At 64.9% G+C, this 55,471-nt stretch carries 57 protein-coding genes (1 of these 57 cut by a window edge); 13 read left to right on the forward strand and 44 right to left on the reverse strand.

Going from position 1 to position 55,471, the window contains the following annotated elements:
• Positions 1–249: 249 nt before the first annotated feature.
• Positions 250–1,032 (reverse strand): class I SAM-dependent methyltransferase, encoded by a 783-nt coding sequence (locus tag N7422_RS24315; protein ID WP_279808908.1) that lies wholly within the window; start codon positions 1,030–1,032, stop codon positions 250–252.
• 96 nt (positions 1,033–1,128) lie between these two features.
• On the opposite strand from N7422_RS24315, the gene N7422_RS24320 reads away from it, so the two are divergent.
• The gene (locus tag N7422_RS24320) at positions 1,129–1,749 is read left to right on the forward strand and encodes an energy transducer TonB (RefSeq protein WP_279808909.1); all 621 of its coding nucleotides are present in this window, start codon (positions 1,129–1,131) and stop codon (positions 1,747–1,749) included.
• Positions 1,750–1,751: 2 nt separating this feature from the next.
• Here N7422_RS24320 and N7422_RS24325 read toward each other — a convergent pair whose 3' ends face one another.
• From N7422_RS24325 to ppc, 7 genes are all read right to left on the reverse strand, one after another.
• A complete protein-coding gene (locus tag N7422_RS24325) occupies positions 1,752–2,432 on the reverse strand; it encodes an extensin family protein (protein WP_279808910.1) in 681 nt (226 codons plus the stop codon).
• Between the two features lie 6 nt (positions 2,433–2,438).
• Complete coding sequence (locus N7422_RS24330; protein ID WP_279808911.1) at positions 2,439–3,269, reverse strand: isocitrate lyase/phosphoenolpyruvate mutase family protein; 831 nt, start codon at positions 3,267–3,269, stop codon at positions 2,439–2,441.
• Between the two features lie 22 nt (positions 3,270–3,291).
• Positions 3,292–4,161 (reverse strand): DUF72 domain-containing protein, encoded by an 870-nt coding sequence (locus N7422_RS24335; RefSeq protein WP_279808912.1) that lies wholly within the window; start codon positions 4,159–4,161, stop codon positions 3,292–3,294.
• A gap of 3 nt (positions 4,162–4,164) precedes the next feature.
• Positions 4,165–4,455, reverse strand: coding sequence for a hypothetical protein (locus N7422_RS24340; RefSeq protein ID WP_279808913.1), 291 nt, complete (start codon positions 4,453–4,455; stop codon positions 4,165–4,167).
• A gap of 132 nt (positions 4,456–4,587) precedes the next feature.
• The gene (gene tsaB / locus N7422_RS24345) at positions 4,588–5,262 is read right to left on the reverse strand and encodes a tRNA (adenosine(37)-N6)-threonylcarbamoyltransferase complex dimerization subunit type 1 TsaB (protein WP_279808914.1); all 675 of its coding nucleotides are present in this window, start codon (positions 5,260–5,262) and stop codon (positions 4,588–4,590) included.
• Positions 5,263–5,352: 90 nt separating this feature from the next.
• On the reverse strand, positions 5,353–6,003 hold the full coding sequence (gene adk, locus N7422_RS24350) for an adenylate kinase (protein WP_279808915.1): 651 nt from the start codon (positions 6,001–6,003) through the stop codon (positions 5,353–5,355).
• A gap of 258 nt (positions 6,004–6,261) precedes the next feature.
• On the reverse strand, positions 6,262–8,889 hold the full coding sequence (gene ppc, locus N7422_RS24355) for a phosphoenolpyruvate carboxylase (protein ID WP_279808916.1): 2,628 nt from the start codon (positions 8,887–8,889) through the stop codon (positions 6,262–6,264).
• 144 nt (positions 8,890–9,033) lie between these two features.
• Here ppc and N7422_RS24360 point away from each other — a divergent pair, with 144 nt between their 5' ends.
• The 4 genes from N7422_RS24360 to N7422_RS24375 all read left to right on the forward strand — a co-directional run bounded on the left by N7422_RS24360 (position 9,034) and on the right by N7422_RS24375 (position 11,294).
• Positions 9,034–9,378 (forward strand): pilin assembly protein, encoded by a 345-nt coding sequence (locus N7422_RS24360; protein WP_279808917.1) that lies wholly within the window; start codon positions 9,034–9,036, stop codon positions 9,376–9,378.
• Positions 9,379–9,634: 256 nt separating this feature from the next.
• Entirely contained in the window at positions 9,635–10,048 is a 414-nt protein-coding gene (locus N7422_RS24365; protein WP_279808918.1) for a DUF4398 domain-containing protein, read from the forward strand.
• 48 nt (positions 10,049–10,096) lie between these two features.
• A complete protein-coding gene (locus N7422_RS24370) occupies positions 10,097–10,885 on the forward strand; it encodes an OmpA family protein (RefSeq protein WP_279808919.1) in 789 nt (262 codons plus the stop codon).
• A 124-nt stretch (positions 10,886–11,009) separates the two neighbouring features.
• The gene (locus N7422_RS24375; protein ID WP_279808920.1) at positions 11,010–11,294 is read left to right on the forward strand and encodes a type II toxin-antitoxin system Phd/YefM family antitoxin; all 285 of its coding nucleotides are present in this window, start codon (positions 11,010–11,012) and stop codon (positions 11,292–11,294) included.
• A 132-nt stretch (positions 11,295–11,426) separates the two neighbouring features.
• Here the strand turns inward: N7422_RS24375 and N7422_RS24380 are convergent, their stop codons facing one another.
• The 15 genes from N7422_RS24380 to N7422_RS24450 form a co-directional block, all read right to left on the reverse strand.
• Positions 11,427–11,753, reverse strand: coding sequence for a hypothetical protein (locus N7422_RS24380; protein WP_279808921.1), 327 nt, complete (start codon positions 11,751–11,753; stop codon positions 11,427–11,429).
• The gene (locus tag N7422_RS24385; RefSeq protein ID WP_279808922.1) at positions 11,750–12,673 is read right to left on the reverse strand and encodes an alpha/beta hydrolase; all 924 of its coding nucleotides are present in this window, start codon (positions 12,671–12,673) and stop codon (positions 11,750–11,752) included. Before N7422_RS24385 ends, N7422_RS24380 begins: the two co-directional genes overlap by 4 nt.
• Positions 12,645–13,922, reverse strand: a complete 1,278-nt coding sequence (locus tag N7422_RS24390) for a flavohemoglobin expression-modulating QEGLA motif protein (protein WP_279808923.1) — start codon at positions 13,920–13,922, stop codon at positions 12,645–12,647. Before N7422_RS24390 ends, N7422_RS24385 begins: the two co-directional genes overlap by 29 nt.
• Positions 13,923–13,974: 52 nt before the next feature.
• Positions 13,975–14,523: a hypothetical protein gene (locus N7422_RS24395; protein WP_279808924.1), complete on the reverse strand. Its 549-nt coding sequence runs from the start codon at positions 14,521–14,523 to the stop codon at positions 13,975–13,977.
• 29 nt (positions 14,524–14,552) lie between these two features.
• On the reverse strand, positions 14,553–15,257 hold the full coding sequence (locus N7422_RS24400; protein WP_279808925.1) for a TetR family transcriptional regulator: 705 nt from the start codon (positions 15,255–15,257) through the stop codon (positions 14,553–14,555).
• A gap of 189 nt (positions 15,258–15,446) precedes the next feature.
• A complete protein-coding gene (gene lysS / locus N7422_RS24405) occupies positions 15,447–16,949 on the reverse strand; it encodes a lysine--tRNA ligase (protein ID WP_279808926.1) in 1,503 nt (500 codons plus the stop codon).
• 93 nt (positions 16,950–17,042) lie between these two features.
• Positions 17,043–18,138 (reverse strand): peptide chain release factor 2 gene (gene prfB / locus N7422_RS24410; protein WP_139121065.1). Its coding sequence is split into 2 segments (ribosomal slippage): positions 17,043–18,065 and positions 18,067–18,138, totalling 1,095 coding nucleotides; the frame shifts between segments, so codons are not numbered across the junction.
• 201 nt (positions 18,139–18,339) lie between these two features.
• Positions 18,340–19,344 carry a PleD family two-component system response regulator gene (locus N7422_RS24415; protein WP_279808927.1) on the reverse strand — a complete coding sequence of 335 codons (1,005 nt, stop codon included), beginning with the start codon at positions 19,342–19,344 and terminating at the stop codon, positions 18,340–18,342.
• A 51-nt stretch (positions 19,345–19,395) separates the two neighbouring features.
• The gene (locus N7422_RS24420; RefSeq protein ID WP_279808928.1) at positions 19,396–20,409 is read right to left on the reverse strand and encodes a chemotaxis response regulator protein-glutamate methylesterase; all 1,014 of its coding nucleotides are present in this window, start codon (positions 20,407–20,409) and stop codon (positions 19,396–19,398) included.
• Positions 20,406–22,697, reverse strand: a complete 2,292-nt coding sequence (locus tag N7422_RS24425; protein WP_279808929.1) for a hybrid sensor histidine kinase/response regulator — start codon at positions 22,695–22,697, stop codon at positions 20,406–20,408. The genes N7422_RS24420 and N7422_RS24425 overlap by 4 nt, the downstream gene beginning before the upstream one ends.
• Positions 22,694–23,353, reverse strand: coding sequence for a chemotaxis protein CheW (locus N7422_RS24430; protein WP_279808930.1), 660 nt, complete (start codon positions 23,351–23,353; stop codon positions 22,694–22,696). The genes N7422_RS24425 and N7422_RS24430 overlap by 4 nt, the downstream gene beginning before the upstream one ends.
• The gene (locus N7422_RS24435) at positions 23,350–24,603 is read right to left on the reverse strand and encodes a CheR family methyltransferase (RefSeq protein WP_279808931.1); all 1,254 of its coding nucleotides are present in this window, start codon (positions 24,601–24,603) and stop codon (positions 23,350–23,352) included. The genes N7422_RS24430 and N7422_RS24435 overlap by 4 nt, the downstream gene beginning before the upstream one ends.
• Positions 24,600–25,121: a chemotaxis protein CheW gene (locus tag N7422_RS24440; protein WP_279808932.1), complete on the reverse strand. Its 522-nt coding sequence runs from the start codon at positions 25,119–25,121 to the stop codon at positions 24,600–24,602. Before N7422_RS24440 ends, N7422_RS24435 begins: the two co-directional genes overlap by 4 nt.
• 5 nt (positions 25,122–25,126) lie before the next feature.
• Positions 25,127–26,749 (reverse strand): methyl-accepting chemotaxis protein, encoded by a 1,623-nt coding sequence (locus N7422_RS24445; RefSeq protein ID WP_279808933.1) that lies wholly within the window; start codon positions 26,747–26,749, stop codon positions 25,127–25,129.
• A 128-nt stretch (positions 26,750–26,877) separates the two neighbouring features.
• The gene (locus N7422_RS24450) at positions 26,878–27,561 is read right to left on the reverse strand and encodes a tellurite resistance TerB family protein (protein WP_279808934.1); all 684 of its coding nucleotides are present in this window, start codon (positions 27,559–27,561) and stop codon (positions 26,878–26,880) included.
• Between the two features lie 179 nt (positions 27,562–27,740).
• Between N7422_RS24450 and N7422_RS24455 the strand changes: the two genes are divergently transcribed.
• Positions 27,741–29,165: a gamma-aminobutyraldehyde dehydrogenase gene (locus tag N7422_RS24455; RefSeq protein ID WP_279808935.1), complete on the forward strand. Its 1,425-nt coding sequence runs from the start codon at positions 27,741–27,743 to the stop codon at positions 29,163–29,165.
• Positions 29,166–29,218: 53 nt separating this feature from the next.
• Here the strand turns inward: N7422_RS24455 and N7422_RS24460 are convergent, their stop codons facing one another.
• The 4 genes from N7422_RS24460 to N7422_RS24475 form a co-directional block, all read right to left on the reverse strand.
• Positions 29,219–30,325 carry an NADH:flavin oxidoreductase/NADH oxidase gene (locus N7422_RS24460; protein WP_279808936.1) on the reverse strand — a complete coding sequence of 369 codons (1,107 nt, stop codon included), beginning with the start codon at positions 30,323–30,325 and terminating at the stop codon, positions 29,219–29,221.
• A gap of 77 nt (positions 30,326–30,402) precedes the next feature.
• Positions 30,403–30,537, reverse strand: coding sequence for a hypothetical protein (locus N7422_RS24465; protein ID WP_279808937.1), 135 nt, complete (start codon positions 30,535–30,537; stop codon positions 30,403–30,405).
• Between the two features lie 848 nt (positions 30,538–31,385).
• Positions 31,386–33,095 (reverse strand): single-stranded-DNA-specific exonuclease RecJ, encoded by a 1,710-nt coding sequence (recJ, locus tag N7422_RS24470; protein WP_279808938.1) that lies wholly within the window; start codon positions 33,093–33,095, stop codon positions 31,386–31,388.
• A 30-nt stretch (positions 33,096–33,125) separates the two neighbouring features.
• Positions 33,126–33,668, reverse strand: a complete 543-nt coding sequence (locus N7422_RS24475; protein ID WP_279808939.1) for a YaeQ family protein — start codon at positions 33,666–33,668, stop codon at positions 33,126–33,128.
• 136 nt (positions 33,669–33,804) lie between these two features.
• On the opposite strand from N7422_RS24475, the gene N7422_RS24480 reads away from it, so the two are divergent.
• Both N7422_RS24480 and N7422_RS24485 read left to right on the forward strand, forming a co-directional pair.
• Positions 33,805–35,004 (forward strand): CaiB/BaiF CoA-transferase family protein, encoded by a 1,200-nt coding sequence (locus N7422_RS24480; protein ID WP_279808940.1) that lies wholly within the window; start codon positions 33,805–33,807, stop codon positions 35,002–35,004.
• A 12-nt stretch (positions 35,005–35,016) separates the two neighbouring features.
• Positions 35,017–35,892, forward strand: coding sequence for a TIGR02285 family protein (locus N7422_RS24485; protein WP_279808941.1), 876 nt, complete (start codon positions 35,017–35,019; stop codon positions 35,890–35,892).
• 135 nt (positions 35,893–36,027) lie between these two features.
• Here N7422_RS24485 and N7422_RS24490 read toward each other — a convergent pair whose 3' ends face one another.
• The 6 genes from N7422_RS24490 to xerD form a co-directional block, all read right to left on the reverse strand.
• Positions 36,028–36,309, reverse strand: a complete 282-nt coding sequence (locus tag N7422_RS24490; protein ID WP_279808942.1) for a DUF3509 domain-containing protein — start codon at positions 36,307–36,309, stop codon at positions 36,028–36,030.
• Between the two features lie 74 nt (positions 36,310–36,383).
• Positions 36,384–36,824 carry a histidine kinase gene (locus N7422_RS24495; protein WP_279808943.1) on the reverse strand — a complete coding sequence of 147 codons (441 nt, stop codon included), beginning with the start codon at positions 36,822–36,824 and terminating at the stop codon, positions 36,384–36,386.
• Between the two features lie 202 nt (positions 36,825–37,026).
• A complete protein-coding gene (gene thrC / locus N7422_RS24500; protein ID WP_279808944.1) occupies positions 37,027–38,436 on the reverse strand; it encodes a threonine synthase in 1,410 nt (469 codons plus the stop codon).
• Between the two features lie 54 nt (positions 38,437–38,490).
• On the reverse strand, positions 38,491–39,795 hold the full coding sequence (locus N7422_RS24505; protein ID WP_279808945.1) for a homoserine dehydrogenase: 1,305 nt from the start codon (positions 39,793–39,795) through the stop codon (positions 38,491–38,493).
• An 82-nt stretch (positions 39,796–39,877) separates the two neighbouring features.
• Positions 39,878–40,627: a DsbC family protein gene (locus N7422_RS24510; protein WP_279808946.1), complete on the reverse strand. Its 750-nt coding sequence runs from the start codon at positions 40,625–40,627 to the stop codon at positions 39,878–39,880.
• A 153-nt stretch (positions 40,628–40,780) separates the two neighbouring features.
• The gene (gene xerD, locus N7422_RS24515; protein WP_279808947.1) at positions 40,781–41,677 is read right to left on the reverse strand and encodes a site-specific tyrosine recombinase XerD; all 897 of its coding nucleotides are present in this window, start codon (positions 41,675–41,677) and stop codon (positions 40,781–40,783) included.
• A 68-nt stretch (positions 41,678–41,745) separates the two neighbouring features.
• Between xerD and N7422_RS24520 the strand changes: the two genes are divergently transcribed.
• Positions 41,746–43,566 (forward strand): sodium:proton antiporter, encoded by a 1,821-nt coding sequence (locus N7422_RS24520; RefSeq protein WP_279808948.1) that lies wholly within the window; start codon positions 41,746–41,748, stop codon positions 43,564–43,566.
• A 208-nt stretch (positions 43,567–43,774) separates the two neighbouring features.
• On the opposite strand, the gene N7422_RS24525 is transcribed toward N7422_RS24520, so the two are convergent.
• The 6 genes from N7422_RS24525 to ffh form a co-directional block, all read right to left on the reverse strand.
• Positions 43,775–44,182 (reverse strand): acyl-CoA thioesterase, encoded by a 408-nt coding sequence (locus N7422_RS24525; protein WP_279808949.1) that lies wholly within the window; start codon positions 44,180–44,182, stop codon positions 43,775–43,777.
• A gap of 100 nt (positions 44,183–44,282) precedes the next feature.
• Positions 44,283–44,633 carry a 50S ribosomal protein L19 gene (rplS, locus tag N7422_RS24530; RefSeq protein ID WP_011535315.1) on the reverse strand — a complete coding sequence of 117 codons (351 nt, stop codon included), beginning with the start codon at positions 44,631–44,633 and terminating at the stop codon, positions 44,283–44,285.
• Positions 44,634–44,676: 43 nt separating this feature from the next.
• Complete coding sequence (trmD, locus tag N7422_RS24535; RefSeq protein WP_008094486.1) at positions 44,677–45,429, reverse strand: tRNA (guanosine(37)-N1)-methyltransferase TrmD; 753 nt, start codon at positions 45,427–45,429, stop codon at positions 44,677–44,679.
• 3 nt (positions 45,430–45,432) lie between these two features.
• On the reverse strand, positions 45,433–45,969 hold the full coding sequence (rimM, locus tag N7422_RS24540; protein ID WP_279808950.1) for a ribosome maturation factor RimM: 537 nt from the start codon (positions 45,967–45,969) through the stop codon (positions 45,433–45,435).
• 5 nt (positions 45,970–45,974) lie between these two features.
• Positions 45,975–46,226, reverse strand: a complete 252-nt coding sequence (gene rpsP, locus N7422_RS24545) for a 30S ribosomal protein S16 (protein ID WP_279808951.1) — start codon at positions 46,224–46,226, stop codon at positions 45,975–45,977.
• A 232-nt stretch (positions 46,227–46,458) separates the two neighbouring features.
• Positions 46,459–47,835, reverse strand: a complete 1,377-nt coding sequence (ffh, locus tag N7422_RS24550; protein WP_279808952.1) for a signal recognition particle protein — start codon at positions 47,833–47,835, stop codon at positions 46,459–46,461.
• Between the two features lie 223 nt (positions 47,836–48,058).
• On the opposite strand from ffh, the gene N7422_RS24555 reads away from it, so the two are divergent.
• The 3 genes from N7422_RS24555 (at position 48,059) to N7422_RS24565 (ending at position 51,612) form a co-directional block, all read left to right on the forward strand.
• Positions 48,059–48,868 (forward strand): inner membrane protein YpjD, encoded by an 810-nt coding sequence (locus N7422_RS24555; protein ID WP_279808953.1) that lies wholly within the window; start codon positions 48,059–48,061, stop codon positions 48,866–48,868.
• A gap of 9 nt (positions 48,869–48,877) precedes the next feature.
• Entirely contained in the window at positions 48,878–50,065 is a 1,188-nt protein-coding gene (locus tag N7422_RS24560; protein ID WP_279808954.1) for a transporter associated domain-containing protein, read from the forward strand.
• Between the two features lie 242 nt (positions 50,066–50,307).
• Complete coding sequence (locus tag N7422_RS24565; RefSeq protein ID WP_279808955.1) at positions 50,308–51,612, forward strand: MFS transporter; 1,305 nt, start codon at positions 50,308–50,310, stop codon at positions 51,610–51,612.
• 119 nt (positions 51,613–51,731) lie between these two features.
• On the opposite strand, the gene purT is transcribed toward N7422_RS24565, so the two are convergent.
• The 5 genes from purT to N7422_RS24590 all read right to left on the reverse strand — a co-directional run bounded on the left by purT (position 51,732) and on the right by N7422_RS24590 (position 54,908).
• Complete coding sequence (gene purT / locus N7422_RS24570; RefSeq protein ID WP_279808956.1) at positions 51,732–52,913, reverse strand: formate-dependent phosphoribosylglycinamide formyltransferase; 1,182 nt, start codon at positions 52,911–52,913, stop codon at positions 51,732–51,734.
• Positions 52,914–52,987: 74 nt separating this feature from the next.
• Entirely contained in the window at positions 52,988–53,455 is a 468-nt protein-coding gene (locus N7422_RS24575) for a VUT family protein (protein WP_279808957.1), read from the reverse strand.
• A gap of 98 nt (positions 53,456–53,553) precedes the next feature.
• A complete protein-coding gene (locus N7422_RS24580) occupies positions 53,554–53,751 on the reverse strand; it encodes a DUF1289 domain-containing protein (RefSeq protein ID WP_110738362.1) in 198 nt (65 codons plus the stop codon).
• Positions 53,741–54,265 carry a gamma carbonic anhydrase family protein gene (locus N7422_RS24585; RefSeq protein WP_279808958.1) on the reverse strand — a complete coding sequence of 175 codons (525 nt, stop codon included), beginning with the start codon at positions 54,263–54,265 and terminating at the stop codon, positions 53,741–53,743. Before N7422_RS24585 ends, N7422_RS24580 begins: the two co-directional genes overlap by 11 nt.
• 43 nt (positions 54,266–54,308) lie before the next feature.
• A complete protein-coding gene (locus N7422_RS24590; protein ID WP_279808959.1) occupies positions 54,309–54,908 on the reverse strand; it encodes a CoA pyrophosphatase in 600 nt (199 codons plus the stop codon).
• Positions 54,909–55,044: 136 nt separating this feature from the next.
• Here N7422_RS24590 and N7422_RS24595 point away from each other — a divergent pair, with 136 nt between their 5' ends.
• Positions 55,045–55,471, forward strand: partial view of an NUDIX hydrolase gene (locus N7422_RS24595; RefSeq protein WP_279808960.1) — the 5' portion only. The gene runs 128 nt beyond the window's last position; the window shows 427 of its 555 coding nt (coding positions 1–427); it begins with the start codon at positions 55,045–55,047; its stop codon lies beyond the right edge, outside the window.

Here is a 55,471-nt window from a genome sequence, read left to right on the forward strand (position 1 = left end):
GGGCATCCATGCCCGTCACCTCCCTCCGCAAGTCCTGCGCTCGGCCTACTGAAGTCGCAATTTGTGGCGCCTGAACTATCGCGCGCTTAGAAGCAAGAGCAAGAGCAAGAGCAAGAGCAAGAGCAAGAGCAAGAGCAGAAGTTTGAAGTTATTTTTTGGGCAGTTAGTTACAAGTTGACTGCTCTGGCCCTTTCGCGGTCCATGCACCGAGTCCAAAACAACCCGAAACCTAAAACAAGACCAACAAACTCAAGCCTTCAAAGCCTTCTTGGGATAAATATCGTACCGACTCGATTTCCCCTCCAGGCTATGACTCGGCTTGACCCCCTCGATAATGGGCGCCTTGCGCGGCCGCTTGACCACCACACGGTGCGTGGCCAACGCCAACGCCGCCTCCAGCAAAGCCGGCGCATCCAAGTCATCGCCGACTAACGGCCTGAACACCCGCATCTCCTTCTTCACCAGCGCACTCTTGTCCCGGTGCGGGAACATCGGATCAAGGTAGATCACCTGCGGCGCCTCCCCCTCCCACGCCCGCATGCGCTCGATGGCATTGCCAGTCAGCAAGCGCATGCGCTCGACGATCGCACCGACCTCGGCATCCTGACGGGCCCGCTCCAGTCCATCTTCGAGCAGCGCGGCAATCAACGGCTGACGCTCGATCAAGGTCATCTGGCAACCCAGGCTGGCCAGCACGAACGCGTCCTTGCCCAGCCCCGCCGTGGCATCGAGCACCTGCGGCCGCACACCCTGGGCGATCCCCACCGCCTTGGCGATCATCTGCCCATTGCCGCCGCCGTACAGGCGCCGATGTGCCGCCTGGCCCTCGACGAAATCCACCCGCACCGGCCCAGGCGCCTGGGGACCCAACTGCTGGATCTGCAACCCCTCGGCCCCCAGCTGAACAGCGAACTCGGCCACCTCGTCAACTAGCGGCAAGCCCAGCCGCGCGGCCCACGCCTCGGCCTGCGCCTGAAATTGCGGGGCCAGCGCCTCGACCCTGATACCCGTGCCCTGCTGTCGCTCTACCATCGGTTCCCGCACTCGAAATAAATTAATGAAACCCCGGCCACAGCCGATACAGGCAATATCCCGCTATTCTGCCAGAGCACAACGCGCGCGACTGCCATGTCAGACACTCTTCCCATCGGCTTGACCTACCTGTCGCCTGTCGGCAACTACGGTCGGCAGAACACCCAGGCCCTGGGTGGCGTCAGCCACTTGTGGCAGGACTTCTTTGCCCGCGCCGTGGCGGAGCAACAGGAAGGTGAGGTCGACAGTTTCAGCCAGGCGCTGATGCAGTGCGACAAGGACAGCGGCGAACCCATCGGCGGCGCTCGGGCGCTGGCCCTGATCGACGCCCAGCGCGTCCTGCCGGTTCACGACACCGAAGTGGCACCGCCCGAGCCGCTGTTCCTGCCCAAGGCGCAATTGCAAGCCGACCTGCTGGAACCCGCTCCCGAGCCCTTCAGCACCGCCGAGCTGATCGAGCAGCAACGCCAACTCGATATCAACAACAGCTGGTTGCGCCCGGTCGTCATGAACCAGGGGCACGCCATCGCCGAGCCAGGCCCCGGGCCAACGCCTCGCCCGCTGTTCCTGCCCATCGCCGAGTTCGAGATGAACCTGCTCGACCCCGCGCCCGAGCCCTTCGACGATCAGACCCTGGCCAACCAGCAGAACGACCTGGCGTTCGACACCCACTGGGCACGCCCGGTGGTGTTGAACAATGTGCGCCTGCACGCCTGAGTTCAGCGGCAGATCTGCCAGAAGCCCATGTCCAGATGAAAGTGGTTACGGTGGGCGGCGTTGTAGTCCGGCCCCAACACCGTATTGAAACTGTCGCAGGCCGCGCGCTGCACCTGGCGCAGGAACTGCGCCTTCTGCCCGCCCCCTTGCCAGTCCCGAGCCAGCACGATGCGCTGGCCATCCTTCAGACGAAAGCCGCTGATATCCAGGGCATTGGCCGTGGCATGCTGGCTGAGCCGCCCCTGCTTGCGGTGATAGACATTGCGGCAGGCGAAACTGCCCAGATGCTCGACCTGGCTCACCGGTTGGCCGAATACCCGCTGCGCCGCCGGCTGCAGGCCATGGCGCTCAAACAATGCATAGGCGACCGCCAGCGGGCAACTGGCGAGGAAACTGCTGCTCAAGCGCGCCTCGCCGCTTTCGATTCGCCAGACATCGAGCAAAGGACAATCGGCACCGGCCGGGCTGTCAGCCTGCTGCCGATAGCGCAGTGCCGAGGTACGCAGCGCCTCCTGACACAACTGGGGATCGTCGCGCAGGCGTGACAACTTGTACGGCGTCAGCAGGTTAGGTGGCTGGCGCACATCCAGGCCGGCCCAGGGATTCCAGGCCTGTGGCGGGCGCCAGCCCAGCAGCCAGGCCAGCACCGCGGCAAGCAGCAGGCTGACCAGCACTATGCGCACGGGGCCTCAGCGGCGGAACAGTTCATTGAGCTCGGCGAACGGCAACGCCTGCTCGCCATAGCCGAAGGTGCCCTGATCGCGAATCTCCAGCGCAGCCCGCTGAAAGGCGCCCAATGCAGCACGCGCCAGCGAAGAGCCTACACTGACGCGCTTCACGCCCAGGTCCTGCAGCTGGTTCACGCTCAGCGGCACACCGGCCATGCCCATCAGCACATTCACCGGCTTCGGCGCCACCGCCTGCACCACCGCCCTGATTTCATCGACGCTACGCAACCCTGGCGCATACAACACATCAGCCCCGGCCTCGGCGTAGGCTTGCAACCTGTGGATGGTATCGTCCAGGTCCAGGCGCCCGTGCAGCAGGTTTTCGGCGCGAGCGCAGAGCGTGAAGGGGAACGACAAGCCACGTGCGGCCTCCACGGCGGCGCGCACCCGCGCCACGGACAGTTCGAAGTCGTAGATCGGCGTCTCACTGCGCCCGCTGGCATCCTCGATCGAACCACCCACCAGGCCCGCCTCGGCGGCCCGCAGGATGGTCTGCGCACAGTCTTGCGGCAGGTCGCCGAATCCGTTCTCCAGGTCCGCCGCCACCGGCAACGGCGTGGCATCGACGATCGCGCGGGCATTGTCCAGGGTTTCGTCCAGCGTCAACGCGCCCTCGGCATCCGGCCGCCCCAGGCTGAACGCCAGGCCCGCGCTGGTCGTGGCCAGGGCCTCGAAGCCCAGGCTGGCCAACAACCTGGCCGAGCCGGCGTCCCACGGATTGGCAATGACAAACACACCATCACGCTCATGCAGGGCCTTGAAGGCCTCGGCTCGCAGGGTCTGTACATCCATGGTTCAACCTCCGGCAGTCAGATCACAGTAGTCCCAGTTGTTCGACCTCAGGGGCGCGTGGCAATTCAGGCAACGCCGCAAGGCCCGGCAAGCGGGCCATCAGGCGCTGATGGAAACGCTGGGCCAGCGCGGCGGCAAGCCGATTGTCCGACGTGTGCAGGAACACATAGGGGCTGCGGCCCTCTTCGATCCAGGCGGCGACCTTGTCGACCCAGGGCGTCAGGAATGGTTCGTTGGCCTCAAGCTCCGGGTGGCCGATGAAACGTACCTGCGGATGCTGGCTGAAGGCCGCGGGGCGCGGTGGCACCTTGGGCTTCTTGGACTGCGCATGAAGCACTGCGGGCTCGCGGGAGGTACAGCTGAACAGTGCACGAGGGTCCAGGCAGATGCGCTCGACGCCACGCTCATGCAACAGGCGGTTGAGCAGGCGCTCCTCCTCGCCCCGGGCGAAAAAGGCGTCGTTGCGCACCTCCACCGCCACGGGAACGCCGATCTCATCGAGAAAACATGCCAGCTCGCCCAGTCGCGCCGGACCGAACATCGCCGGCAACTGCAGCCAGTACGGCGATACCCGCTCGCCCAATGGCGCCATGAGCCGGGTGAAATCGCTTGCCGAATCGAGCTGCTCGCGCAGATCGCCCGCGTGACTGACATCGCCGGGGAACTTGGCCGTGAAGCGAAACCCTGTCGGCATGATCTGCGCCCAGCGCTCGACGGTCGTCGGCGCGGGACGGGCATAGAAGGTGGTATTGCCCTCGACCGCGTTGAACACCTGGCTGTAGAGCCCAAGGTACTCGCTGGTGCGCGAATCGGCGGGATAGAGATAATCGCGCCAGGCGTTTTCAGCCCAGGAAGGACAACCGAGGAAGTAAGGGAGGGTGGATGGCGTCATCCATCAAATGTACAGGTCCAGCCCCAGCACTTCCATCTCCCAGTCGGTGAAGCCGGCTGTCGTCAGGTAGCTGGCCAGGGCCGAGGACGTACGACGATCGCGGGCACGGGGGAAGATCAGATCCTGCTGACGCGCCGGCAGGTTCTCGCTGCGGCGGCTGGCCCGGCTGATCTGCGCATCGGTGTCATCGATGATTTCGGCGTCGGCCTCGTCGATGGCCTCATCGCGCACCGACGCCTTGCGAGGTGCTCGCTTGAGGGGGTAGCTCTGAGAGGAGAAGCCGTCGATACGCATGAATTGGGCACTCAGGATCAATGATGGCAATTTAGCAGCATCCAGAATCCTGCGCTAATGCCCGAACTGATAACTGGACCACAGATCGCGCAAAAGGTTTTATCTCGAACGGCGATAGCCGACGAACTGCCTTCAACGCGCCTTGGGCGTAGCCACATTATCGCGCAGGTAGACAGGTTGCGCCTGCTCGGCGGCGACCGCCTCGCCACGCGCCCAGGCGAAGCTGGCCAGGGTCAGGACGTCCAGGGCATTGGGCAATGCCGCGGCATCGCTGGCCGCAGCCTGCACAGCCAGGCGCTCGGCGTAACCCCAGCCAGTGCCGGCGCCGAACCACTCACCGGCCAGGCCTGCGGGCAACGCCACACGCTCGGGCGCCAGCACCGCTTCCTGGCCGATCAGGCGCATCTCACCCTGCTCGGCGCGGTAGCAACCCCAATACACCTCGTCCATGCGCGCGTCGATGGCCGCGGCCACCTGCTGTGCGCCTCGCTCACGCAGCGCGCCCTGGGCCAGCGCGGCCAGGTTGGAGATCGGCAGCACCGGACGCTCGAGGGCGAACGCCAGGCCCTGGACCACGCCGATGGCGATGCGCACGCCGGTAAAGGCGCCCGGGCCACGGCCAAAGACGATGGCATCCACCGCGCTCAGCGCCACGCCGGCATCGGCCAGCAGCTGCTTGATCATCGGCAGCAGCTTCTGCGCATGCATGCGCGGGATCACCTCGTAATGGCTGGTCACCTTGCCGTCATGCAGCAGGGCGACGGAACAGGCTTCGGTGGCGGTATCCAGGGCCAGCAGGGTGGTCATCGAACGAGGTATCCAGGCGACAGGGGAAAAAGACCGGCAGTATAAACGACAACGGCCCGCAAGCGGGCCGTCGTGACGCAGGGTGATGGTTCAGCTCAGGGCTGCCAGCACCTTGGCGGTGATCGACTCGACCGAACCGACACCTTCGATGTGGCTGTACTTCGGCTTGCCGGCGTTGGCGGCCGACAGCTTCTGGTAGAAGTCCACCAGCGGCTTGGTCTGGCTGTGGTAGACCGACAGGCGATGACGCACGGTTTCTTCCTTGTCGTCGTCGCGCTGGATCAGGTCTTCGCCGGTGACGTCGTCCTTGCCCTCCACTTTCGGCGGATTGTAGACGATGTGGTAGGTGCGGCCCGAGGCCAGGTGCACACGGCGGCCCGCCATGCGGCCGACGATCTCTTCGTCGTCCACGGCGATCTCGACCACCGCATCGATATCGACCCCGGCGGCGACCATGGCTTCAGCCTGTGGAATGGTACGCGGGAAGCCATCGAACAGGCAGCCATTGGCGCAGTCCGGCTGGGCGATGCGCTCCTTGACCAGGCTGATGATCAGCTCGTCGGAGACCAGCTGACCAGCATCCATGACTTTCTTCAGTTCCAGACCCAGCGGGGTGCCGGCCTTGACGGCGGCACGCAGCATGTCGCCGGTGGAGATCTGCGGAATACCGAACTTCTCGGTGATGAACTTTGCCTGAGTACCTTTACCGGCCCCGGGAGCTCCCAGCAGAATTACGCGCATCTTGTGCTCCTCATATTTTTCTATGCAAATCAACGGATTCGGCGCACAAGGCCAACTCCGGAAAATCGGACGAGACCGCAAAATCGGTCAAAAGGCTGCTCAAGATACACAGCGCCCGCCCCCCCGACAAGCGTCCCAAAGTGGCAGGAATGCGCCACTTGCGGCGTTCCGGGGGACAGGTTGCGCCCGGCGCAACCGGCCACCGGGCGAGTGCCCAGGGCGCGGCGGCACCTGCGCGTCGACGTGCGGTGAATCACCTCAACCGGTGTTGCGCAGCCCTGCCGCGATCCCCGCCACGGTCACCAGCAAGGCCTGTTCCAACGGGCTGTCCAGAGCGGCTTCGCGGCTGCGTGAACGCGCCAGCAGTTCGGCCTGAAGGCGGTGCAGCGGGTCCAGATAGGTGTTGCGCAGTCGGATGAATTCCAGGGTTTCCGGGCTGTGCGCCAGTAGCACCGGCTGCCCGGTCAGGCCCAGTACCACCTGGCACGACTGCGACAATAGGTCGCGCAGGTGCGCCCCCAATGGCAGCAGTTCGGGTTGCACCAGACGTTCGTCGTAGGCTTCGGCGATCTGCGCGTCGGCCTTGGCCAGGACCATTTCCAGCATGTCGATGCGGGTGCGGAAGAATGGCCATTGTTCACGCATCTGCGCCAGCAGCTCACCCTGCCCGCGCGCCAGTGCGTTGTTCAGGGCCGTCTCCCAGCCCAGCCAGGCCGGCAGCATCAGCCGCGTCTGAGTCCAGCCGAAGATCCAGGGAATCGCCCGCAGGCTCTCGATGCCGCCAGCACGGCGCTTGGCCGGGCGGCTGCCCAGTGGCAGGCGGCCAAGTTCCTGCTCAGGCGTGGACTGGCGGAAGTACTCGACGAAGTCCGCAGTCTCGCGCACCACGCCACGGTAGGCCTTGACCCCATCGGCGGCCAGCTGGTCCATCAACGCGCGCCAGGCCGGCTGCGGCGGTGGAGGCGGTAGCAGGGTCGCCTCCAGCACGGCAGCCAGGTATAGATTGAGGTTCTGCTCAGCGATCGCCGGCAAACCGAACTTGAAGCGAATCATCTCGCCCTGCTCGGTGGTGCGGAAACGCCCGCCCACCGAACCCGGCGGCTGCGACAGGATCGCCGCGTGGGCCGGGCCGCCACCGCGCCCGACGGTGCCGCCACGACCATGGAACAACAGCAGTTCGACCTGATGCTCGCGGCAGATGCGCACCAGGTTCTCCTGGGCGCGATACTGCGCCCAGGCGGCCGCGGTGGTACCGGCATCCTTGGCCGAATCGGAATAGCCGATCATCACCTCCTGCGGCCCGTGCAGCCCGGCGCGATAACCCGGCAGGCCAAGCAGGCGTTCCATCACCGGACCGGCGTTGTCCAGGTCGGCCAAGGTCTCGAACAGCGGCACCACACGCATTGGCCGGGTGACCCCCGCCTCCTTCAGCAGCAGCTGCACCGCCAGCACATCCGAGGCAGCGCCGGCCATGGAGATCACATAGGAACCCAGCGACGCGGCGGGCGCGGCCGCGATCTCGCGACAGGTGGCAAGCACTTCGGCCGTATCGGCCTGTGGCTGGAAATGCGCCGGCAGCAACGGACGACGATTCTTCAGTTCAGCCTGGAGAAACGCGATGCGCCGCTCCTCGTCCCAATCGGCGTAGCGGCCCATTCCGAGGTAGTCGGTGATCTCCGACAGCGCATCGCGATGACGGGCGGCATCCTGGCGCACGTCCAGGCGCACCAGGAACAGGCCGAATGTCACCGCCCGGCGCAGGGCGTCGAGCAATGGCCCGTCTGCGATCACGCCCATGCCGCACTCATGCAACGAGTGGTAGCACAGCTCCAGGGGCGCGATCAGGTCGCGGTTGTCGACCAGCACCGCGGCACTGGCCGGCTGGGTTGCCGTCAGCGAGGCATGGGCCCAGGCGCGGGTGGCGCGCAGCCGGTCACGCAGCTGCTTGAGCAACGCTCGATAGGGTTCGGCGCTGTCACCGACCTTCGCGCGCAGGGCGGCGCTGGCTTGCTGCATGGACAGCTCAGCGGCCAGGCTGTCGATATCGCGCAGGAACAGGTCGGCGGCCATCCAGCGCGCCAGCAGCAGGACTTCGCGGGTGACCGCCGCGGTGACATTGGGGTTGCCGTCACGGTCGCCGCCCATCCACGAGGCGAAACGCACCGGCGCCGACTCCAGCGGCAGGCGCAGCCCGGTCGTCTCGAACAGCGCCGTATCGACCTTGCGCAGATGACTGGGGATCGCCTGCCACAGCGAATGCTCGATGACCGCGAAGCCCCACTTGGCTTCATCCACCGGGGTCGGCCGGGTACGGCGGATCTCCTCGGTATGCCAGGCTTCGGCGATCAGCCGACGCAGGCGCTCGCGCACCTGCTGGCGCTCGGCGGGACTCAGGTCGCGATGATCCTGCGCGGCCAGTTGCGCGGCGATGGCGTCGTACTTCTGGATCAGGGTGCGGCGGGCCACTTCGGTCGGGTGGGCGGTGAGCACCAGTTCGATGCTCAGCCTGCCCAGCTGCCGGGCCAGCTCGTCGTCGCCGTGGCCTGCCGCCTTCAGGCGCGCCAGCAGTTCCGGCAGCACCCGGGCCTCGAACGGCTCCGGCTGCTCGGCATCACGGCGCCGGATCAACTGGTACTGCTCGGCGATATTGGCCAGGTTGAGGAACTGGTTGAACCCGCGCGCCACCGGCAGCAGGTCTTCCTCGGCCAGGTCGCCCAGGGTCGAGCTCAACTGCTCGCCCGCGCCGCGACGATCGGCCTTGGCGCTGTGGCGAATGTCCTCGATCTTCTGCAGGAACACCTCGCCATGCTGCTGGCGGATGGTCTCGCCGAGCAGTTCTCCCAACAGGTGCACATCCTCACGCAAGCGCAGATCGATATCGCTCATCGGGCCTCTCCATTCCGGGAAACAGCAGGCTCCAAGAGTGCCCACTCCCGCACGCGCCTGGCAAGCCGCGCGCGGCCAAAGCAACTAAAGTGAAAGCAGGTCATCCGAAGCAATGCCACTTTCGAGGCTTTGACAGAGGTCATCATGAAAATTCGCGAACTCGCCCAGCACTGGGAACAGAACGCCGCCGGGCGCCTGAGCCCCACCGGCCATGTCCTGCACCTGGACATGGAAGCCGAAGCGCGCCTGGCCGCGCTGATCGACATGTACCCCAAGCGCAGCCCCGAGGAGCTGCTGGGTGAACTGGTAGCGGCGGCGCTCGAGGAACTGGAGGCCAGCTTCCCTTACATCAAGGGCCAGCAGGTGATCGCCACCGACGAGGAAGGCGACCCGCTGTACGAGGACATCGGCCCCACACCGCGCTTCCTGGCCCTGTCCCGTCGCCATCTGCAGGCCCTCGGCCGGGTGCAGAAAGACAAGTCGCACTGAGCCTCCCTGGGTGCCGGGCACTGCCCGGCATACCGTCATTTGCAGCAGAAGTTCCGCTTGCAAGTCGCTGACTGATCAGTCAGAAAAAAATACCTTTAGCGTGCAAATTTTTCTGAACTATTCAAAAAACGCCTCGGTCACAGCCAATAGCCATCACGGCAAAACCCTGTAAATCCGGGCCTTGCCGCCCGAAGCCAAGAACAGGGGAACAGCGATGACCACTGCGTGGCCATCGTCGTTTAACAGGAGTGACCCAATGGAGTTGACCACCATGAAGACCCGCATCGAACGACCTTCTTCCACTCACCTGCGCGGGCTCAAGCTGGCCGCGCTGGCCCTGGGCAGCAGCCTGGTGCTGGCTGGCTGCGCGGGCAAACCGCCCACCGAGCAATACGCCGTGACCCAGTCGGCGGTCAACTCGGCGGTCAGCGCCGGTGGCACCGAGTACGCCGCGGTGGAGATGAAGGCCGCCCAGGACAAGTTCAAGAAGGCCGAGATCGCCATGCACGACAAGAAGTATGACGAGGCCAAGCTGCTGGCCGAACAGGCCGAATGGGACGCCCGCGTCGCCGAGCGCAAGGCCCAGGCGGCCAAGGCCCAGAAGGCCGTGCAGGATGCCCGCCAGGGCGTCCGGGACGTACGTGAGGAAGGCCTGCGCAGCGCTGAGTAAGCCTGCACCGCCGCTATCGCCTTCGTTAAAGATCAAAGGATGAACACTATGCGCAATTACGTCATGATTCCCGCCCTGCTGGCCCTGAGCGTAGGCCTCGCCGCCTGCTCCCACGACCCGAACGCCAATCTCGAGTCGGCCCGTACCAACTTCTCGGCCCTGCAGAGCGACCCGCAATCGAGCAAGATCGCCGCGCTCGAGACCAAGGATGCACAGGACTGGCTGAACAAGGCCGACAAGGCCTACATGGACCGCGAGGATGAGAAGAAGGTCGACCAGCTCGCCTACCTGACCAACCAGCGTGTCGAAGTGGCCAAGCAGACCATTGCCCTGCGCACCGCCGAAGCTGACCTGAAGAACGCTGCGGCGCAGCGCGCCCAGGCCAAGCTCGACGCCCGCGACGCGCAGATCAAGAAGCTGCAGGACAGCCTGAACGCCAAGCAGACCGACCGTGGCACCCTGGTGACCTTCGGTGACGTGCTGTTCGACTTCAACAAGGCCGAGCTCAAGAGCAGCGCCTATCCGAACGTCACCAAGCTGGCTCAGTTCCTCCAGGAAAACCCTGAGCGCAAGGTGATCGTCGAGGGTTATACCGACAGCGTCGGTTCTGCCAACTACAACCAGACCCTGTCCGAGCGCCGCGCCGGCGCCGTGCGCATGGCGCTGGTGCGTGCCGGTGTCGACCCGGCGCGAATCGTCGCCCAGGGTTACGGCAAGGAGTACCCGGTCGCGGACAACTCCAGCAACTCCGGTCGTGCGCAAAACCGTCGGGTGGAGGTGACCATCTCCAACGACAACCAGCCGGTGGCGCCGCGCTCGGTGAGCCAGTTGCGGTAACGGCTGTTGGCTGAATGAAAAACCCGCCTCGATGGCGGGTTTTTCATGCCTGCCAGCCGTCGAAGCACCATTTAAAGCACTGATCCACTCATGGCGCCCTTTCGACTAACAGGTTGGTACAACAATGACCTACCCCGTTCTTTCCGATCTGGCGGCATCCATCACCGACCTGAAGAAAGATCCAATGGGCACCCTTCGCGAAGCCCGCGGTGAAACGGTGGTGATTCTCAATCGAAACGAACCTGCCTTCTATGCAGTACCGCCTGAGCGCTACGAGGCAATGATGGAGCTGATTGACGATTTGCAGTTGGCGGAACTGGTACGTCAGCGAACGGGAGGGCCCACCGTGAAGGTGGGTATCGATGAGCTTATCGCCGAGGCGGAAAGCGACAGCAAGCTACAACCTTGAATTCGATGTGCGGGCAGAGCGGGAGTTTCGCAAACTCGAACCGCAGTTGCGGCTGCAGTTTGCGAAGAAGCGCCAGGAACGATTGAGCCAGCCCAGGGTGGAGAAGGACAAACCACCGCCAAAGTTAAACGTTCACTGCACCTGCTGCGGCGTCTCCTGCCCCATGCAGCGCACCGCACGCTTGCGGTCGTCCACCAGCACGCCGGTCAGCCCCTTCTGCTCGGTATCGAACAGCACCAGCACGCCATCGATGCACTGCGCCACCTGCGGCGCTGGTGTCAACGAGACCTTGTAATCCTCGCCCGGAACGGTCTTGAGCATGGTGAAGTCCTGCAGCAACAGGGCATCCTCGGGCTTGGCGAAATGCAGGTAGCCGTAGTACCAGAGGGCTCCCACCGTCACGATGATGCTGCCGACACCGGTCAGGATCAGCGGGATGGCATTGCGTTCTTCACTCATTGCTTGTTCTTCTCGTCAGGGTAGTTGGGCACTTCGGCCAAGCGGCGCAGGCCGTTGAAATGAGTCGGGTCGTCCAGGAAGCGCAGCATCACCTGACGCCAGGTCGGGTCGGCGAAGGTCTGCACATGATCGCCCCGGGTCAGCTGCAAGACCCGAGGTGGCGGCGCGTGCCGGTACAGACGCAGGCCGTTGTCCAAGGGCACGAGGTTGTCGTCGATGCTGTGAAAGAACAGCTTCGGCGGATTTTCCAGGCGTTCTATGGAATTGATCGCGCTGTCGCCATCCGGCACCAGCCACGACAGCGGCACCTGCAACGGCCAGGTCATCCAGGAGGTGCTCAGGGCATAACGCCCCACCGCGCGGTAGCTGGCCGGCACGCCATCGAACACCAGGGCGCTGAAGCGACGACGCTGCTCGGGATGCTGCGCCAGGTAATGGATGGCCATGGCCCCGCCGAGGCTCTGGCCCAGCAGCACCAGCGGCTTGCCTTGCACCGGCGGCGCGCGGTCCAGCCAGTCCAGCGCCGCGCCGATATCGCCATACACCTCGGGCAGCGTTGGCTTGCCCTGGGACAGGCCATAGCCGCGGTAGTCGATCATCAGCACCTGGTAGCCCTCTTTCGGCAACCAGTAACTGCCGCCCAGGTGCCAGGCCAGGTTGCCGCCGTTGCCATGCAGGTGCAGCACGGTGCCCTTGACCTCGACACCCTGCGGCACCGGAATCCACCAGCCGTGCAGGCGGGTTCCGTCGGCGGCCGTGAGGGTCAGGTTCTGGTACTGCAGCCGGGCTTTTTCCGGGGTGAATGGCTGACCAGGTTCGGGGTAGAACAGCAGGCTGCTGCAGCCGCCCAACAGCAGCAGCCCGAGGCCGAAGACGAGGTGACGCCAGGCGTCAGAGAATGTTCGCGTAGTCGGCTTCAATGCGATCCAGGCTCAGGTGGTTGAGGAAGTTGGAGAAGCACATCCAGGCCGACAGCGCATTGAGGTCGCGGAACTGCTCCGGCAGGTACTTGGGCGGCTCCACCAGGCCTTCCTCGACCAGCTGGCGCAACGTGCGCATGTCTTCCAGGGTGGTCTTGCCGCAGAACAGCAACGGGATCTGCTCGAGCTTGCCCTTCTTCACGGCCAACTGAATGTAGTTGTAAACCATGATGAAGCCCTTGAGATAGGACAAGTCCTTGGTGAATGGCAGGCCATTGGGCACCGAGCCACGGAACACCCGGCTGGCGTTGCTGTAGCTCTGGCCCATCTCGAAACCCTGGCCACGGAAGAACTCGAAGACCTGCAGGAAGTCCGCGCCCTCCTCGACCATGTGGATGGCTCGGGTACGGTTGGTGAGCTTGCGCAGACGGCTGGGGTAGGAGGCGAAGGCAATCACTTCCATGAGGATGGCCAGTCCCTCCTGGGTCACCGTGGACGAGGGCGGCCCCTTGGCCAGGAAGGTGCAGATCGGCTGGTTCAGGCCATTGAGGGTGGTGCCGACATGCACCAGGCCTTCATGAACCTCCAGGGCGCGCACATCCCGACTGTTGAACATGGCATCGGCGCGGACCTTGATGTAGTCGGCGCCCGCCGCGGCGTCGGCGACGATACCGTCCGACTCGAACACGCGAATGGTTTCCTCGGCCTCGCCGAATACCTTGTTCAGGCGACGTTGGAGAATATCCACCGCCTCCTTCGCCGTGAGGTTCTTCGGCTCGTCCTTCAGGTCGCCCCTGCCATCGATGTTGTTCAGGTAGTCCGAGAGCATCAGGCCCAGGTCGGCCAGGGTCGGGTCACCGGCATGGAAAGCATCGGACGCCGCGCCATAGAGCTCCTGGGAGATCAGCCCGAAATCCTCGGTGCCACGCGCCTCGAGCATGCGCACCACCATGCGGTACTCCTTGCACATGCGCCGCATGATCTGCCCGACCGGGTTGAACTGGCCCAGCTGACGCGTGATGTCGCGCTCGATGCTCTGGAACTCGGCCTTCACCGCACTGGAATCGAACGACAACGGGCGGTTCTGGTAATAGGCACGGTCCACTGCAGGTGGCTCCTTGCCTTTGCCCTTGAGAAAACCCTGACGGATGCCGTCATCCCATTTAACCGCATCGAGCACGCGGATCGGGGTCTGCGTGGCGACGATGCGGTCGGACAATGTGCGTATGGTCTGCTGGTACTCGTCCACCCGGGACTCCTTCTTGGAGCCTTGCCTCGCGACAAGGCCGGTATGCTCACTGCTATTTACCGGAACGCTGGAAGCGCGCCACCTCGACGAACAGATCGGAATTGGCTGGATCGTCCAGGTACGCCAGCACTCGCTCGGTGGGACTGTCGATAAGCACACCCTCGCCGTTATCTTCCGGCACTTCGGTATTGCGCCCAGTGAGTTCTTTCTTGGCGACGGCCTGCTGCACCTGCTCGACATCGAGGTTGTAGACCACCAGCTGCTTGCCGTCGATCACCTCGAACCCGCCAATCAGGAAGTTGCCGCCCAGGCGCTTGGGAACGCCAGCCGACAGGTACCAGCGATTGCCGTGCCGGGCCACGGTGAAGACATACTCCTCGGGCGCCTTGCCCTGGGCACGGGCCACCGCCTTGTATGTATTGCCACCGGCACGACTGATGCTCAGCTTCAGCGGCTCGCCCCAGGCGTCCTTGCTGCTCCACTGCCCCAGCAGCGCCTTGGGCGCCGGCTGGTTGGGCGGCAGCGGCTCGTCGAAGGTCACCAGACACCCGCCCAGCAGGAGCAACGACAAGCTCAACACCAATACACGCCAGGCTTTCATCAGGTTCTCCTTGAAAGATCGTTCGCCACTCAGGCCGACGCCAGCACCATCTGCAGGTATCGGACAAGGATAGCGAGCATCTGCTCATCGGCCTGCGCATTCGCATCCTTGAGCAGGCCCTGATATTCCATCTGCTCGATTATCGCCGTCAACATCCGGGCGTCCTGCTCAGGCTGGCGCGAGCCGACCACCTGGAGCATCTGCCGGGCGCCATGCAGCAGGATCTGCTCATGGGCGCGAACCAGTTCGGCCAGGCGCGGGCACAGCAGGGCCTCCTGGCGGAAGGCCTGTTCGGCCATGAGGAAATCGCGGCGGTTGTTCAACTGGCGAGTGACATAGTCGGCGGTCATGCGCGCCACCTCCTCCACCAGGCGCGCCCTGGCCTGCGGGCTGCCGTCGCCCTGCGCCAACAACTGGCGCAGCACGCCTTCGGTGTTGGCCCACAGTTTGGCCATGTAGGCGGCACTGCGCTCGACGTACTGGGCGAAGGTATCGGCCAGCAGGTCCTGGATGTCCTTGAAGTAATAGGTGGTGGCCGACAGCGGCACACCAGCCTCGGCGGCCACGGCGCGGTGGCGCACGCCGCGCACGCCATCGCGCACGACGATGCGCATGGCGGCGTCGAGGATCTGCTGGCGGCGCTGCTCGCTACCCTGGCGGGCGGTCTTGCGGCCCTGGTACTGCACGCTTTCGGCGACGGCGGTGGCGATGCCGGCGGCGCCTTGTTGGGCCATTGCAGGTGTCACGATAGATACCTCTTGAGGTCATGCGTAGGATGTACCGGCCTCTTCGCGGGTAAAACCCGTTCCCACAGGCATCGTATCCACCTGTGGGAGCGGGTTTACCCGCGAAGAGGCCCGCACTGACAACATAAAGCTTCAGGCATGAAAAAGCCGCCTCGAAAGGCGGCTTGTTCAGATCGCTCAGGCCTGTGGACGCATGTGCGGGAACAGGATCACGTCGCGAATCGACGGCGAGTTGGTCAGCAGCATCACCAGGCGGTCGATGCCGATGCCTTCACCGGCAGTCGGCGGCATGCCGTATTCCAAGGCGCGGACGAAGTCGGCGTCGTAGTGCATGGCCTCGTCGTCACCGGCGTCCTTCTCGGCCACCTGGGCCAGGAAACGCTCGGCCTGGTCTTCGGCGTCGTTGAGCTCGGAGTAGGCGTTGGCGATCTCGCGGCCACCGATGAACAGCTCGAAACGGTCGGTCACGGCCGGATTGTCGTCGTTGCGACGGGCCAACGGCGACACTTCGAACGGGTATTCGGTAATGAAGTGCGGCTGCTCCAGCTTGTGCTCGACCAGCTCTTCGAAAATCATCACCTGCAGCTTGCCCAGGCCTTCGTGGCCAAGCACCTTGGCGCCGGCCTTCTTGGCGATCTCACGGGCACGGTCGACGTCCTGCAGGTCGGCGGCGGTCAGCTCGGGGTTGTACTTGAGGATCGAGTCGAACACCGACAGGCGCACGAACGGCTCGCCGAAGTGGAACACCTTGTCGCCGTACGGCACGTCGGTAGTGCCCAGTACCAGCTGAGCCAGCTCGCGGAACAGTTCCTCGGTGAGGTCCATGTTGTCGCGGTAGTCGGCGTAGGCCTGGTAGAACTCGAGCATGGTGAACTCGGGGTTGTGACGGGTCGAGACACCTTCGTTACGGAAGTTGCGGTTGATCTCGAAGACCTTCTCGAAACCACCGACCACCAGGCGCTTGAGGTACAGCTCCGGGGCGATGCGCAGGAACATGGCCATGTCCAGCGCGTTGTGGTGGGTTTCGAACGGCTTGGCCGCGGCGCCGCCCGGGATGGTCTGCAGCATCGGCGTCTCGACTTCGAGGAAGTCGCGCTCGATGAGGAACTTGCGGATGTGCGAGATCACCTGCGAACGCACACGGAAGGTGTGGCGGGTTTCCTCGTTGACCATCAGGTCGACGTAGCGCTGGCGGTAGCGCTGCTCGGTGTCGGTCAAGCCGTGGTGCTTGTCCGGCAGCGGGCGCAGCGACTTGGTCAGCAGGCGCACGTTGGTCATCTCGACGTACAGGTCGCCCTTGCCAGAGCGGGCCAGGGTGCCTTCGGCGCTGATGATGTCGCCCAGGTCCCAGGTCTTGACCGCGGCCAGGGTTTCTTCCGGCAGGGTCTTGCGGTTGACGTAGACCTGGATGCGCCCGGTCATGTCCTGGATGACCATGAACGAGCCACGGTTGAGCATGATGCGACCGGCAACCTTGACCGGGATCGCCGCTGCTTCCAGCTCTTCCTTGGTCTTGTCCGCGTACTGCTTCTGCAGGTCGTTGCAGTAGCTGTCGCGGCGGAAGTCGTTGGGGAAGGCATTGCCCTTGGCGCGCTCTGCGGCAAGTTTTTCCTTGCGCAGGGCGATCAGGGCATTTTCTTCCTGTTGCAGGTCTTGCGCTTCGGTCTTGAGGTCGCTCATGTCGTCATTCTTTCCATCAGGTGTTCGTTGCCCCACGCGGGTGAGGGATCGCGGGGCAAGCCCGCTCCCACGGGTTTGCCGCCGCTTGGATGCTTACAGCCCCTGCTTGAGGCTCGCTTCCAGGTACTGGTCGAGGTCGCCGTCCAGGACCTTCTGGCAGTCGCTGCGCTCGACGCCGGTACGCAGGTCCTTGATGCGCGAGTCATCGAGCACGTAGGAACGGATCTGGTGGCCCCAGCCGATGTCCGACTTGCTGTCTTCCAACGCCTGCGAGGCGGCGTTGCGCTTTTGCATTTCCAGCTCGTACAACTTGGCCCGCAGCATCTTCATGGCGGTGTCCTTGTTGGCGTGCTGGGAACGTTCGTTCTGGCAGGCCACCACGGTGTTGGTCGGCACGTGGGTGATACGGACCGCCGAGTCGGTGGTGTTGACGTGCTGACCACCCGCGCCCGAGGAACGGTAGGTGTCGATGCGCAGGTCGGACGGGTTGATCTCGATCTCGACCTTGTCGTCGATCTCGGGCGAGACGAATACCGCCGAGAACGAGGTGTGGCGACGGGCGCCGGAGTCGAACGGGCTCTTGCGCACCAGGCGGTGCACGCCGATCTCGGTGCGCAGCCAGCCGAAGGCGTACTCGCCCTTGATGTGCACGGTGGCGCCCTTGATGCCGGCGACTTCGCCTTCGGACAGCTCGATGATGGTGGCGTCGAAGCCGCGCTTGTCGGCCCAGCGCAGGTACATGCGCAGCAGGATGTTGGCCCAGTCCTGGGCCTCGGTGCCGCCGGAGCCGGCCTGGATGTCCAGGTAGGCGTTGTTCGGGTCCATCTCGCCGCTGAACATGCGACGGAACTCGAGCTGGGCGAGGGATTCCTCAAGCCCTTGCAGCTCGGTCTCGACATCGCTGACAGCGCCTTCATCGCCCTCCTCGACAGCCATGTCGAGCAGGTCCTTGCAGTCGGTCAGGCCGTTGGACAGTTTATCGAGGGTCTCGACCACCTGCGCCAGCATGGCGCGCTCGCGCCCCAGGGCCTGGGCGTACTCGGGTTTGTTCCAGACAGCGGCGTCTTCCAGCTCGCGGTTTACTTCGACCAGACGATCATGTTTGTGATCGTAGTCAAAGATACCCCCGAATGGACTGGGAACGTTCGGTGAGGTCCTTGATGGTGTTCAGGATCGGTTGGATTTCCATGGGCGGGCGGCTCTCGTGCGAATTCGGTGAAAAGCCGGGGAGTATAACCGAGTCTGGGCCATGGCGGCAGACCCGCCGGGCAGCTACCAGCACTGACCGAACGGGTGCCATCGCGGGGCCAGCCCGCTCCAATACAGACCAAACCCGTCCTGAAGCCTGACGCCGCGTTCGTGGGAACCGGCTTGCCCAGTGATCAGGCGATCAGGCGATCCCCACCTGATTACGGCCGCTGTTCTTGGCCAGGTACAAGCCCTTGTCCGCCGCCGAGATCAGTTGCCGGCAGTGGCTGCCGACGCTCGGCGTCAGGGTCGCCAGACCGATGCTTACGGTCAGGTGCGAGGCGGCCTCTGGCACGGTGTGGGGGATCTTCAGCGCCATGATGGTCTGACGCAGCTTTTCGGCGACCAGCCGGGCACCACCGGGCGATGTATTGGGCAGCACCAGGGCGAACTCCTCGCCGCCATAGCGTGCCGGCAGGTCGGTGGGGCGCGAACAGCTGCCGCGGATGGCCTCCGCCACCTGGCGCAGAGCCTCGTCGCCGGCCAGATGGCCGAAGCTGTCGTTGAACGCCTTGAAGTAATCCACGTCGATCATCAACAGCGACAGCTGTTGCTGTTCACGCATGGCCCGGCGCCATTCCAGTTCCAGGTACTCGTCGAAGTGACGTCGGTTGGACAGCCCGGTGAGGCCGTCGGAGTTCATCAGCCGCTGCAGCATCAGGTTGGTGTCGAGCAGCTGCTGCTGACTCACCCGCAGCGCCCGGTAGGCCTCGTCACGCTGCAACAGCGTCAGGTACGAGCGCGAGTGGTAGCGGATACGCGCCACCAGTTCGATGGTGTCAGGCAGCTTCACCAGGTAGTCGTTGGCTCCGGCGGCGAATGCCGCGCTCTTGACCAGCGGGTCTTCCTTGGTCGACAGCACGATGATCGGGATGTCCTGGGTGGCCGGGTTGTTGCGGTACTCGCGCACCAGCGTCAAGCCGTCCAGGCCTGGCATGATCAGGTCCTGCAGGATGACCGTGGGTTTGATGCGCATGGCCTGGGCCACTGCCTGGTGCGGGTCGGCGCAGAAATGGAAGTCGATGTTCTCTTCGTGGGCCAGCCCACGCCGCACCGCCTCGCCGATCATTGCCTGATCGTCTACCAGCAGGACCATCGCCGCACTTTCGTTGATGGTCGTGAAACCTTCGATCGGTAGATCATTCATCCGTAGTCACCAGATCACTGCCGGCCAGGCGGCGTGACTCAATACATATCGTCATTTCGAAAAGATTTCCATCAGTCGCCCGGCGATTCGCTCAAGCGGACGAATTTCCACTGCGGCGTTGATCGCCGCAGCGGCCTTGGGCATGCCGTAGACCGCGCTGCTCTGTTGGTCCTGGGCGATGGTCAGGAAGCCCTGTTGGCGCATCAGCTTCAGGCCCTGGGCGCCATCGCGCCCCATGCCGGTGAGCAGCACGCCCACCGCATCGCCGGACCAGTAACGCGCGACGCTCTCGAAGAACACATCGATCGAAGGCCGATAGATTTCGTTGACAGGTTCCGCAGTGTAGGCCAGCTCGCCATTCTTCAGCAGGCGAATATGGTGATTGGTGCCCGCCAGCAGTACCTGACCCGGCTGCGGCGGCTCGCCTTCGCGGGCCAGGCGCACGGGCAGGCCCGACGCTGTACTCAGCCATTCGGCCATGCCGGCGGCAAATACCTGATCGACATGCTGCACCAGCACGATCGCCGCCGGGAAACTGCGTGGCAATCCCTTGAGCAGTACCTCCAGCGCCGCCGGCCCGCCCGCGGACGAGCCGATGGCCACCAATGCCCGGCGTTGCGACACCTCGCGCAGGGGCGTGGCGACCGCCCGGGGCGCACTGGGCCGTTGCTGGCCGATCAGCCAGCCGATATTGAGGATCTTGCGCAACAGGGGCGCGGCGGCCTCCCGGGCATCTCCGGCGCCCAGCGCCGGCGTGTCGACCACGTCCAGGGCGCCATGGCCCATGGCTTCGAACACGCGGTGCACATTCTGCTTGCGGTCGACGGTGACGATGACGATGGCGCACGGCGTCTCGGCCATGATCCGGCGAGTCGCCTCGACACCGTCCATCACCGGCATGATCAGGTCCATCAGAATCAGGTCGGGGGTGTGCTCGGCGCACAAGCGCACCGCCTCGGCGCCATTGCTGGCGACCCACACCACCTCATGCGCCGGCTCGAAGGCCAGCGCACGGCGCAATGCTTCCACGGCCATGGGCATGTCGTTGACGATGGCGATCTTCATCCCTGGGCACCTCCGATCAACTCCACGACGGCGTCCAGCAACGCATCATCGTGGAAGCTGGCCTTGGCCAGATAATAGTCGGCGCCGGCATCCAGGCCACGGCGCCGGTCTTCTTCACGGTCCTTGTACGACACCACCATCACCGGCAGCGACTGCAGGCGATGATCGCGACGCACCAGGGTGACCAGCTCGATGCCGTCCATGCGCGGCATGTCGATATCGGTGATCAGCAGGTCGAAGTCATCGCTGCGCAGGGCGTTCCAGCCGTCCATGCCGTCCACGGCCACCGCCACGTCGTAGCCTCGGTTGCCCAGCAGCTTGCGCTGCAGTTCGCGCACGGTGAGCGAGTCGTCGACCACCAGGATGCGCTTGCGTGCCACGCCCTTGGCAGCCCTGCCGCCTCGCTCGATACGCTCGAGACGTCCGGTGCTGAGCAGCTTGTCCACCGAGCGCAGCAGGTCTTCGACATCGACGATGAGCACCACCGATCCGTCGTCGAGCAATGCTCCGGCGGAAATGTCCTGGACCTTGCCCAGCCGCGGATCGAGCGGCATCACCACCAGCACCCGCTCACCGATCAGACGCTCGACAGCCACGCCATAGAGCTGTTCGCGCTCGCGGATCACCACCACCCGCAGGCTCTGCTCGTCCCCCTGGGCCGCCGGTCGATTGAGCAGCTGGCTGGCGGCCACCAGGCCGATATGCCGCCCTTCATGCCAGAAGTGCTGGCGTCCTTCGATCTGCACGATGGCTTCGGCGGACACATCGAGCGTGCGTTCGATATGCGCCAGCGGGAAGGCATAGGCCTCCCCGCCCACCTCGACCACCAGGCTGCGCACCACCGACAGGGTCAGCGGCACCTCCAGGTGGAAGCAGCAGCCCTGCCCGGCCACCTGGGTCAGCTCGATCGAGCCACGCAGCTCGCGGACCATGTGCTGTACCGCATCCAGCCCGACACCTCGTCCGGACACCTCGGTAACCGTGTCACGCAGGCTGAAACCGGGCAGGAACAGGAACGTCAGCAACTCGGCCTCGCTCATCTGCGCCACGGTGTCGGCCGGCGACAAGGCGCGCTCGACGATGCTGCGGCGCAGGCGCTCCAGATCGATACCAGCACCGTCGTCGGACAATTCGAGGATCAACAGCCCGGCCTGATGCGACGCCCTCAGGCGTATCGTGCCATCGGCGGGTTTGCCGGCCAGCAGACGTTGCTCGGGCAGTTCGATGCCATGATCGACGGCATTGCGCAGCAGGTGCGTCAGCGGGGCCTCGAGCTTCTCCAGCACATCGCGGTCGACCTGGGTCTTCTCCCCCTCGACGACCAACCGCACCGGTTTGTCCAGCGAACGCCCGAGGTCTCGGACCATGCGGCTCTGCCCGGCCAGTACATCGGCGAACGGGCGCATGCGGCAGGCCAGCGCGGTGTCGTACAACAGTTGCGCGCGCTGGCTGGCCTGCCACCCGAACTCATCCAGATCGGCAGCCTGCTGCAGCAGGATCTGCTGGGTTTCGGCCAGCAGGTGCTGGGTCTGGGCCAGGGCCGCGAGCACCTCGGGGGCCTGGCCGCTGTCTTCCAGCTGGGTCTTGAGCCCATCCAGCGCGCGCATGCCCTGGCCGTGCATGCGCTTGAGCCGCTGCAACGTCGCCAGATAGGGCTTCAGGCGTTGAGTCTCCACCAGTGACTTGCTCGACAGGTCGAGCAGGCTGTTCAGGCGATCGGCCGTCACCCGCAACACCCGCTCGCCGCCTTCGCCGCCTCGCCTGCCGACCTTGCGCTGGGCGACCAACTCTGGCTCGGCTTCCGGCTCGGCGGTGGCCTCGAGCGCCAGAGGCTCGACGAGCGGGAGCACGGCCTGGTCTGGCTCGACCGGCGTGACGATGGACGCAGCCACGGATACCGACGGATCCAGCACCCCAGCCATCTGCGCCAGGAACACCGACACGGCCGCTTCGCCACCCGGGTCGCCCGGGGTGGCGATGCGCATCAACAGGTCGGTGCCCTGCAACAAGGCATCGATATGTTCCGGACGCAACACCAACCGGCCCTCCTGGGCGGCCACCAGGCAGTCTTCCATCACATGGGCGACGCTGACGCCCGCGTCGATGCCGACGATGCGCGCAGCGCCCTTGAGGGAGTGGGCCGCCCGCATGCAGGCCTCGAGCTGGTCGGGCTGGGCGGGGTTGCGCTCCAGCGCCATCAGCCCCGCGCTGAGCACCTGGGTCTGTGCCTCGGCCTCCAGGCTGAACAGCTCGAGCAGCGACGCATCGCGCATTTGCTCCGGGGTCATGACAGGCTCCGCTTCACGGCTGACATCAGCTGTTGTTCATCCAGCACGCGCACGCTGCGTCCACGCCACTGCAGGACCGCCGTGGTGAAGTGCGCCGCGTCGCGACCGTTTTCCAGGCCCGCGAGGTCGAGACGATGGATGCCGTCGATTTCGTCCACCGGCACCACCACGGGCCCGCCTTCGGCGGCCAGGATCAGCATGCGCGGCATGGCCCGCCCGGTACGCTCGGCAGCGGCCTCGGCCGGCACGCCCAGCAGGTCGACCAGGGACAGGCATGGCACCAGCGCACCACGCACATTGGCGACCCCCTGCAATACTCGCGAGCGCTGGTGCGGCAATGAATGCGCCGGCTGCAGCGGGGCGATCTCGGCCAGGCAGGCGGTGGCCAGGGCCAGCCACTCCTCACCCAGGCGGAACAGCAGCAGGGAACGGCCAACCACGCACTCCTGCGGCGCGGTGGTTTCGAACTGCTCATCCTGAATCAGTGCATAGCGGTCCAGCAAACGCGTGGCCGCCTCGGCATACACTTCGCAATTGCGGCAATGCACATGCCGCTCCAGCAACGGGCACTGCTTGTCGCCATGCACGCCGATGCGGTTCCAGCAATCATCGATGAGCGCGTCATCATGGGCGATCAGCTGCATATCGTGGTTCATCGTTCAGACTCCCGTCCCGCCCGTGCCGCTCGCTCCTGCAAGCGCCGAGCACCCGCCTCGTCTCCTTGCGAGGCCAGCAGCGCCGCCAGGTGCATCAGCGCTTCCGGGTGCTGGGGCTCGAGATAGAGCGCCTTGCGGTAGTGGGTAATGGCCTGGGCGACATCGGCTTGCATGTCGCTGAGCAACCCCAGCCAATAGAAGATCTGCGCCTTGGGAGAGAACTGCTGCAGATAGCGCTCGCACCCCACCCTGGCCTGTTCGCTGTCACCCGCATTGGCATGCCGGGCGATGGCGGCCAGCAGCTGTGCCTCGTTGTCCGGCGAAGCGGGTCTTGGGACCGGCACAGGGCTCGGCCTGGGAGCGCGCGGCGGCAGTGGCGCGACACGTGGCGGCAGGCTCGACGCAAGCACTCGCGGCACCGGCATGGCTGCGCTGGCGGTGATGGCCGCAGCGATATCATCCTGACGAACGTAGGCGAACGACTGCGCGATCCCCAGAGGACGCATGCCCAGGCGCGCCAGCAGGCTACCCTCGGCGGGCCCGATGAACAGCACGCCCTGGGCATGAGTCAGATGCTTGAGCACCTCGAACACCCGTTGCTGGGTAGGCACATCGAAATAGATCAGCAAGTTGCGACAGAACACGAAGTCGTACAGCCCCTCACGCCCTTTGAGCGCCGGATCGAGGACATTGCCCACCTGCAGACTGACCTGCTGGCGCACGCGTTCATCGAGATGATGGGCGTCGCCAACCTCACGAAAATGCCGGCTACGAAAGGCCAGGTCGCTGCCGCGGAAAGAGTTGCGTCCGTAGGTCGCCTGCTCGCCCTTGGCCACCGAACTCGGACTGACATCGATGCCATCGATACGGAAAGTCCCAGGGGTGAGCCCACCGTCCAGCAGCGCCATGGCAATCGAATAGGGTTCCTCGCCAGTCGAGCACGGCAGGCTGAGGATCCGCAAGGGCCGCGCCCCGGCAAGCTCGGCCAGGCGCTTGTGGGCGAGCCCCACCAGGGCGGTGAAGGATTCGGGATAGCGGAAGAACCAGGTCTCCGGTACGACGACCGCCTCGATCAGCGCCTGCTGTTCATCGGTCGATTGCTGCAGGCGCAGCCAGTAGTCGTCCAGGTCCATCGCCTGCGAGGCGGCGCAACGCTGGCGCAAGGCGCGCTCGACCATGGGCGCGCCGACCGACTCGACGTCCAGGCCGATGCGCTCCTGCAGGAAACGGAAAAATCGTAATTCGTTCATGCCGGCACCTGCCCGGGCTCGACCGGATACAGCAGCTGACGGACGCTTTCCGGCAACAGATCGTTCACCTCGATACGCTGCAACAACCCTCGGGCATCCTCACGCACCGGCCCCAGGTAACGCGCCTCACCGTTGTCCAGGCCATAGGGATGGAACTCATCGGGCGCGCAACGCACCGTATCGGTGGCCTGCTCCAGGATCAGCCCCAGTTGCAGCTCAGGGCGCAGCGGGTCGGCGCGATAATGCACCAGCACCAGGCGCGTGCTGCTGCGCGACGCAGCCGGGGTACCGAAGCTCAGCGCGGAAAGGTCGAGCACCGGCACCAGCACGCCACGGTGGGCGAACACACCAGCCACCCAGGCGGGCGCCTGGGCTATGGGTTTTAGGGTACGGCGCGGCAGCACTTCGATCACCTCGCGCACATCCAGGGCGAAACGCTGGTCGGCGATGCGAAACTGCAGGTACAGCACGCCCTTTTCGGTAGCGCTGCGATCTTCGCGGGGGGCCAAGTCGTTCATCGTCGTCAGACTTTGAACCGCGACACACCACCTCGCAGACCGGCGGCCACCTGGCTCAGCTCGTCGATGGCGAAGCTCGCCTGGCGCAACGACTCCACGGTCTGGGTGCTGGCATCGCTGAGTTGAGCCAATGCCTGGTTGATCTGCTCGGCACCGGTGGCCTGGGCCTGCATGCCCTCGTTGACCATCAGCACCCGCGGCGCCAGCGCCTGGACCTGGTGGATGATCTGGCTGAGCTGTTCGCCCACCTGCTGCACCTCGAACATCCCGCGGCGCACTTCCTCGGAGAACTTGTCCATGCCCATCACCCCGGCCGATACCGCCGACTGAATCTCGCGCACCATCTGTTCGATGTCGTAGGTGGCCACGGCGGTCTGGTCGGCCAGGCGACGCACCTCGGTGGCGACCACGGCGAAACCACGGCCGTACTCGCCGGCCTTTTCCGCTTCGATGGCAGCGTTGAGCGACAGCAGGTTGGTCTGGTCGGCAACCTTGACGATGGTCACCACCATCTGGTTGATGTTGCTGGCCTTCTCGTTGAGGATCGCCAGCTTGGCGTTGACCAGATCGGCTGCGCCCATCACTTGGTGCATGGTCTCTTCCATGCGCGCCAGTCCCTGCTGGCCGGAGCCGGCAAGGCTCGAGGCCTGGTCGGCGGCACTGGTGACTTCGGTCATGGTGCGCACCAGGTCACGGGAGGTCGCGGCGATTTCCCGCGAGGTGGCACCGATTTCCGTGGTGGTCGCTGCCGTTTCGGTAGCGGTGGCCTGTTGCTGCTTGGACGTCGCAGCAATCTCGGTGACCGAGGTGGTCACCTGCACCGACGAACGCTGGGCCTGGGAAACCAGGTTGGCCAGCGACTCGGCCATTTCGTTGAAGCCCCCTTCGATGGCTCCGAACTCGTCCTTGCGGTCCAGGTTCAGGCGCATGCTCAGGTCGCCGGAGCGCAGACGGTCGAGGGCATGCACGATGCGCTGCATCGGCGCGGTGATCGCCCGCATCAGCAACAGACCACAGATGCCGGCGGCAACGATCGCCAGGAGCAGCGAGACGATCATGCTGCCTTTCGCGGTGTTCACCGCGCTGACGATCTCGTTGGTGGCGGCATCGGCGGACTCGCGATTGCGCTCGATCACCGCGTTGAGGTGTTGCCGTCCCTCTTTCCAGGCAGGCGTGAGCACGTCATTGATCAGCCGCTGGGCTTCGGCATAGTTCTTTTGCTGGTAGGTTTCCAGGACCTGGTCGACGAGCTTGACGTACTCCTGCTCCAGGCGGGTGAAATCATCGAAGGCCGCCTGGTCCGCGGGGTCCCGGATGGTCGACTGGTAGCTGGCCATGTGCTGCTTGAGGCGATCGTCGAAACTCTTGAACAGTTCCTTGTCGGCCGTGGTGATTTCGCGGTGGTTGGACAGCCCCACCAGTTGCTGGCTGTTGACGTAGCTGTCGACCCAGGCGCTGCGAATCATCGAGCTGTAGTAGACGCCGGGAATACTGTCGTTGCCCACGTCTTCTTCACTGGACTCGATCGCCACCAGCCGCGAATAGGCGGCCACGATCATCAGCAGCATGATGGCGATGATCACGGCGAAACTTGCCAGGATCCGTTGGCGCAAGGTCCAGTTCTTCACATTCAGCCCTCAGGAATTCGATACGAGCGGGAAAAATCGCCGAAGTATAGCCCAGGCTTCCTACGCTTTTGCGGCTGAATGCAGGTGGATTCAGGCATCCGTGCCTGTCGGAGTGGCCAGATGCCGGTTCATTGACCCGCGGCAATCCTTACCTGGCTCTCCAACTCCTGGCGCAGGGCTGGGTCCAGACGCAGCTGACGGGCCAGTTCGTCGAGGTAACTTCGCTCCATGAAGTTCTCCTGATCGACCATCATCACACTGGCCAGGTACATTTCGGCGGCCATTTCCGGCGTCTGCGCGGCGCGCGCCACCTCGGCAGGGTCCAGCGGCTTGTTCAACTCGGCGTGCAGCCAGTGCTGCAATTCGCGGTCGCTGTCCAGGCGCGTGAACTCGCCCTCGATCAGCGCGCGCTCACGCTCGTCGATATGACCATCGGACTTGGCCGCCGCCACCAATGCCCGCAATACCGCCTGGCTGTGCTGCTCGGCCTGGGCCGGTGGCAGGCGGTCGAGTGTCTGCGGCTCTTGATTGCCCATGCCCTGACGTGCCTGCCAGTTGCCATAGGCCTTGTAGGCCAGCACGCCAAGGGCGGCCAGACCGCCATAGGTGAGCGCCTTGCCACCATACTTGCGGGCCTTCTTGCTGCCCAGCAGCAGGCCCATGGCCCCCGCCGCCAGGGCGCCACCTCCCGCGCCGGACAGCAAGCCGCCCAAGCCGCCCGCGCCTTTGTCGCCGGGGACTTTGCCCTGCTGGTTCTGCAACATCGACTGACCGGTCTTGAGTAGCTGATCGAGCAGGCCACGCGTGTTCATCTGGGGTACCTCGTGAAGGGTGGAATGTGAGCAGGCTCCAGAGTAGGCCGGCAAGCTGAAGCCAGGCTTAACGCATTTGCATCCGGATGTTGCACGCCTGGTTTGTTGCCACCGCGAGTCGCTTCTAGGCTGTAGGGGCATTCTTGCGCCGAGCGCCCAAGCCCCACAGGAGATGTACCATGCAAACCCGAATGCTGATCAATGGCCACCTGGTGAACGGCGAAGGCCCGACCTGGACAGTGCTCGACCCGGCCAGCGGCAAGGCGCTGGCGCAGATCAACGAAGCCACCGAGGCCCAGGTCGACACGGCCGTGCGCGCTGCCGACCAGGCCTTCGACAGCTGGTCGCAGACCACGCCGAAGGAGCGCTCGGCAGCTCTGCTGGCCATTGCCGACCTTGTCGAACGACACGCTGAAACGCTCGCCAGGCTGGAGTCGGACAACTGCGGCAAGCCCTATGCCGCGGCGCTTGGTGACGAGATTCCGGCCATCGCCGACGTGTTCCGCTATTTCGCTGGCGCGGCCCGCTGCCTGGGGGGCTCGGCCGCAGGGGAATACCTGCCCGGGCATACCTCGATGATCCGCCGCGACCCGCTGGGCGTGGTCGCTTCCATCGCCCCCTGGAACTATCCTCTGATGATGCTGGCCTGGAAGATCGCCCCAGCCCTGGCCGCAGGCAATACCGTGGTGATCAAGCCCTCGGAGCTCACCCCGCTGACCGCCCTGCACCTGGGCGAACGGGTTCAGGACCTGCTGCCGGCCGGGGTGCTCAACATCCTCTTCGGCCGTGGCCAGACTGTCGGCAACCCGCTGGTCACTCATCCCAAGGTGCGCATGGTGTCACTGACCGGCTCCATTCCCACCGGCGCGCACATCATCGGCGCCACCGCCGACAGCGTGAAACGCATGCACATGGAACTGGGCGGCAAGGCACCGGTGATCGTGTTCGACGATGCCGATATCGACGCCGTCATCGATGGCATCCGCACCTTCGGTTTCTACAATGCCGGGCAGGACTGCACTGCCGCTTGCCGACTGTATGTCCAGGACGGCATCTACGAACGCTTCGTCGAACGCCTGGGCGAAGCGGTGGCCGGCATCAGGCCCGGCCTGCAGAACGACCCCGGCACCGAGCTCGGTCCGCTGATCAGCGCCCAGCACCGCGACAGGGTCGCCGGCCTGGTGCAACGCGCCATCGACCAGCCACACATTCGCCTGGTCACCGGTGGCAAGGCGCTGCCCGGCGACGGCTTCTTTTTCGAGCCGACCGTCCTTGCCGACGCGCTGCAGGATGATGAAATCGTCCGCCATGAGGTATTCGGACCGGTGGTCTCGGTCACCCGCTTCCACGACGAAGCCCAGGCGCTGGAATGGGCCAACGACTCCGAGTACGGCCTGGCGTCATCCGTCTGGACCCGCGACAGTGGCCGCGCCCATCGCCTTGCCGCGCGCTTGCAGTACGGCTGCACCTGGGTCAACACACACTTCATGCTGGTCAGCGAAATGCCCCATGGCGGGCAAAAGCGTTCGGGGTATGGCAAGGACATGTCGATGTATGGGCTGGAGGACTACACCTGTGTGCGGCATGTGATGTTCAAGCATTGATCAACCCGCGCAGATACCCGCGATCTGCGCAGGGTTCACCTTACCGCGCTGAATCAGTCGCGCAGGTCCGACTCGTGGATCGGGTTGGCCCGGCTGGTGGCGCGCTGGTACTGCGCCGGCCAGGTGGCCTTGTTGCCACCCAGGTCATCATCGGCGTGCAGTGGCCAGTAAGGATCGCGCAGCAACTCCCGGGCGAGAAAAATGACATCGGCCTGGCCGGTGCGCAGGATGTGTTCGGCCTGGGCCGGCTCGGTGATCATGCCGACGGTGCCCGTGGCGATTTCCGACTCCTTGCGCACCCGTTCGGCGAAGCGGGTCTGGTAGCCAGGCCCCGTGGGGATTTCCGCGTTCACCGACGTGCCACCTGAAGAAACATCGATCAGGTCGACGCCCAGTGCCCGCAGGCGACGTGCCAGCTCCACGGTCTCGTCCGGGTTCCAGCCATCCTCGACCCAGTCCGTCGCCGATACCCTGACGAACAACGGCAGCTCCTGCGGCCATGCCTTGCGCACGGCCTCGGTGACTTGCAGGGTCAGGCGAATGCGGTTCTCGAAGCAACTGCCGTACTCGTCACGGCGCTGGTTGCTGAGCGGGGAAAGGAACTGGTGCAGCAGGTAACCGTGGGCCGCGTGGATCTCCACCACCTTGAAACCGGCCTTCAGGGCCCGCTCGGTCGCGGCGACGAACGCGGCGACAATGTCCTGGATCTGCTCCTTGCTCAGCTCATGGGGCGCGGTGTGCTCGGGGTCGAAGGCGATCTTCGACGGCCCGACCGGCTGCCAGCCCCCGTCTTCGAGCTTGACGCTGCCGTGCTTGCCCAGCCAGGGCCGGTGGGTGCTGGCCTTGCGCCCGGCGTGGGCCAGCTGGATACCTGGCACGGCGCCCTGGGCAGTGATGAAGCGGGTGATCCGCTGCAGGGGGGCGATCTGTTGGTCATTCCACAGGCCGAGGTCTTCGGCGGTGATGCGGCCATCGGCGGTGACCGCGACGGCCTCGCTGATCACCAGGCCCGCGCCGCCAACCGCGCGGCTTCCCAGGTGTACCAGGTGCCAGTCGTTGGCCAGGCCGTCCACGGCGGAGTACTGGCACATGGGGGAGACGGCGATGCGGTTGGGCAGGGTCAGTTGACGCAGGGTGTACGGCTCGAGCAGCAGGCTCATGGGGCACCTCCCAGGGACTCCAATGGTTGTCCGGTCCGGGCACTCGTTGTAGGGGCTGGGCTCGGATACGGTCTTTTTCAGACTAGACCATTGGGGTGGGATTCGGATTTGGCTTCGGCTTCGGCTTCGGCTTCGGCTTCGGCTTCGGCTTCGGCTTCGGCTTCGGCTTCGGCTTCGAGAGTGTTGGTTTTGATGGTTGTATGCGCATTCATTGGCGATGGCGACGCATAGTCACCTTTCCGCCCTTACGGCGGCCTACTTTTCTCGTGGGAAAAGTAGGCAAAACCGTTCGGCTCCGTTCATCCGGCCCCTGCGCTGCGCTCCGGGGTTCCCTCGCTCCGGCCTTGCTCCCGGGAGGACCGCGCTGAACGCCCCATCCTGGGGCGCAGCGCTTGACGGGCATCCATGCCCGTCACCTCCCTCCGCAAGTCCTGCGCTCGGCCTCCTGAAGTCGCAATTTGTGGTGCCTGAACTATTGCGCGCTTAGAGGCAAAAGCAAAAGCAAAAGCAAGAGCAAGAGCAAGAGCAAGAAGTGCGAAGTTATTTACTTGTCAGTTAGATATATATTGGCTGCCCCGACCTATCGCGGGGCGAGCCTGTTCCTACAAAGATTTGTATATCGATGACTATTGCGTGGGAGCGTGCTTGCCCCGTGATGGAATAGAGAGATTAATTACATATTCAACTAGCGACAGCTGCGCCAGTCCAGGCGCCGCCCGTAACTTCGCGACTTCAGGAGGCCGAACGCAGGACTTGCGGAGGGAGGTGACGGGCATGGATGCCCGTCAAGCGCTGCGGCCCAGGATGGGCCGTTCAGCGCGGTCCTCCCGGGAGCAAGGCCGGAGTGAGGGAACCCCGGAGCGCAGCGCAGGGGCCGTATGAATGGAGCGAGCGGCTTTGGTTACTTTGGCCAAGACCAAAGTAACCCGCCGTAAGGGCGGAAAGGTGAATAAGCGTCGACATCACAAATGAATGCGCATACAACTATCAAAACCAATCAACCAACCAATCAACCAATCAACCAATCAATCAATCAATCAATCAATCAATGAACAGCAGCTCACCGCGCCTCCATATGCGCAATCATCAACTGCACACTCTCATTCCCCCGAAACTCATTCACATCCAGCTTGTAAGCCAACTCCACCCACCGCACAGTCGGATTAGGCCAGACCTCCCGGTCGATACCAAAGGCAATCCCGTCCAACCGCACCGCCCCACATTCGCTCTTGAGCACGACCTTCAAATGCCGCTCCCCCACGACCCGCTGTTCGACCAGCTGGAACACCCCGTGGAACAACGGCTCCGGAAAGTGCTGCCCCCAAGGCCCGGCATTGCGCAAGGCCCGCGCCAGGTCCAGGTGAAACTCCTCGACCGCCAAGGTGCCATCGGACAGCAACCGCCCGGTCAGGTCCTCCTCACGCAACTGCCGCCGGACTTCTTCGTCGAAGGCCTCGGCAAAGGCCGGGAAGTGCTCCGCCGGCAACGACAACCCCGCCGCCATGGCATGTCCGCCAAACTTGCTGATCAACGCCGGATGCCGCGCCGCCACCGCATCCAGCGCATCACGAATATGGAACCCCGCCACCGACCGCGCCGACCCCTTGAGCATCCCCTCCCCCGCATCGGCAAAGGCGATGGTCGGACGGTGGTAACGCTCCTTCAGGCGCGAAGCGAGAATGCCGATCACACCCTGGTGCCAGTCAGCGTCGAACAGGCACAAGCCATAGGGCATGGACTCGACCGGCAGGTCCTTGAGCTGCGCCAGGGCCTCGCGCTGCATCCCCTGCTCGATGGACTTGCGGTCCTGGTTCAGGCCATCCAACTGCTGGGCCATGTCCAGCGCCAGGGCGGCGTCATCGCACAACAGGCATTCGATACCCAGGCTCATGTCGTCCAGGCGCCCGGCGGCATTGAGCCTGGGGCCGAGGATGAAACCCAGGTCGGTGGAGGTGATACGCCGATGGTCACGCCGGGCCACTTCGAGAATCGCCTTCAGGCCCGGGCGGGCCCGGCCGGCACGGATGCGCTCCAGCCCCTGGTGCACCAGGATGCGGTTGTTGGCATCCAGCGGCACCACGTCGGCGACGCTGCCCAGCGCCACCAGGTCGAGCAGCTCGCCGATGTTCGGCTGGGGTTGCGCCTCGTAGCGCCCCAGGCTGCGCAGGCGCGCGCGCAGGGCCATCAATACATAGAAAATCACCCCGACGCCCGCCAGCGACTTGCTGGGGAACGTGCAGCCCGGCTGGTTCGGATTGACGATGGCATCGGCCTGCGGCAACTGCTCGCCGGGCAAGTGGTGATCGGTGACCAGCACCTTGAGCCCCGCAGCCTTGGCCGCCGCGACGCCCTCGACGCTGGAGATGCCATTGTCCACGGTGATCAGCAGCTGCGGCTGGCGCTGCAAGGCGACCGCGACGATCTCCGGCGTCAGGCCGTAGCCGTATTCGAAACGGTTGGGCACCAGGTAGTCGACATGCGCCGCGCCCAGCAGGCGCAGGCCAAGCACGCCGACCGTGCTGGCCGTGGCGCCGTCGGCGTCGAAGTCGCCGACGATCAGGATGCGCTGGCCCTGGTCGAGCGCCGCCACCAGCAGGTCCACCGCCGCGTCGATGCCCTTGAGCTGCTGATAGGGCAGCAAGCGCGCCAGGCTCTTGTCCAGTTCGGCCTCGGACTGCACGCCGCGGGCGGCGTACAGGCGGGCCAGCAAAGGTGGCAGGTTGCCCAGCAATGGCAAGGGCGACGGCAGGGGACGGGGTTCGATGCGCATGGGGCCTTCGGTACTCAGGTAGGGATCAGGTCAGCCGCGCTCGCCGAGCAGCCATTCCAGCTGCACTTCGTGCTGGCCACGGTCGTCGGTGACGAACACGGTGCCTTCGCTGATCATCACGTCCCACTTGATGGTGCGTGGCATGTCGCTGGCCAGCGTCTCCAGCACTTCCTGGGGCACGGCGGCAATGTTCAGGTTCTTCAGGCCCTTGACCGCATCGACCACCTTGTTCTGCCAGACCCGCAGGCTGCCATAGGCCAGCAGGCTGGTGCGCTCGGTACGGCGCGAGCACCAGGTCAGGCGCTCGGCGTCAGGCTGGCCGACCTCGATCCAGTGCAGGATGCGATCGTCCAGGCTCTTTTCCCACAATGCCGCTTCATCGACATCCGACAGGCCCCGGCCGAACGACAGGTTCTCGTTGTACCAGAGCGCGTAGGCCAGCAACCGCACGGCCATGCGCTCCTCGGTCTCCGAAGGGTGGCGGGCGATGGTCTGGCGGACACTTTCATACACGCCGCGATCGAGGTCGGTCAGATTCAGTTCGAACTTGTAGGTGGTGGACGGCTGGGCCATGGGCGCTGGGCTTCGTTGATAGAGAAAGTCGCACAGTCTACCCGATCCGACACCCGCGCGGGCCCAACACCGATATACCTGCCGCCGCCGAGCTGTGATACAACCACCGCTCCACGCCATTCGCCTCGGAAACCCCATGCCTACGCCCAGCAAACCCCTCGCCGGCCTGAAAGTCATCGAACTCGGCACGCTGATCGCCGGCCCGTTCGCCTCGCGCATCTGCGCCGAGTTCGGCGCCGAGGTGGTCAAGGTCGAGTCGCCCGACGGCGGAGACCCGCTGCGCAAGTGGCGCAAGCTGTACGAAGGCACGTCGCTGTGGTGGTTCGTGCAGGCGCGCAACAAGCAGTCGCTCACCCTCAACCTCAAGCACCCGGAGGGCCGCGAAGTCCTCGAACGCCTGCTCGCGGATGCCGACATCCTGATCGAGAACTTCCGCCCCGGCGTACTGGAGAAGCTCGGCCTGGGCTGGGACGTGCTGCACGCGCTCAATCCGCGCCTGGTCATGGTGCGCCTGTCGGGCTTCGGCCAGACCGGCCCGATGAAGGACCAGCCCGGTTTCGGCGCGGTCGGCGAGTCCATGGGCGGCCTGCGCTACATCACCGGCTTCGAGGACCGTCCGCCGGTACGCACCGGGATTTCCATCGGTGACTCCATTGCCGCCCTGTGGGGGGTGATCGGTGCGCTGATGGCCCTGCGCCACCGCGAAGTGAACGGCGGCCAGGGCCAGGTGGTGGACGTGGCGCTGTACGAAGCGATCTTCGCCATGATGGAAAGCATGGTCCCGGAATTCGACGTGTTCGGCTTCATCCGCGAACGCACCGGCAACATCATGCCAGGCATCACCCCCTCCTCCATCCACACCACCGCCGATGGCCGCCACGTGCAGATCGGCGCCAACGGCGACGCAATCTTCAAGCGCTTCATGCAGGCCATCGGCCGTGACGACCTGGCGGACGACCCGGCGCTGGCCAGCAATGACGGCCGTGATGCCCGCCGCGACGAGCTGTACGGCGTGATCGATCGCTGGGCCAACAGCCTGCCGCTGAGCACGGTGATGCAGACCCTCACCGACGCCGAGGTGCCGGCCAGCCGCATCTATTCGGCCGAAGACATGTTCAGCGATCCGCAGTTCCTTGCCCGGGAGATGTTCCTCCAGGCCCGCCTGCCGGACGGCAAGCCGTTCAAGATGCCGGGCATCGTGCCCAAGCTGTCCGACACGCCGGGCTCCAGCGAGTGGGTCGGGCCGGCCCTGGGCGAGCATACCGCCAAGGTGCTCGCCAGCCTGGGTTACGACGAAGCCGCCATCGCTCGCCTGCGCGCAGCCGGTACGGTCTGACCCCTCGGGCCCATGGGTATCACACGCCTTCCCGTCCTGCTCTGCCTGTTGTTCCTGCTGACGGGACAATCGGTCGACGCCAAGGAGCGCCTGTTGTGGCTGGTGCGCGACCTGCCGCCGTTCACCATCTTCGAAGGCCCGGAGAAAGGCCAGGGCGTGATCGACCAGTTGCTGCCCCTGCTGATCGCGCACATGCCCGAGTACGATCACAGCATCGTCCGGGTCAACCGCGCCCGGGGCATCCAGATGCTCCAGGAGCCGAGCTTCACCTGCGACCCGACCCTGCTGTGGACGCCGGAACGGGCCAGGTACGTCCACTTTTCCGAACCCTCGCTGGGCGTGCTCAGCGGCGGGCTGGTGGTACGCAAGCAGGACGAGGAGCTGCTGGCGCCCTTCCTCGACGAGCAACAGGTGGACCTCGAGCGGTTGTTGACCCAGACCCGGCTCAAACTGGGCGTCGTCGCCGAGCGCAGCTACAGCGTGCAGGTCGATGAGATCCTTCGCCGGCTACCGGACAGCGCGTTCAGCCGCCACTACGGCAACGACGCCACCGCAAGCCTGCTGCAGATGCAGAAACTGGGACGCTTGCAGCTGGTACTCGGTTACTGGCCGGAAATCCGCTACCTGATCCAGCAGCAGGGTGGATCGCCGGAGGAGTACAGTTTTCATGCCATCCATAACGTCGATCGCTTCCAGTTCCTTCACATAGGCTGCTCGGACACGGCCCTGGGGCGCGAGGCCGTCGCCCACATCGACCAGTTGCTGCCCGACCTGCGCCACGAGCCGCTACCGCGCCTGTACGCGCACTGGCTGGACCCGCAGTTGCAGGAAGACTACCTCGAGCAGGCCCGCCACTTCTTTGATCGGAGCGAACCTGCGCAACCTTAGCGCGCAAAAAGAAACCCCGGCCGCTGGGGAAGGACGACCGGGGTCAAGCGAAAGTCCTGAGACTTCCAGTGGCAACCTGAGGAGCGCCGGAGCAAAGCACTCACCACGCTGCCCCTACTGGCTCTGATAAGCCCGTCAGGCGAAGGTTCCCTGAAGTTGTCGCTGATGCTGCAAGGCCGCGATCACGCAGGGCTGCAGGCGGCCCTCCATGATCTGCAGGTCGCGGTGCAGGCCATCGACCAGGTCGACCAGCAGCTGTCGCTCAGCCAACTGGCGCGCACTGACCTTGCACTGCAAGATCTTCACGCCGCGCTCATCGTACAGGGTCAGCTGGCGATTGCCGCCGACATCGGCCATGCCGAGTTCGGCCTGGTAGGGGTTCAGGGCATCGGTGAGCAGTCTGCAGATTCTTTCCATCCGGATCACTCTGGCTTGTGGGCATATCGGAACTGACCGTCAGCCTGGATGGAAAGTTCGCCCATCAGGCCGGTTCACCGAGCATGCGCGGCGAACATGACAGTTTCGATAGCCCGGCAGGTACATCTGTCGGGCCGTGGCGCCAGGCAGTGCAGCGCCCGCCCCAGCGCCGTGGTCAGTCGCCCCCAGGGCACATCGGGCAGTACCGGCAAACCGTGACGCTGGGCCTCGCCCGCCAGGTCCGGCCGCCCCTCCTGCGCCTGGCCGACGAACATCAGCGCCCGTGGCGATACGCCGGACGACAGCTGCGTGAACAGCGAACTGGCGCTGTTGCAGGGCATTGCATGATCGAGCACCAGCACATCCACGGGCAGCCCGCGACGAAGGCCCAGGCCAATGTCGGCCAGGCCTTCGACGAGCCTTACGCTATAGATGCCTTGGGCGTTGAACGCCTGATGCAGGAGGATCTGGTGGAAGGGACGGGACTGATGGATAAGGACACTGAGCCTGTACATTGGCCTTTCCTCGGACGATATGCCTTGAGAACGAGGGGGCCACTTTAGTAGGGCGGTGGCGGCAGCTACATAGGAAAAATCCGAAAACAATCGCGGCGGTGAAGCGCCCCGACTCACCCTCCCCCACAGTTGTCCCTGCAGGAGCGCGCTGGTCGGAGCGCCGCACCGCCGCGAATGGCAGGCGGGCAGCCCGAGGCTTGGCTTACAGCGGCTTGCCGCGATTGCCGTGCTGGCTGACGAAGGCCTGGACGGTCTTCAGGTCGTTGGCCAGCACCGTGCAGCGCTCCTCGCGGCTGAACAGATCGCTCAGGTGCGCTGGCAGCTCGAGCGCCTTGCCGACACCCGCCTTCTCCACCGCCTCGGGGAATTTGACCGGGTGCGCGGTACCCAGCACCACCATCGGCGTATCCAGGCTGCGACGGCACTCGCGGGCGGCTTTGACACCGATCGCGGTGTGCGGGTCGAGCACCTCACCCGTGCTCTGGAATACCTCGGCGATGGTCTCGCAGGTCTGCTCGTCGGTCACCGCCAGCGAATCGAACAACTTGCGCGCCTCGGTCCAGCGATCCTGTTCGACGCTGAAGCCGCCACCCTGTTTGAAGGTGTCCATCAGCTTGGCGACCGCCGCGCCATTGCGACCATGCAGGTCGAACAGCAGGCGCTCGAAGTTGGACGAGACCATGATGTCCATCGACGGCGACAGGGTCGGGTGCAGGGCATCCTTGACGTACTGGTTGCCGCTCATGAAGCGGTGCAGGATGTCGTTGCGGTTGGTCGCGACCACCAGCTGGCTGATCGGCAGGCCCATGTTGCGAGCCAGGTAGCCGGCGAAGATATCGCCGAAGTTGCCGGTCGGCACCGAGAACGCCACCGAACGGGCCGGGCCACCGAGCTGCAGCGCCGCGTGGAAGTAATAGACGATCTGGGCCATGATCCGCGCCCAGTTGATCGAGTTGACCGCCACCAGGCGCGTGCCCTTGAGGAACGACTGGTCGGCGAAGCTGGCCTTGACCATCTCCTGGCAGTCGTCGAAGTTGCCCTCGATGGCGATGTTGTGGATGTTGTCGCCGAGGATGGTGGTCATCTGCCGGCGCTGCACTTCCGACACGCGCTGGTGCGGGTGCAGGATGAAGATGTCGACGTTGTCGCAACGGCGGCAGCCTTCGATGGCGGCCGAGCCGGTGTCACCGCTGGTGGCACCGACGATCACCACGCGCTCGCCGCGCTTGACCAGCACGTGGTCGAGCAGGCGGCCGAGCAGTTGCAGGGCGAAGTCCTTGAAGGCCAGGGTCGGGCCGTGGAACAGCTCCATGACCCACTCGTTGCCGTTGAGCTGGCGCAGCGGCGCAACCGCGGCATGAGCGAAGTTGCCGTAGGTTTCTTCGAGAATCTTCTTGAAATCGGCGTCGGCGATGCTGCCTTCGACGAACGGGCGCATCACCCGGAAGGCCAGTTCGTGATACGGCAGGCCAGCCCAGGAGGCGATCTCTTCCTGGGTGAAGCGTGGCAGGTTCTCGGGAACGTACAGGCCGCCGTCGCTGGCCAGACCAGCCAGCAGGACGTCTTCGAAGTTCAGGGCCGGAGCCTGGCCACGGGTACTGATATAGCGCATGGGTGCAAACCTTCGTTTCTGGGCGCGGGCCGCCGTCGCGACCCGCCGCCGGAATTAATTGAGCTGTTCGACGCGGATGCGCACGACCTTGCCGACCACGTCCTGGAGCGCTTCCAGGGCGACGATGGCGTCGTCGATGCGTTGCTCGACCACACGGTGGGTCAGGAGGATCATCGGCACCAGGCCATCCTGCTCCTCGGCTTCCTTCTGCATGATCGACTCGATGTTGATGCCGCGCTCCGAGAGAATGCTGGCGACCTGGGCCAGCACGCCCGGGTGGTCCTTGGCCTGGATGCGCAGGTAGTAGGCGCTTTCGCAGGCTTCGATCGGCAGGATCGGATGGGCCGACAGCGCATCCGGCTGGAAGGCCAGGTGCGGCACGCGGTTCTCCGGGTCGGAGGTCATGGCGCGCACCACGTCGACCAGGTCGGCGACCACCGACGAGGCGGTCGGCTCCATGCCGGCGCCGGCGCCGTAGTACAGGGTGGAGCCCGCGGCGTCACCGTTGACCATCACCGCGTTCATCACGCCGTTGACGTTGGCGATCAGGCGATCGTTGGGGATCAGCGTCGGGTGCACGCGCAGCTCGATGCCGTCGGCGGTGCGACGGGCCACGCCCAGGTGCTTGATGCGGTAGCCCAGAGCCTCGGCGTAGTTGACGTCGGCGGTGGTCAGCTGGGTGATGCCCTCGGTGTAGGCCTTGTCGAACTGCAGCGGGATACCGAAGGCGATGGACGCCAGGATGGTCAGCTTGTGCGCGGCGTCGATGCCTTCGACGTCGAAGGTCGGGTCGGCTTCGGCATAGCCCAGCGCCTGGGCCTCGGCGAGCACGTCGGGGAAGGCGCGGCCCTTGTCGCGCATCTCGGTGAGAATGAAGTTGCCGGTGCCGTTGATGATCCCGGCCAGCCAGTTGATGTGGTTGGCCGAGAGGCCCTCGCGAATCGCCTTGATCACCGGGATGCCACCGGCCACGGCGGCTTCGAAGGCGACGATGACGCCCTTCTCGCGGGCCTTGGCGAAGATCTCGTTACCGTGCACGGCGATCAGCGCCTTGTTGGCGGTGACCACGTGCTTGCCGTTGTCGATGGCCTTGAGCACCAGGTCGCGAGCGATGGTGTAGCCGCCGATCAGTTCGATGACGATATCGATCTCGGGGTTGCTCGCGACTTCGAACACATCAGCGGTAATGGGGGTACCGGTAATCTGGCAGTTCGGGTTCTGCGAGCGCATGGCAATCTGTGCCACTTCAATACCGCGCCCGGCACGGCGGGCGATCTCCTCGGCGTTGCGCTGAAGTACATTGAAGGTTCCGCCACCGACGGTCCCCAACCCACAGATGCCTACTTTGACCGGTTTCACTGTGAACTCCCCATTGAACGGCCGGCACCTGCGCCGACCGTGAAACATGCCGTCACCCCATGACGACGGCGTACTGAATTGATTACTTGCTCTCTGCCAGGGCCAGCTTGGCCACCTGCGGCGCCGGCTGGTAACCCGGAATCACCTGGCCATTCTGCAGCACGATGGCCGGCGTGCCATTCACACCGATCGACTGGCCGAGCTGGAATTGCTTGCTGACCGGGTTGGCGCACTTGGCGGCCTTGATCTCTTTACCGTCGACCATCTTGTCCAGCGCCGCACGGCGATCACTGGAGCACCAGACCGCCTGCAGCTGCTCGTCGCCCGGCGAGCCCAGGCCCTGGCGCGGGAAGGCGACGTAGCGCACTTCGATACCGCGACGGTTGAGCTCCGGCACTTCGGCGTGCAGCTTGTGGCAGTACGGGCAGGTGGTGTCGGTAAACACAGTGATGTGCGACTTGGTCTCGCCCTTGGCCGGGTAGACGACCATCTCCGCCGTGGGGATGCCGTTGATCAGCTTGGCGACACCCTGGCGCTCGGTCTTCTCGGTGAGGTTGACCGGCTTGCCGTCCTGGATCTGGAACAGGTAGCCCTGCATCACGAACTGGCCGTCGGCGCTGGCATACAGCACGCGGCCACCTTGCAGCTTGACTTCGTAGAGGCCGTTGAGCGGGCTGCTGGCAACGCTCTCGACCGGCACTTCCAGCTGCAGGTTCTGCAGCGACTTGCGGATAGCCTGCTCGGCGCCGGCGGTGCTGTCGGTGGCCGCGGCGGCGGCAAAGGTACTGGCCAACGCCAACGCGGCGGCGGCGAAAATCTGGGTCACGCGCATGGGGTACTCCTGAAGGCGGACGGGGCCGGAGGGCGTCGCCCGCGCACCGCGCGTGGCGAAAAATCGGCCCTTGCAACAAACCGTCCAAGCCTACCACAACAGACCGGCGCAGTAGGGGTACTCAGGCACCGGTCGGCGGAACATGAAAATCCTTCATCCACGGGGGTGATGCTGGGCGTGCAGCTGCTGCAGGCGCGCCTTGGCGACATGGGTGTAGATCTGCGTGGTCGACAGGTCACTGTGCCCCAGCAGCATCTGCACCACGCGCAGGTCGGCGCCATGGTTGAGCAGGTGGGTGGCGAAGGCGTGCCGCAAGGTATGCGGCGACAGCGGCTTGTCGATGCCGGCCACCCGCGCATGGTGCTTGATCCGGTGCCAGAAGGTCTGGCGGGTCATCTGCTCGCCGCGCAGGCTGGGAAACAGCACATCGCTGGGCCGACCGCCCAGCAACTCGGCGCGGCCATCGCGCAGGTAGCGCTCGAGCCAGACCACCGCCTCCTCGCCCATCGGCACCAGGCGCTCCTTGCTGCCCTTGCCCATCACCCGCAGCACCCCCTGGCGCAGGTTGACCTGATCCAGGGTCAGACTGACCAGCTCAGTCACCCGCAGGCCGCAGGCGTAGAGGACTTCGAGCATGGCGCGATCACGTTGGCCAATGGCCTCGCCACGGTCGGGGGCCTGCAGCAGGGCTTCGACATCAGCCTCCGACAGAGACTTGGGCAGCGGCCGGCCCAGTTGCGGCATGTCCACTTGCAGCGTCGGGTCGACGCCGACCAGGCGCTCGCGCAACAGGTAACGGAAGAACCCCCGCACCCCTGACAGGAAGCGCGCGGTAGAGCGCGGCTTGTAACCCTGGTCGAAACGCCACGCCAGGTGATCGAGGATCAGCTCGCGGCCGGCATCGGGCAGCGCCACACCGTGCTCCCGGAGCCAGCCATTGAACAGCGCCAGGTCGCTGCGGTACGAGGCGCGGGTGTTGTCGGACAGCCCCTTCTCCAGCCAGAGGGCGTCGAGGAACTGGTCGATCAGGGGGTGGTCCAGTGCTGGCATGAATACTCGGTGGCAAACATCGAAATGGCGCTTAGTCTTTCATATCGACGCATGCAGAGGGAGCCCGCATGAACGAACAGCAGATTCTTTTGAGTGTCGGTGGCATCGGCGCCGCCGCGCTGCTTTGCCAATGGCTGGCCTGGCGCCTCAAGCTGCCGGCGATCCTGTTCCTGCTGCTGTGCGGCATTCTCGCCGGGCCGGTGCTCGGCTGGTTGCAGCCCCAGGCGCTGTTCGGCCCGCTGCTGATGCCACTGGTATCGCTGGCCGTGGCGCTGATCCTGTTCGAAGGCAGCCTCACCCTGCACCTGTCGCAATGGCGCGAGATCGGCAGCGTGGTGCACCGCCTGGTGACCATCGGCGCGTTGAGCACCTGGCTGGTGATCGCCCTGGCCACCCACTGGCTGCTGGGTTTCGACTGGCCCCTGGCGATCCTGTTCGGCACCTTGACCCTGGTCACCGGCCCCACGGTGATCGTGCCCATGCTGCGCGTGGTGCGACCCAAGGCGGCCATCGCCAATATCCTGCGCTGGGAAGGCATCGTCATCGATCCGATCGGCGCGCTGCTGGCGGTGGTGGTGTACAGCTTCATCATCGCCAGCGCCGCCGGCAACGGCCTGAGCCAGAGCCTGGCGACCTTCGCCGGGGTGATCTTCTGCGGCAGCGCGCTTGGCGTCGCCGGGGGTTGGCTGCTGGGCCAGGTGATGCGCGAGCAGTGGCTGCCGGAGTACCTGCACAACCTGGCCTCGTTGGCGGCGGTGCTGGGCATCTTCATCGCCGCCAACCAGATCGTCCACGAGTCGGGCCTGCTGGCCGTCACGGTCATGGGCATGTGGCTGGCCAACATGCCCGGCGTGGATGTGCGGCAGATCCTGCACTTCAAGGAGAACCTCAGCGTGCTGCTGATCTCCGGGCTGTTCATCCTCCTGGCCGCGCGGCTCGACCTGCATGCTTTGCTGGCCCTGGGCCCGGCGGTGCTGGCGTTGCTGCTGGTGATCCAGCTGCTGGCGCGGCCGCTGAACGTCTGGCTGGCGACCCTGGGTTCGACCCTGAACTGGCGGGAACGAGCGCTGCTGGCCTGGATCGCCCCGCGTGGCATCGTCGCCGCCGCCGTCTCGGCCATCTTCGCCATCCGCCTCGATGAGGCCGGCCATGAGGGCGCCCTGTTGCTGGTGCCGCTGACCTTCGCCGTGATCATCGGCACCGTGGTGCTGCAGAGCGCCACGGCCAGGCCCCTGGCGCGCCTGCTCAAGGTGGCGGAGCCGGCGCCGAGCGGCTTTCTCATCGTCGGTGCCAACCCGCCGGCGCGAGCCATCGCCAAAGCCTTGCAGCAACTGGGCTGCCGGGTGCTGCTGACCGACTCCAGCTGGGAGAACATCCGCGCCGCGCGCATGGAGAACCTGCCGACCTACTTCGGCAACCCCGCCTCGCAGCATGCCGACGCCCATCTCGACCTGGTCGGCCTGGGCCATCTGCTCGGCCTGTCACCGGCAGGTGAGCTCAACGCGCTGGCCTGTGCGCGCTTTCGCCATGACTTCGGCCAGAACCGGTTGTTCGTGCTGGCCAGCGGCCTGGAAAAACAGCGCAGCGACAAGCACCGGGCCAGCGAGGAGCATCGCGGCCAGCTGCTGGGGGCAAACCCGATGACCTATGGCCAGCTGACCAAGCTGCTGCACCAAGGCGCGGAGCTGTACAGCACCACGCTGACCGAGGCGTTTACCTGGAGCGACTACCAGCAGCTGCATGGCCCGCGGGCCACGCTGCTGTTCGCCCGGGACGGGCAAGGCTGGGTGCATGTGGCCAGCCCGGAAAGCCCGCTCAAGCCACAACCGGGGTGGACGCTGGTGGCACTGGTGGAGCCGGAGCTCACCGAACAGCCGGTGACGCATTGACCTATAAGAGCCATCCCTTTCAAGGTTTTGCGATTTTTCGGATATGACCGCTTCAATTCAAGATTGCCGGGGTCGCTTTGCGACCCTTTCGCGACACAAGGCCGCTCCTACAGGCGACTGCGAGCCCCGGCAAATCCAAGCCGGACGCCAATTTCCAACACCTTGAACGTCGCTCCCATAGGGGCGCGCCAAATCAACCCGAGGGCACTCAGGCCAGCGGCAGCACCGGCACCGGACGCTTGTCCTCGTCGATGGCGACGAAGCTGAACACGCCATGGATCGCCCGTTCGCGGCCGTCGAGGTACATGTTCTCGACGAACACATCCACCTGCACCTGCAGGCTGGTGTTGCCGACCTTGATCACCGTGCCCACCAGCTCGACGATCGAGCCCGCGGGGATCGGGTGCTTGAAGTCGATGCGGTCGGTGGACACCGTCACCAGCGGCAGACGGCAGAAGCGGGTGGCGGCGATGAACGACACTTCGTCCATCCACGCCAGCGCGGTGCCGCCGAACAGGGTGTTGTGGTGGTTGGTGGTGTTTGGGAACACCGCTTTGGTCACGCGGGTCACCGACAGTTCGGTGCGGCGCTGGATTTCCTGGTCTCGGGGGGTCATCTTCGGGTCACATCGCAAGGGCAGATTTCAGAAAGCAAAAAAGCAGCCCGAAGGCTGCTTTTTTCTCGCTAGGCGGCCTCGGCCACCGGGCAAACTGCACTCAGGACAGTTTTTCCTTGATGCGAGCGGCTTTGCCGGACAGGTCGCGCAGGTAGTACAGCTTGGCTTTACGCACGTCACCACGACGTTTCACGGCCAGGCTGTCGATCTGCGGGCTGTAGGTCTGGAAGGTACGCTCTACGCCAACGCCGCTGGAGATCTTGCGCACGGTGAAGGCGCTGTTCAGACCGCGGTTACGCTTGGCGATGACGACGCCTTCGAACGCCTGCAGACGCGAGCGGTCGCCTTCCTTCACTTTGACCTGGACGACAACGGTGTCGCCTGGTGCGAAGGTCGGGATCTCTTTGCTCATCTGCTCGGCTTCGAGCTGCTGGATGATCTTGTTGGTCATGCTGTGCTCCTAAGATGGATAACGTGATCCACCATCGATACGTTTAACTATCGTCCCGCTCGCGGAGATATTCCTCGAGCAGCTTCTTCTCTTCTCCAGAAAGCGAGCGACTTTCCAGAAGATCGGCGCGTCGTTCGAAGGTCCTACCAAGGGACTGCTTCATCCGCCAACGCCGGATATGTGCATGGTTGCCACTTAGCAACACGTCGGGAACACGCTGATCCGCATACACCTCAGGTCGGGTGTAGTGCGGGCAATCGAGCAGACCGTCGGTGAAAGAGTCTTCCTCCGCCGAGTCCACATGCCCTAAAGCTCCGGGCAGCAGCCGTGTAACCGCATCGATCAGTACCATGGCCGGCAGCTCGCCACCGGAAAGTACATAGTCGCCAATCGACCACTCCTCATCGACATGAGCCTCGATAAAGCGCTCGTCGATGCCTTCATAACGACCGGCGATCAGGATCAACGACTCCTGTTCGGCCAGGCCCTTGACCGCCTGCTGAGTCAGCTTGCGGCCTTGCGGCGAAAGGTAGATCACCTTTGCCGATGCTCCGGTCGCCTGCCTGGCGCTAACCAGGGCGTCTTCCAGAGGCTTGATCTTCATCACCATGCCCGGACCACCGCCAAACGGCCGATCATCCACCGTGTGGTGACGATCTGTGGTGTAGTCCCGCGGGTTCCAGCAGGTCACTTGCAGCAACCCTTGTTTCACCGCGCGGCTGGTAATGCCGTACTCCGTGATGGCCGAGAACATCTCGGGGAACAACGTGATGACGTCTACGCGAAGGTTACCCATCGTCTAGAAGTCCGCGTCCCATTCAACCCGCATCACGCCTGCTTCCAGGTCGACTGCCAGCACGCATTGCTCCGTATAGGGCAACAGACGCTCGCGATCATCCAGGCTGCCTGCGCAGGGCTTGACCACCATTACATCGTTCGCGCCGGTCTCCAACAGGTGATCGATCGTGCCGAACAGTTGTTCGTCCTGATTGATGACCTTCAGGCCCACCAACTGGTACCAGTAGTACTCGTCGGCTGCCAGGTTGGGCAAAAGGCTCCGCGGTATGCAGATTTCGAATCCGCTCAGAAGACGCGCTTCATCGCGATCATCGAGGCCTTTCAGTTTCACGACCAGGCCCTTTTGGGAGCCACGACCGCTGACCAGCTCGACCTGCTTAATCTTGCCTTCGTGCCGAAGCGTCCAGCGTCGATAATCCAGCAGGTTTTCAATCGGATCGGTAAAGGAATACACCTTCACCTCGCCGCGAACGCCGTGAACCGAAAAAATCTTGCCAACGACGATGAGGTCGTCAGCCTTTTCTGGCGTCGCGTTCATACTGCTCAGGCTGCAGCCTTGGCAGCTTCCTTCAGCAGCTGAGCAACACGCTCAGACGGCTGTGCGCCCTGGCTCAGCCAGTAGTTGACGCGCTCCTGGTTGACCGACAGCTTGACTTCGGCGCCAGCGGCGATCGGGTTGAAGAAGCCAACGCGCTCAACGAAACGGCCGTCACGGGCGTTACGCGAGTTGGTCACGGTCAGGTGGTAGAAAGGGCGCTTCTTGGAGCCGCCACGGGCAAGACGGATGGTTACCATGTGAACATCGTTCCTATAGTCGGTGCTGCAAAACTGAATGCCCAAATGGGCACAGGGTGCCCAAAAGGCCGCATATTCTCGGGGAATACACGGACATTTGCAAATGCCTTTTTCGGCAAGCCTTTGGCCCACCGCTCAGTTCTGCCGGTTGGAGCCGCCTCGCGGCGGCCATGTTCCCGCCGCAGCGGGGGTCTGGCCGGCTTCCTTATATAAGGAAGCCGGCCTGATTCGTTTACAGTTTCGGCATGCCGCCACCCGGCAGCATCCCACCGAGGCCGCGCATCATCTTGGCCATGCCGCCCTTGGTGGAGAATTTCTTCATCATCTTCTGCATCTGCTTGTGCTGCTTGATCAGCCGGCCGATGTCCTGCACCTGGGTGCCGGAGCCAAGGGCGATGCGGCGCTTGCGCGAGCCGCTGATCAGATCGGGATCGCGGCGCTCGGCGGGGGTCATGGAGTTGATGATCGCCTCCATCTGCTTGAACTGCTTCTCGGCCGCGCCCTGGGCGTTGCCCATCTGCGACAGGTTCACGCCACCGATGCTGGGCAGCTTGTCCATCAGGCCACCGAGGCCGCCCATGTTCTTCATCTGCTGCAGCTGGTCGCGGAAGTCCTCGAGGTCGAAGCCCTTGCCCTTCTTCAGCTTCTTGGCCAGCTTGTCGGCCTTGGCCTTGTCGATGTTCTGCTCGGCCTGCTCGATCAGGCTGAGCACGTCGCCCATGCCGAGGATGCGCGAGGCGATCCGGTCCGGGTGGAACGGCTCCAGGGCCTCGGTCTTCTCGCCCATGCCGATGAACTTGATCGGTTTGCCGGTGATCGCGCGCACCGACAGCGCGGCACCGCCACGGGCGTCACCGTCGACCTTGGTCAGCACCACACCGGTCAGCGGCAGTGCGTCACCGAAGGCCTTGGCGGTGTTGGCGGCGTCCTGGCCGGTCATGGCGTCGACCACGAACAGCGTCTCGATCGGCTTGACCGCGGCGTGCAGGGCCTTGATCTCGTCCATCATGTCGGCGTCGACATGCAGGCGACCGGCGGTATCGACGATCACCACGTCGATGAACTTGAGCTTGGCTTCGCGGATCGCCGCCTCGGCGATGGCCACTGGCTTCTGGCTGATGTCGGACGGGAAGAAGGTCACGCCGATGTCGTTGGCCAGGGTTTCCAGCTGCTTGATCGCCGCCGGGCGATAGACGTCGGCGGACACCACCATCACGCTCTTCTTCTTGCGCTCCTTCAGGTGGCGCGCCAGCTTGCCGGCGGTGGTGGTCTTGCCCGCGCCCTGCAGGCCGGCCATCAGCACCACGGCAGGCGGGGCGGCGTTGAGCGCCAGCTCCTCATTGGCCGCGCCCATCAGGCTTTCCAGCTCGGCCTGGACGATCTTCACGAAGGCCTGGCCCGGGGTCAGGCTGCGCGAGACTTCGGTGCCGACCGCGCGTTCCTTGATGCTGTTGACGAAATCCTTGACCACCGGCAGGGCGACGTCGGCCTCGAGCAGGGCCATGCGCACTTCGCGCAACGTGTCCTTGATGTTGTCTTCGGTCAGCTTGGCCTTGCCGGTGACATGGCGCAGCGTCTGTGACAGGCGGTCGGTCAGGTTTTCGAACATGGTGATCCTTTCAGGCCCAGTGAAGCCGAGGTTTTTCAGGTGCCCAGGTGGAGATGTACACGCGCCGGGCAGAGCAAGGCGGCGATTATAGCGGAGACTGCTTCCTGCGCACACCTCGCTCGGGACCACCGGCCGGGCTTGCCCCGCGATTGATACGCAGTCTTCCTTGCCTGCCGGGTTCTATGCCAAACTCCGTCCCTTTAGGGCTTGCCTGCCAGGACTTATGTTCTCTTCACCCAGCCTCATCCCCAATCTGATCGCCGCCTTCCTTTATCTGGCCGCGACCGTCTACCAGGCCACCGGCCTGGCTCGTGGCGCCCGCGCCGACAAGCGGCTGCTCGGACTGCTCGGCGCCCTGGCGGTCATCGCCCAGGGCGGCGCCCTGTTCTTCCAGCTGATCACCCCGCTGGGCCTGAGCCTGGACTTCTTCAGCGCCGCCAGCCTGATCGCCGCGGCGGTGATCGGCCTCACGCTCCTCGCCTGCCTGAGCATTCCGGTGGAAAACCTGCTGGTGCTGCTGTTCCCGCTCGGCGCGGTGACCGCGCTGCTGGCCCAGTTCGCGCCGCCCGGCACGGTGCCGCTGATCAACGAGGAACCGGGCATCCTCGCGCACATCCTGCTGTCGATCCTGGCCTACGGCCTGTTCACCATCGCCGTGTTCCAGGCCCTGCTGCTGCTGCTGCAGGACCACCAGCTCAAGCACAAGCACCCGTCGGGGCTGATCCGCAACTTCCCGCCGCTGCAGACCATGGAAAGCCTGCTGTTCGGTTTCCTCTGGGCCGGCTGGGTGTTGCTGTCGCTGTCGCTGATGTCCGGCTGGCTGTTCCTCGACAACCTGTTCGCCCAGCACCTGGTACACAAGACGCTGCTGGCCTGCGTGGCCTGGATCGTGTTCAGCGTGCTGCTGTGGGGCCGTACCCGCCTGGGCTGGCGCGGCCACAAGGCAATCCGCTGGACCCTGGCCGGCTTCTGCCTGCTGATGCTGGCCTACTTCGGCAGCAAGCTGGTCCGCGAATTCATCCTGCACATCTGACGGTCGCCCATGGACACCCTGCCGTACGCCCCGTTGCTCGGCACCCTCGCCCTGGCCCTGCTGTGGTCGGCGCTGTTCACCGCGGTGGATGCCGCCCGCCAGCAGCTCAATGGCCACGCCGAGCCTGCCCTGCCCGCCCAGGGCCTGGTGCTCGGCGCCAGCCTCGGCAAACTGCTGGTACTGGGCCTGGCCTGCCTGATCGGCCAGCGCTACAGCGGTGAACACGGTTTCTGGCTGGCCGGCCTTGCCGCCGGCCTCACCCTGCTGGTGCTCGCCGAGTACCTGCCGCGCCGCCTGGCCCGGCGCAACCCGCAATCGTTCCTGAGCCTGGGCGGCAATCTGCTGAAACCACCGCTGGCGCTGCTGCAGCCGCTGGGTTGCCTGCTCGATGGTTGCGCCCGACTGATCCTGCGCCCGTTCCGCGTGCAACCAAGCGCCGTGGCCCTGCACCCGCAGCAAGACGACGAACGCGACGAGGATGCCCCCGGCGATACGCCCCGCCCCGGTCTGCTGGATGGCCTGCAGGCGCTGGACAAGATCACCGTCAACGACATCCTGGTGCCGCGCAACGAGGTCGACGGGGTCAACCTCGACGACCCCATCGAGCGCATCATCGAGCAGTTGATCGTCAGCCGCCACACACGCCTGCCGGTCTACCACAACGACATCAACCAGGTCGAAGCGGTGCTCAACACCAAGCTGATCAGCCACCTGCTGCCACGGGCCGAGCTGACCCTGGAGAAACTCCGGGCGGCCTGCTACGAACCCTACTTCGTACCCGAAAGCACCCCGCTGCAAATGCAGCTGCTGAACTTCCACAAGCAACAGCGGCGCATGGGCGTGGTGGTGGACGAATACGGCGAAGTGCTCGGCATCGTCACCCTGGAAGACATTCTCGAAGAAATCGTGGGCGAGTTCGAGGACGAGCAGAGCCTCGACAATCCCCATGTCCACCCCCAAGCCGATGGCCGCTTCGTCATCGAAGGCACCGCGTCGCTGCGCGAGATCAATCGCACGCTCGGCTGGCACCTGCCCTGCGACGGCGGGCCGAAAACCCTCAACGGCCTGGTCACCGAAGCCCTGGAAAGCATTCCGGCAAGCGCGGTATGCCTGAAAATCGGCCGCTACCGCCTGGAAATCCTCGAGACAGAGGACAACTGCGCCAGCAAGGTACTGGTCTGGACCGTGACTCGATAGCTATACTCGCGCCACGCTTACCCAGCCCTGCCGTCCCGCCTGCTACCCGCACCCAGCGTCCCACGGCCAGTGCGCACCACTGACACGCCCCGCGGTCCTGCTTCAGCACCCCGAACAGCGCCCGCTCCCTTCCTATCCCCTGGGCTATCGTCAGTCGGGCGACCAACAACAATACGCTCCGGCTCCCGTGTGCCCGCCACATGGGCCGTGCCCCATGGAGCATGACTGTCAGGGACCTTCGCATGACTACCAGCAGCACCTACGCCGAACCAGCTTCGGCGACCCCGGTCAATTCCCCTGCCCGGGTGGCCACCGCCAGCTTCATCGGCACCGCCATCGAGTTCTACGACTTCTACGTCTACGCCACCGCCGCCGCGCTGGTGATCGGGCCGGTGTTCTTCCCCTCGGGCTCCGGCACCGCGCAGATGCTCGCGGCCTTCCTGACCTTTGGCATCGCCTTCCTCGCCCGACCGCTGGGTTCGGCGCTGTTCGGCCACTTCGGCGACCGCATCGGGCGCAAGTCGACGCTGGTCGCTTCGCTGCTGCTGATGGGCGTCTCCACCACCCTGATCGGCGTGCTGCCCGGCTACGACAGCATCGGCGTGTGGGCGCCGATCATTCTCTGCGTGCTGCGCTTCGGTCAGGGCCTGGGACTGGGCGGCGAATGGGGCGGCGCGGCGCTGCTGGCCACCGAGAACGCACCGCAGGGCAAGCGTGCCTGGTTCGGCATGTTCCCGCAGCTCGGCCCCTCGATCGGCTTCCTCGCGGCCAACGGCCTGTTCCTCACCCTGGCCCTGGTGCTCAGCGACGAGCAGTTCCGTGAATGGGGCTGGCGCATTCCGTTCCTGCTCAGCGCCGCGCTGGTGCTGGTCGGCCTTTATGTACGGCTGAAGCTGGAGGAAAGCCCGGTGTTCGCCAAGGCGGTCGCCCGTCACGAGCGAGTCAAGATGCCGGTGGTCGACCTGTTCGCCCGCTACTGGCTGCCCACCTTGCTGGGCGCCGCGGCCATGGTGGTGTGCTACGCGCTGTTCTACATCTCCACGGTGTTCTCGCTCAGCTACGGCGTGACCACCCTGGGGTACAGCCGCGAGACCTTCCTCGGCTTGCTGTGCTTCGCCGTGGTCTTCATGGCCCTGGCCACGCCGCTGTCGGCCTGGCTCAGCGACCGTTACGGACGCAAGCCGGTGCTGGTGGTCGGTGGCCTGCTGGCCATCGCTTCGGGCTTCACCATGGAACCGCTGCTGACCTCGGGTTCGACCACGGGCGTGGCGCTGTTCCTGGCCATCGAGCTGTTCCTGATGGGTGTGACCTTCGCGCCGATGGGGGCGTTGCTGCCGGAACTGTTCCCGACCCACGTGCGTTACACCGGGGCCTCGGCAGCCTACAACCTGGGCGGCATCGTCGGCGCCTCGGCGGCACCGTTCTTTGCCCAGAAACTGGTGAGCATGGGGGGATTGAGCTGGGTGGGGGGATATGTGTCGGTGGCGGCGGTGATCAGTCTGATTGCTGTGTTGTGCCTGAAAGAGACGCGCGATACCGCACTTTGAACCATTGGGGCTGCTTGGCAGCCTTTCGCGGCACAAGGCCGCCGCTCCCACAGCGCGCCCCCTGTAGGAACGGCCTTGTGTCGCGAAAGGGGCGCAAAGCGCCCCCCCGCAATCTCAGATCAGAACTCGACCTTGACCGCCTGCGAAGCCCGGGTCGCCTTGGCCCGCGCCGCCTCGACCGACTCATCGCGCGCCAGACACACGCCCATGCGCCGGGTGCCATTGATTTCCGGCTTGCCGAACAGGCGAATGGCGGTATCCGGCTCGCTCAGGGCGGCGCCGAGGTTGGCGAAGCTGGTCTGCTGCGACTGGCCTTGCGGCAGGATCACCGCCGAAGCCGACGGGCCGAACTGGCGCACCACCGGGATCGGCAGGCCGAGAATGGCGCGGGCATGCAGGGCGAACTGCGACAAGTCCTGGGAAATCAAGGTCACCAGGCCCGTGTCGTGCGGACGCGGCGAAACTTCGCTGAACCACACCTGGTCGCCCTTGACGAACAGCTCGACGCCGAACAGGCCGCGGCCGCCCAGCGCGTCGGTGACCGCCTGGGCCACGCGCTGCGACTCGGCCAGCGCCTTCGGACTCATGGCCTGGGGCTGCCACGACTCCTGGTAGTCACCCTTCTCCTGACGGTGCCCCACCGGCTCCAGGAACGTGGTGCCACCGACATGCCGCACGGTCAGCAAGGTGATCTCGTACTCGAAGTCGATGAAGCCCTCGATGATCACCCGGCCCTTGCCGGCACGGCCGCCTTCCTGGGCATAGTCCCAGGCCTTCTGCAGGTCGTCGGCGCCGCGCAGCAGGCTCTGGCCCTTGCCCGACGAGCTCATCACCGGCTTGACCACGCAGGGATAGCCCAGGTCGGCCACGGCCTTCGCGTAGTCCTCGAAGGTATCGGCGAAGTGGTACGGCGAGGTCGGCAGGTCCAGCTCTTCCGCGGCCAGGCGACGGATGCCTTCACGGTTCATTGTCAGCTGGGTGGCGCGGGCGGTGGGCACCACGTTGAAGCCTTCGCTCTCCAGTTCCACCAGGGTGGCGGTGGCGATGGCCTCGATTTCCGGAACGATGTAGTGCGGCTTTTCCGCCTCGATCACTGCGCGCAGGGCGACGCCGTCGAGCATGTTGATCACATGGCTGCGATGCGCGACCTGCATGGCCGGCGCGTGGGCGTAGCGGTCCACGGCGATCACCTCGACACCCAGGCGCTGCAGCTCGATCACCACTTCCTTGCCCAGCTCGCCGCAGCCGCACAGCAGTACACGGGTCGCGGTCGGCGACAATGGGGTTCCGATACGGGTCATTTCAGGTCCTCGAAGACGTCCGGGGCCGCGCCACGCTGGCTGCCGCCCGCTGAAAAATGGACCGCCATTCTACATCAGGAAGTCGCCACCGCGCGCCGTGCACGCCAGGCCATGATCAGCCACACCGCCGTGACCCCGGCGAACTTAGACGCCATCGCCGTGCCGACCACCGCTGGCGTCAGCGCGCCGATCATGCCGAAGAAGATGAAGGTGTCCACCGGGATGCTCAGCGCCGAACTGAGCCAGAGACGATCGCGCAGAGGGCGGCGGGTGACGCTGAACACCAGCCAGTCGATCAGTTCGGACACGAAGAACGCGGTGGCGCTGGCCAGGGCGATGGCCGGCTCCGAGGTCACGTACGAGAGCACCAGCGCGACCAGCATGGCCAGCAGCGCGCCATGCCCGTAGCGGGTCTGCACCATGTCGCGCAGGATGAACACCAGGCCGCCCCAGGCGGACCAGATCACGTCCAGGTGCGGCGCGCTGGAGAAGGCGTAGTTGATCAGCACCACGCTGCTGATGTAGGCGATGAGATAGAACATGTTCTGTGTGTTCGGTGGACCAGCCGCACAGAGTACTTGAATTTGCAGTCAGCGCCAGACTCTTCGCGGGTTTACCCGCGAAGATGCCCGCGCAGATTCTACGATCCGATGATCAGCCCGGCCGCCAGCGCCCGCTCATGGCACTTCTTGAGCACCTCCCGGCGCTGCTCGTTGTCCATTCGCCCCCAACGGGTGATCTCGTCCACCGTGCGCTGGCACCCGGTGCAGATATCCTGCTCGTCCAGCGCGCAGATACTGACGCAGGGCGAGGCCACTGGCCGTTCGTCAGTCTTCATCGATCACCAGGTCGCGGGCATAGCGCTGGGCGTTGTGCACGTAATGCGCGGCGCTGGCCTCGAGCATGCGCTTGTGCTGCTCGCTGAGTTCGCGCACCACCTTGCCCGGCGAGCCCATCACCAGGGAACCGTCGGGAATCTCCTTGCCTTCGGGGATCAGCGCATTGGCGCCGATGATGCAGTGCCTGCCGATGCGCGCCCCATTGAGGATGACCGCGTTGATACCGACCAGGCTGTAGTCGCCTACCGTGCAGCCGTGCAGCATGGCGTTGTGGCCGATGGTCACGCCCTTGCCGATCGTCAGCGGCGAGCCCATGTCGGTGTGCATCACCGTGCCATCCTGGACATTGCTGTCCTCGCCGATGTCGATCAGCTCGTTGTCGCCGCGCAGCACCGCACCGAACCACACGCTGGCCCGCGCCTGCAGGCGCACCTTGCCGATCAGCGTGGCATTGGGCGCGGCCCAGCTCTCGGGATGGGCTTCGACCCGCAGGTCGCCCAGGCGGTATTTCATGTGTCGCTCCTCACGGTAGGTTCGGTGGCGGGGTGAGCCCCGCTCAATTCTGGATGAGACGCTCGGGGGGCTGGTGCAGGCTGATACCGGCATCGAACAGCAGGTTGACCAGTTCGACGATCATGATCGCCGACAACCCCCAGATCTTGTATTCGCCGTAACGATAACTGGGCACGTACCAACTGCGTCCCTGATAGTCGATACGGTGGGTATGCTCACGCGGGTCCTGGCGGAAGAACGCCAGTGGCACGCTGAACACGGCGGCGATTTCCGCGTCATTGGCGCGGTACTCGACATAATCGGGAATCAAACCGACGAATGGCGTCACCTTCAGGCCATGCAGCGAAATCACCGAGCTGAGCGGGCCAAGCACTTCCACCAGGCCAGGGGGCAGGCCGATTTCCTCTTCGGCCTCACGCAGGGCGGTGAACACCAGGTCAGGGTCCTCCGGATCGCGCCGGCCACCTGGAAACGCCACTTCGCCACCGTGGGTGGACAGGCCCTTGGCCCGTAGCGTGAGGACCAGCTCCGGCTCGTCGCTGCGGGTGATGGGCAGCAGTACCGCCGCCTCGGGGAAACGGCGATCCACCTCGAGTGACGCGGGGGTGTGGTTGCTCATTCGGCGAAGAAGCTCGTCCAGCATTACGCACTCTCGATTCCAAGGCCTGCCCCGCATGATGCACCAAAGCCGCGAGGCACCCAAGCCCCGCCCGCAGGCCGCTTGCGGTGGGCGGGCCGGGCACGCCAAGATAGCCCGACCCCACAGGAATGAATAAAGCATGAAATTCTGCAGCGCGTGTGGCCAGCCGGTCACCCAGCGAATCCCCGAAGGCGACAGCCGCCCGCGCCATGTGTGCGAGCATTGCCACACCATTCATTACCAGAACCCCAACATCGTCGCCGGCGTACTGCCCATCTGGGGCAGCCAGGTGCTGCTGTGTCGTCGTGCCATCGAGCCGCGCCGCGGCTTCTGGACCCTGCCCGCCGGCTTCATGGAGAACGGCGAGACCCTGGATCAGGCCGCCCGTCGCGAAACCGTCGAGGAAGCCTGCGCCCGAGTCGGCGACACCACCCTCTACCAGCTGTTCGACCTGCCGCACATCAATCAGGTGCATGTGTTCTTTCGCGCCGAACTCGCCGACCTGGACTTCGCCGTCGGCGTCGAGAGCCTGGAGGTGCGCCTTTTCGAGGAGCACGAGATCCCCT

Source organism: Pseudomonas sp. GD04091 (assembly GCF_029836165.1).
In the GTDB taxonomy this organism is placed as follows: domain Bacteria; phylum Pseudomonadota; class Gammaproteobacteria; order Pseudomonadales; family Pseudomonadaceae; genus Aquipseudomonas.

Bases quoted from the DNA above. Each gene is read 5' to 3' on its own strand.
- N7422_RS24495 (WP_279808943.1), bottom strand. From the start codon at position 36,824: ATGTACAGGCTCAGTGTCCTTATCCATCAGTCCCGTCCCTTCCACCAG.
- N7422_RS24560 (WP_279808954.1), top strand. From the start codon at position 48,878: ATGGACACCCTGCCGTACGCCCCGTTGCTCGGCACCCTCGCCCTGGCC.
- N7422_RS24520 (WP_279808948.1), top strand. From the start codon at position 41,746: ATGAACGAACAGCAGATTCTTTTGAGTGTCGGTGGCATCGGCGCCGCC.
- N7422_RS24455 (WP_279808935.1), top strand. From the start codon at position 27,741: ATGCAAACCCGAATGCTGATCAATGGCCACCTGGTGAACGGCGAAGGC.
- N7422_RS24375 (WP_279808920.1), top strand. From the start codon at position 11,010: ATGACCTACCCCGTTCTTTCCGATCTGGCGGCATCCATCACCGACCTG.
- N7422_RS24460 (WP_279808936.1), bottom strand. From the start codon at position 30,325: ATGAGCCTGCTGCTCGAGCCGTACACCCTGCGTCAACTGACCCTGCCC.
- N7422_RS24400 (WP_279808925.1), bottom strand. From the start codon at position 15,257: ATGGCCCAACAAGGCGCCGCCGGCATCGCCACCGCCGTCGCCGAAAGC.
- N7422_RS24435 (WP_279808931.1), bottom strand. From the start codon at position 24,603: ATGAACGAATTACGATTTTTCCGTTTCCTGCAGGAGCGCATCGGCCTG.
- xerD (WP_279808947.1), bottom strand. From the start codon at position 41,677: ATGCCAGCACTGGACCACCCCCTGATCGACCAGTTCCTCGACGCCCTC.
- N7422_RS24370 (WP_279808919.1), top strand. From the start codon at position 10,097: ATGCGCAATTACGTCATGATTCCCGCCCTGCTGGCCCTGAGCGTAGGC.
- thrC (WP_279808944.1), bottom strand. From the start codon at position 38,436: ATGCGCTATATCAGTACCCGTGGCCAGGCTCCGGCCCTGAACTTCGAA.
- purT (WP_279808956.1), bottom strand. From the start codon at position 52,913: ATGACCCGTATCGGAACCCCATTGTCGCCGACCGCGACCCGTGTACTG.
- adk (WP_279808915.1), bottom strand. From the start codon at position 6,003: ATGCGCGTAATTCTGCTGGGAGCTCCCGGGGCCGGTAAAGGTACTCAG.
- ffh (WP_279808952.1), bottom strand. From the start codon at position 47,835: ATGTTCGAAAACCTGACCGACCGCCTGTCACAGACGCTGCGCCATGTC.
- trmD (WP_008094486.1), bottom strand. From the start codon at position 45,429: ATGGGTAACCTTCGCGTAGACGTCATCACGTTGTTCCCCGAGATGTTC.
- N7422_RS24380 (WP_279808921.1), bottom strand. From the start codon at position 11,753: ATGAGTGAAGAACGCAATGCCATCCCGCTGATCCTGACCGGTGTCGGC.
- N7422_RS24510 (WP_279808946.1), bottom strand. From the start codon at position 40,627: ATGCGCGTGACCCAGATTTTCGCCGCCGCCGCGTTGGCGTTGGCCAGT.
- N7422_RS24475 (WP_279808939.1), bottom strand. From the start codon at position 33,668: ATGGCCCAGCCGTCCACCACCTACAAGTTCGAACTGAATCTGACCGAC.
- N7422_RS24425 (WP_279808929.1), bottom strand. From the start codon at position 22,697: ATGACCCCGGAGCAAATGCGCGATGCGTCGCTGCTCGAGCTGTTCAGC.
- recJ (WP_279808938.1), bottom strand. From the start codon at position 33,095: ATGCGCATCGAACCCCGTCCCCTGCCGTCGCCCTTGCCATTGCTGGGC.
- N7422_RS24365 (WP_279808918.1), top strand. From the start codon at position 9,635: ATGGAGTTGACCACCATGAAGACCCGCATCGAACGACCTTCTTCCACT.
- lysS (WP_279808926.1), bottom strand. From the start codon at position 16,949: ATGAGCGACCTCAAGACCGAAGCGCAAGACCTGCAACAGGAAGAAAAT.
- rplS (WP_011535315.1), bottom strand. From the start codon at position 44,633: ATGACCAACAAGATCATCCAGCAGCTCGAAGCCGAGCAGATGAGCAAA.
- N7422_RS24590 (WP_279808959.1), bottom strand. From the start codon at position 54,908: ATGCTGGACGAGCTTCTTCGCCGAATGAGCAACCACACCCCCGCGTCA.
- N7422_RS24565 (WP_279808955.1), top strand. From the start codon at position 50,308: ATGACTACCAGCAGCACCTACGCCGAACCAGCTTCGGCGACCCCGGTC.
- N7422_RS24585 (WP_279808958.1), bottom strand. From the start codon at position 54,265: ATGAAATACCGCCTGGGCGACCTGCGGGTCGAAGCCCATCCCGAGAGC.
- N7422_RS24420 (WP_279808928.1), bottom strand. From the start codon at position 20,409: ATGAAGATCGCCATCGTCAACGACATGCCCATGGCCGTGGAAGCATTG.
- N7422_RS24315 (WP_279808908.1), bottom strand. From the start codon at position 1,032: ATGGTAGAGCGACAGCAGGGCACGGGTATCAGGGTCGAGGCGCTGGCC.
- N7422_RS24465 (WP_279808937.1), bottom strand. From the start codon at position 30,537: ATGAATGCGCATACAACCATCAAAACCAACACTCTCGAAGCCGAAGCC.
- N7422_RS24555 (WP_279808953.1), top strand. From the start codon at position 48,059: ATGTTCTCTTCACCCAGCCTCATCCCCAATCTGATCGCCGCCTTCCTT.
- N7422_RS24575 (WP_279808957.1), bottom strand. From the start codon at position 53,455: ATGTTCTATCTCATCGCCTACATCAGCAGCGTGGTGCTGATCAACTAC.
- N7422_RS24580 (WP_110738362.1), bottom strand. From the start codon at position 53,751: ATGAAGACTGACGAACGGCCAGTGGCCTCGCCCTGCGTCAGTATCTGC.
- N7422_RS24415 (WP_279808927.1), bottom strand. From the start codon at position 19,344: ATGAATGATCTACCGATCGAAGGTTTCACGACCATCAACGAAAGTGCG.
- ppc (WP_279808916.1), bottom strand. From the start codon at position 8,889: ATGAGCGATATCGATCTGCGCTTGCGTGAGGATGTGCACCTGTTGGGA.
- N7422_RS24525 (WP_279808949.1), bottom strand. From the start codon at position 44,182: ATGACCCCCCGAGACCAGGAAATCCAGCGCCGCACCGAACTGTCGGTG.
- N7422_RS24340 (WP_279808913.1), bottom strand. From the start codon at position 4,455: ATGCGTATCGACGGCTTCTCCTCTCAGAGCTACCCCCTCAAGCGAGCA.
- N7422_RS24330 (WP_279808911.1), bottom strand. From the start codon at position 3,269: ATGGATGTACAGACCCTGCGAGCCGAGGCCTTCAAGGCCCTGCATGAG.
- N7422_RS24360 (WP_279808917.1), top strand. From the start codon at position 9,034: ATGAAAATTCGCGAACTCGCCCAGCACTGGGAACAGAACGCCGCCGGG.
- N7422_RS24485 (WP_279808941.1), top strand. From the start codon at position 35,017: ATGGGTATCACACGCCTTCCCGTCCTGCTCTGCCTGTTGTTCCTGCTG.
- rpsP (WP_279808951.1), bottom strand. From the start codon at position 46,226: ATGGTAACCATCCGTCTTGCCCGTGGCGGCTCCAAGAAGCGCCCTTTC.
- N7422_RS24430 (WP_279808930.1), bottom strand. From the start codon at position 23,353: ATGAACCACGATATGCAGCTGATCGCCCATGATGACGCGCTCATCGAT.
- N7422_RS24335 (WP_279808912.1), bottom strand. From the start codon at position 4,161: ATGACGCCATCCACCCTCCCTTACTTCCTCGGTTGTCCTTCCTGGGCT.
- N7422_RS24440 (WP_279808932.1), bottom strand. From the start codon at position 25,121: ATGAACGACTTGGCCCCCCGCGAAGATCGCAGCGCTACCGAAAAGGGC.
- rimM (WP_279808950.1), bottom strand. From the start codon at position 45,969: ATGAACGCGACGCCAGAAAAGGCTGACGACCTCATCGTCGTTGGCAAG.
- N7422_RS24395 (WP_279808924.1), bottom strand. From the start codon at position 14,523: ATGAAAGCCTGGCGTGTATTGGTGTTGAGCTTGTCGTTGCTCCTGCTG.
- N7422_RS24480 (WP_279808940.1), top strand. From the start codon at position 33,805: ATGCCTACGCCCAGCAAACCCCTCGCCGGCCTGAAAGTCATCGAACTC.
- N7422_RS24320 (WP_279808909.1), top strand. From the start codon at position 1,129: ATGTCAGACACTCTTCCCATCGGCTTGACCTACCTGTCGCCTGTCGGC.
- N7422_RS24450 (WP_279808934.1), bottom strand. From the start codon at position 27,561: ATGAACACGCGTGGCCTGCTCGATCAGCTACTCAAGACCGGTCAGTCG.
- tsaB (WP_279808914.1), bottom strand. From the start codon at position 5,262: ATGACCACCCTGCTGGCCCTGGATACCGCCACCGAAGCCTGTTCCGTC.
- N7422_RS24490 (WP_279808942.1), bottom strand. From the start codon at position 36,309: ATGGAAAGAATCTGCAGACTGCTCACCGATGCCCTGAACCCCTACCAG.